Annotated in this window: 39 protein-coding genes and 1 pseudogene (1 of these 40 running past the window's edge); 25 read left to right on the plus strand and 15 right to left on the minus strand. The window is 49.5% G+C overall.

Going from position 1 to position 57671, the window contains the following annotated elements; genetic code table 11:
* Positions 1-594: 594 nt before the first annotated feature.
* A complete protein-coding gene (locus C482_RS20910) occupies positions 595-2424 on the plus strand; it encodes a DUF1156 domain-containing protein (RefSeq protein WP_152421934.1) in 1830 nt (609 codons plus the stop codon).
* On the plus strand, positions 2421-6059 hold the full coding sequence (locus C482_RS00055) for a DEAD/DEAH box helicase (RefSeq protein ID WP_006165188.1): 3639 nt from the start codon (positions 2421-2423) through the stop codon (positions 6057-6059). The genes C482_RS20910 and C482_RS00055 overlap by 4 nt, the downstream gene beginning before the upstream one ends.
* A gap of 95 nt (positions 6060-6154) precedes the next feature.
* Here C482_RS00055 and C482_RS00060 read toward each other — a convergent pair whose 3' ends face one another.
* Entirely contained in the window at positions 6155-8086 is a 1932-nt protein-coding gene (locus C482_RS00060) for a DUF262 domain-containing protein (RefSeq protein ID WP_006165189.1), read from the minus strand.
* 503 nt (positions 8087-8589) lie between these two features.
* Between C482_RS00060 and C482_RS00065 the strand changes: the two genes are divergently transcribed.
* From C482_RS00065 to C482_RS00075, 3 genes are all read left to right on the plus strand, one after another.
* Positions 8590-8955 carry a DUF7344 domain-containing protein gene (locus tag C482_RS00065; RefSeq protein WP_083858555.1) on the plus strand — a complete coding sequence of 122 codons (366 nt, stop codon included), beginning with the start codon at positions 8590-8592 and terminating at the stop codon, positions 8953-8955.
* 150 nt (positions 8956-9105) lie between these two features.
* Positions 9106-9624: a DUF7342 family protein gene (locus C482_RS00070; protein WP_006165194.1), complete on the plus strand. Its 519-nt coding sequence runs from the start codon at positions 9106-9108 to the stop codon at positions 9622-9624.
* 88 nt (positions 9625-9712) lie between these two features.
* Positions 9713-10057, plus strand: a complete 345-nt coding sequence (locus tag C482_RS00075) for a hypothetical protein (RefSeq protein ID WP_006165195.1) — start codon at positions 9713-9715, stop codon at positions 10055-10057.
* A 219-nt stretch (positions 10058-10276) separates the two neighbouring features.
* On the opposite strand, the gene C482_RS00080 is transcribed toward C482_RS00075, so the two are convergent.
* Positions 10277-13981, minus strand: coding sequence for an NACHT domain-containing protein (locus C482_RS00080; protein ID WP_006165197.1), 3705 nt, complete (start codon positions 13979-13981; stop codon positions 10277-10279).
* 111 nt (positions 13982-14092) lie between these two features.
* On the minus strand, positions 14093-16663 hold the full coding sequence (locus C482_RS00085) for an HsdM family class I SAM-dependent methyltransferase (protein ID WP_006165199.1): 2571 nt from the start codon (positions 16661-16663) through the stop codon (positions 14093-14095).
* Positions 16664-17267: 604 nt separating this feature from the next.
* Between C482_RS00085 and C482_RS20095 the strand changes: the two genes are divergently transcribed.
* The 7 genes from C482_RS20095 to C482_RS20100 all read left to right on the plus strand — a co-directional run bounded on the left by C482_RS20095 (position 17268) and on the right by C482_RS20100 (position 24941).
* A complete protein-coding gene (locus C482_RS20095; RefSeq protein ID WP_006165202.1) occupies positions 17268-18383 on the plus strand; it encodes a CRISPR-associated protein Cas4 in 1116 nt (371 codons plus the stop codon).
* Between the two features lie 611 nt (positions 18384-18994).
* Positions 18995-19528, plus strand: coding sequence for a helix-turn-helix domain-containing protein (locus C482_RS00100; protein WP_006165205.1), 534 nt, complete (start codon positions 18995-18997; stop codon positions 19526-19528).
* Entirely contained in the window at positions 19525-20529 is a 1005-nt protein-coding gene (locus C482_RS00105; protein ID WP_006165206.1) for a tyrosine-type recombinase/integrase, read from the plus strand. Before C482_RS00100 ends, C482_RS00105 begins: the two co-directional genes overlap by 4 nt.
* A 628-nt stretch (positions 20530-21157) precedes the next feature.
* Entirely contained in the window at positions 21158-21634 is a 477-nt protein-coding gene (locus C482_RS20915; protein WP_152421935.1) for a hypothetical protein, read from the plus strand.
* Positions 21627-22658, plus strand: a complete 1032-nt coding sequence (locus C482_RS00115; RefSeq protein WP_049896354.1) for a tyrosine-type recombinase/integrase — start codon at positions 21627-21629, stop codon at positions 22656-22658. The genes C482_RS20915 and C482_RS00115 overlap by 8 nt, the downstream gene beginning before the upstream one ends.
* Positions 22659-22905: 247 nt before the next feature.
* Complete coding sequence (locus C482_RS20920; RefSeq protein WP_152421936.1) at positions 22906-23814, plus strand: site-specific integrase; 909 nt, start codon at positions 22906-22908, stop codon at positions 23812-23814.
* Entirely contained in the window at positions 23811-24941 is a 1131-nt protein-coding gene (locus C482_RS20100) for a tyrosine-type recombinase/integrase (protein ID WP_083858557.1), read from the plus strand. Before C482_RS20920 ends, C482_RS20100 begins: the two co-directional genes overlap by 4 nt.
* A 141-nt stretch (positions 24942-25082) precedes the next feature.
* Here the strand turns inward: C482_RS20100 and C482_RS00125 are convergent, their stop codons facing one another.
* A complete protein-coding gene (locus C482_RS00125; protein ID WP_006165213.1) occupies positions 25083-26057 on the minus strand; it encodes a hypothetical protein in 975 nt (324 codons plus the stop codon).
* A 329-nt stretch (positions 26058-26386) separates the two neighbouring features.
* Here C482_RS00125 and C482_RS20105 point away from each other — a divergent pair.
* The 3 genes and pseudogenes from C482_RS20105 to C482_RS00135 all read left to right on the plus strand — a co-directional run.
* A pseudogene (locus C482_RS20105) lies at positions 26387-26536 on the plus strand (IS5/IS1182 family transposase); the annotation flags it as partial.
* Between the two features lie 167 nt (positions 26537-26703).
* Complete coding sequence (locus tag C482_RS00130) at positions 26704-26916, plus strand: KTSC domain-containing protein (protein WP_006165215.1); 213 nt, start codon at positions 26704-26706, stop codon at positions 26914-26916.
* On the plus strand, positions 26900-27313 hold the full coding sequence (locus tag C482_RS00135; RefSeq protein ID WP_006165216.1) for a hypothetical protein: 414 nt from the start codon (positions 26900-26902) through the stop codon (positions 27311-27313). Before C482_RS00130 ends, C482_RS00135 begins: the two co-directional genes overlap by 17 nt.
* 6 nt (positions 27314-27319) lie before the next feature.
* Here C482_RS00135 and C482_RS00140 read toward each other — a convergent pair whose 3' ends face one another.
* Positions 27320-27817 (minus strand): hypothetical protein, encoded by a 498-nt coding sequence (locus C482_RS00140; protein WP_006165217.1) that lies wholly within the window; start codon positions 27815-27817, stop codon positions 27320-27322.
* A 575-nt stretch (positions 27818-28392) separates the two neighbouring features.
* On the opposite strand from C482_RS00140, the gene C482_RS00145 reads away from it, so the two are divergent.
* Positions 28393-32829, plus strand: a complete 4437-nt coding sequence (locus C482_RS00145) for an NACHT domain-containing protein (protein WP_241431849.1) — start codon at positions 28393-28395, stop codon at positions 32827-32829.
* 113 nt (positions 32830-32942) lie between these two features.
* On the opposite strand, the gene C482_RS00150 is transcribed toward C482_RS00145, so the two are convergent.
* Entirely contained in the window at positions 32943-34115 is a 1173-nt protein-coding gene (locus C482_RS00150; RefSeq protein WP_006165220.1) for a DUF4238 domain-containing protein, read from the minus strand.
* Positions 34116-34629: 514 nt separating this feature from the next.
* Between C482_RS00150 and C482_RS00155 the strand changes: the two genes are divergently transcribed.
* Positions 34630-35463, plus strand: a complete 834-nt coding sequence (locus C482_RS00155; RefSeq protein ID WP_006165221.1) for a type IV toxin-antitoxin system AbiEi family antitoxin domain-containing protein — start codon at positions 34630-34632, stop codon at positions 35461-35463.
* Positions 35460-36251 (plus strand): nucleotidyl transferase AbiEii/AbiGii toxin family protein, encoded by a 792-nt coding sequence (locus C482_RS00160; RefSeq protein ID WP_006165223.1) that lies wholly within the window; start codon positions 35460-35462, stop codon positions 36249-36251. The genes C482_RS00155 and C482_RS00160 overlap by 4 nt, the downstream gene beginning before the upstream one ends.
* Before the next feature lie 118 nt (positions 36252-36369).
* On the opposite strand, the gene C482_RS00165 is transcribed toward C482_RS00160, so the two are convergent.
* Complete coding sequence (locus tag C482_RS00165) at positions 36370-36843, minus strand: MarR family transcriptional regulator (protein ID WP_006165224.1); 474 nt, start codon at positions 36841-36843, stop codon at positions 36370-36372.
* A gap of 409 nt (positions 36844-37252) precedes the next feature.
* On the minus strand, positions 37253-40213 hold the full coding sequence (locus C482_RS00170) for a DEAD/DEAH box helicase (protein WP_006165225.1): 2961 nt from the start codon (positions 40211-40213) through the stop codon (positions 37253-37255).
* Positions 40214-40574: 361 nt separating this feature from the next.
* On the opposite strand from C482_RS00170, the gene C482_RS00175 reads away from it, so the two are divergent.
* From C482_RS00175 to C482_RS00185, 3 genes are all read left to right on the plus strand, one after another.
* Complete coding sequence (locus C482_RS00175) at positions 40575-41987, plus strand: ATP-binding protein (protein WP_006165227.1); 1413 nt, start codon at positions 40575-40577, stop codon at positions 41985-41987.
* 806 nt (positions 41988-42793) lie between these two features.
* Complete coding sequence (locus tag C482_RS00180; protein ID WP_006165229.1) at positions 42794-43024, plus strand: hypothetical protein; 231 nt, start codon at positions 42794-42796, stop codon at positions 43022-43024.
* A 9-nt stretch (positions 43025-43033) separates the two neighbouring features.
* Positions 43034-43450, plus strand: coding sequence for a PIN domain-containing protein (locus tag C482_RS00185; protein WP_006165231.1), 417 nt, complete (start codon positions 43034-43036; stop codon positions 43448-43450).
* A gap of 352 nt (positions 43451-43802) precedes the next feature.
* Here C482_RS00185 and C482_RS00190 read toward each other — a convergent pair whose 3' ends face one another.
* The 5 genes from C482_RS00190 to C482_RS00205 form a co-directional block, all read right to left on the minus strand.
* Entirely contained in the window at positions 43803-44120 is a 318-nt protein-coding gene (locus C482_RS00190; RefSeq protein ID WP_006165233.1) for a recombinase family protein, read from the minus strand.
* A gap of 194 nt (positions 44121-44314) precedes the next feature.
* On the minus strand, positions 44315-45790 hold the full coding sequence (locus C482_RS00195; RefSeq protein WP_049896355.1) for a hypothetical protein: 1476 nt from the start codon (positions 45788-45790) through the stop codon (positions 44315-44317).
* A gap of 82 nt (positions 45791-45872) precedes the next feature.
* Positions 45873-47222 carry a competence protein CoiA family protein gene (locus C482_RS00200; RefSeq protein ID WP_241431851.1) on the minus strand — a complete coding sequence of 450 codons (1350 nt, stop codon included), beginning with the start codon at positions 47220-47222 and terminating at the stop codon, positions 45873-45875.
* A 395-nt stretch (positions 47223-47617) separates the two neighbouring features.
* Positions 47618-47773: a hypothetical protein gene (locus tag C482_RS21430; RefSeq protein ID WP_161605580.1), complete on the minus strand. Its 156-nt coding sequence runs from the start codon at positions 47771-47773 to the stop codon at positions 47618-47620.
* A 524-nt stretch (positions 47774-48297) separates the two neighbouring features.
* The gene (locus C482_RS00205) at positions 48298-49311 is read right to left on the minus strand and encodes a tyrosine-type recombinase/integrase (RefSeq protein ID WP_049896356.1); all 1014 of its coding nucleotides are present in this window, start codon (positions 49309-49311) and stop codon (positions 48298-48300) included.
* A 507-nt stretch (positions 49312-49818) separates the two neighbouring features.
* Between C482_RS00205 and C482_RS00210 the strand changes: the two genes are divergently transcribed.
* The 3 genes from C482_RS00210 (at position 49819) to C482_RS00220 (ending at position 54052) form a co-directional block, all read left to right on the plus strand.
* Entirely contained in the window at positions 49819-51699 is a 1881-nt protein-coding gene (locus C482_RS00210; protein WP_161605581.1) for an NERD domain-containing protein, read from the plus strand.
* Positions 51700-52043: 344 nt separating this feature from the next.
* Entirely contained in the window at positions 52044-53036 is a 993-nt protein-coding gene (locus C482_RS00215; RefSeq protein WP_152421938.1) for a hypothetical protein, read from the plus strand.
* Between the two features lie 74 nt (positions 53037-53110).
* Positions 53111-54052, plus strand: a complete 942-nt coding sequence (locus tag C482_RS00220; protein ID WP_006165241.1) for a hypothetical protein — start codon at positions 53111-53113, stop codon at positions 54050-54052.
* 270 nt (positions 54053-54322) lie between these two features.
* Here the strand turns inward: C482_RS00220 and C482_RS20925 are convergent, their stop codons facing one another.
* Both C482_RS20925 and C482_RS00225 read right to left on the minus strand, forming a co-directional pair.
* Entirely contained in the window at positions 54323-55957 is a 1635-nt protein-coding gene (locus C482_RS20925) for a hypothetical protein (protein WP_152421939.1), read from the minus strand.
* Positions 55958-55998: 41 nt separating this feature from the next.
* Positions 55999-57009, minus strand: coding sequence for a tyrosine-type recombinase/integrase (locus C482_RS00225; protein ID WP_006165242.1), 1011 nt, complete (start codon positions 57007-57009; stop codon positions 55999-56001).
* A 486-nt stretch (positions 57010-57495) separates the two neighbouring features.
* Between C482_RS00225 and C482_RS00230 the strand changes: the two genes are divergently transcribed.
* A protein-coding gene (locus tag C482_RS00230) for an NAD(P)/FAD-dependent oxidoreductase (protein WP_006165244.1) crosses the window boundary here: on the plus strand, positions 57496-57671 show its start. It continues 856 nt past the right edge of the window; only the first 176 of its 1032 coding nucleotides appear in the window; it begins with the start codon at positions 57496-57498; its stop codon lies beyond the right edge, outside the window.

Raw genomic sequence — 57671 nt, forward strand, 5'->3', positions numbered from 1 at the left:
CCTAACGGACACCGCTGACGCGGTGTCCTTGCTCTCTTCGATTCCACAGCGACAACTGACCAGTATCAACAATCTCCTACAGAAGAGCGCATTACAAAAGTCGGTCTTGAATACGCTGCCAACATCGGTTCACTTCAACCAGAACTGGAAGAGTATCGTGACAAGATACATAAAGAGGCAAAAAAGAATATTGAACCCTACTATCCTACAGAAAAACCTGGTCATGAAATCCATAACTCCGCACTCACTCATATAATTCAGTGCACGTCTTGCGGTGGTAGCATTCCCCTTGTCCGGAACTGGTGGATAAACAGCCAATCAGGTGATGCTGTAAAGCCAACATATAATGACGGTGATATTGATTTTTCCCATATAGTTCCAGGTGATAATCCTTCAAACGACTTTGAACCCAAAGATGGAACTGTTACCCGGGGAGGTGCTGAATGTCCACACTGTGGTGTCGTCAAACAAACAGACGAGATTCGGAAAATCATTAAGAACGGTAATTTTGAGTATAAGATTTATGGTGTTAGTTATGCAGATTCACAAGGAGACTGGCACTATCGTGCAGGATCTAACGTTGACAGCGAAGGTATGAAGAAGGCATTTGATCGAGTAGAATCGGATTTTGATATGTTAGATTTCTTGGCTGAACCAATTCCAAGCGGTTTCAACACAACACAAATTAAACGTTATGGGATGGACGAGTGGAAAGATATATTCACTCCACGGCAACTCATTACTCACTACGAGTATCTGCAAGCCTTCAAAAAATATGTCTCAGAAATTAGAGATAGATATGATGATAAAAAAGGCGACGCGATACTGACAATTCTAGCCCTTTCTTCAAGTAGAGTTATAGAGTTCAATTGTCGTCTAGCAAGGTGGCGTATGCGGCGGGGAACAGGAAGCCGAGTATTCACTGACAATAATCTTGCTCTCAAATTTACTGCTGTAGATAATAACATCTCCGCACCAAGGAGAGGGTACATCGATAGATCAGATCAGGTTATAGAAGCATACGAAGACCTTGTTACCCATTTGCCAAGCAATCCCACGGTTGAGACCTCTTCACTAGATGCTGCAGATCTCAACCAACGGTGGGAACAGGGAAGTGTTGACGTTGCAGTTGTTGATCCCCCATACTATAGCAGTATACAATATTCAGAATTGTCGGACGTGTTCTATGTGGTTTTAAAAAGATATCTGGGAGAGGTACACTCATCTCTCTTTTCTTCACAACTTTCTAACAAAGAAGACGAAGCAGTTGCTAATCCGACCCGGTTTGAGGGGGTTGCTTCGGATGACAAATCCATGAAAAGGTTAGCCGATGAAAAATATGAAGAGAAAATGGAAGAGATATTCTCTGAGATACATACCTTATTAGCTAAAAATGGTGTGATTACAGTCATGTTCACTCATCGAGATATGGACGCTTGGGACACCCTCTCTACTGCGTTTATAAACGCAGGGTTCACCATAACAGCAACCCATCCTGTCAAAACCGAACGGAAAGATCGGGTCGGACTACAGGGAAAGGCTAGTGCAGATAGTTCAATCCTTTTGATTGGGAGAAAGCGAAAAAAGACCTCTAACAAAGATAGCCGCACTTTGTGGGAAGATGTCAGGCAGAGCATTCATCAAGCTGCTCGGGATGAAGCAGAAGAAATTCTTGATTCAGGATACAATATATCGAAAACAGATACTGCTATTGCCGCCTATGGACCAACACTCCAAAGATATGCTGAGGAGTATCCAGTTGTGAACAAGAAAGGCAAAACGGTACGGCCTCGAGAAGCACTTAGCGAAGCCCGAAAAGCAGTGACTAGTGTTCTTGCTGATCAGTTCCTTGACACTGAAGGAATTGAGGAACTTGACGCACTCACACGTTGGTATATTCTAGCGTGGCTCATTTATGAACTCGATACATTCCCCTATGATGAAGGCCGGCAACTTGGTGTTGCAGCAGGAATTGATATTGACGAAATAAAATCGTCAACTAAGATTTGGGGGAAGAGTAAAGGAGATATCCAACTCAAAACGCACTCAGATCGGGTCCAAGATATTGTCATGCTTAAAAGCCCGAGTGCAGATAATCCTTCCTCACGAAAGTACCCCGTAAACCCCACTGAAACCAGGTTCACATATACGATTGATACTGTCCATGCAGCACTTCATGTCTACGAACGAGACGGTGCCAGAGCAGCATGGGATTGGCTCTCTGAACGAGGACTCAAATCAGATGGTTCGTTTAAAATAGCAGTCACTGCACTTCTTGAAGTCTTGCCATCTGATTCTGACATGTATGACACACTTGTTAACCTTATTTCAGGCGAGACTGGAGAATACCTTGACGTAAACCTTGATCATATAGATATGTCTGGGATAGAGCATCAAAGTGAACTAAGTGACCATACACAATGACTCTTCAGGACGTCTCATGGGAGCCGGTGTACGAGAGCGAGTTCCGGACTAACCGGACGCTCATGGAGACGTTCTACCGGCCGTTCCTCGACGAAGTGATTCGGTATGACCGTCTCGCTGGGTACCTCAGTCTACGCAGCCTTGCGTACGCCCTTGAGGGTGTTGACTCGCTTCTCGAGACCGATGGAACTGTCCGCGTCATTGCTGGTGCAGACCTCCAAAAACGTGAGAAAGGAGCAATGTTCCCTGATGCGGATGAGCCCCTCGAACCGTGGGTCGAATCCCAACTCACGATTATTGCTACCCTCCTCGATCGCGGTGACCTCCAGATTAAAGTCGGTAATCCAAAAGGGGGTGATGGACTCTTTCATCCGAAGCTCGGCATCGGCGTTGATCGCGAAGGCAACAAGATCAGCTTCGAAGGGAGCATCAACGAGACGCTCAGCGCGTGGCAATACAACTACGAACGCTTCAAAGTCCACCGATCGTGGAGCCGTGGTGAAGCGAAGTACGTCGACGAGGACATCTCCACGTTCAACGCTCTCTGGAACGGGTTCCATCCCTCTGTTAATGTCTATCCACTCGACGAGGCCGCCCGCCAGGACCTCATCGAATGGAAAGACACCGATGGATCGCTCGACGAGCACGTCGAACGCGTCAAGAACCACGATCCCCAGACGACGGTTCCAGAAGACGATACTGCTGGTGTCGTCTCACTTGCTGGACGGACGCCTGGTGGAATACATCTCGCGGAGGAGATCAGTACTGTCACGCCCTGGCCACATCAACGGACGATCTCCGATACGGCAGTCAGTATCTACCCAAACAACCTCCTGTTCTGTGATGAAGTCGGTCTCGGGAAAACCATCGAGGCGGGCCTGACGCTCTCACGGTTGATGCAGATCGGCGAGGTGGAGAACGCCCTCTTTCTGGTTCCTGCCGGACTAGTTCAGCAGTGGCAAAACGAACTCCTTGATCGGTTCAATATCCACGCCTACTACCACGAACGATCCTACGACGGCGACTATATGATCGGCCCCCTTGGAAGCGCAGAAGCCGACCGGATACCAACGACCGGGACCGTTGACGCGGACGACTGGGAAAACACGCCGATCGGATCGTTCGTTACTGGGAGAGACGAGCGGACCGTCGTGATCGAATCGTGGCACACTGCCCGCCGTGAGAACAATCAGGAACACGTTGGTCCCGAGATCGACGAGGACGTGTGGGATCTTACGGTAGTAGACGAGGCACACAGTGCCCGCGAAGAGACGAAACTCTATGACCTCCTTGGACAGGTTGAAGACGTCTCACAGTGTCTCTATGCCCTCACAGCGACCCCTATGCAGTTGAACATTGGCGAGCTCTATGATCTCCTCAGACTGTGTGACCTCCCCCCAGGTTGGGACGACAAGGAACGGTTCGTCGAATTTTTCGAGACACGGCAAGCACTTGAGGATAGTCTCGACACCGTCGGCTCTCGCTATCAGACCCTTATGGATGGACAGCAACAAGTCCTCCAGCAGTTTCGGAAGGAACTAGATCTCGAAGAGGGAGAAGGACGGCCCAGAATCAAACGCTTCGGACAGCTGCTCCACGAACACCTTACGTCGAACCCTGGCTACGACGACCAGGCGAACGATCTAGTCGATTCGACGGAGACAGCGTCGATCCAACAACGCAAAGCCCTCGAGAAACTCGTCGGCGTGCGAGAGACTTCGGCTCGGTTCGACGATCCGCGCTCACTCATATTCGACTGTGGCCCAACGGAATGGGCTGCCCTAGTTGAGGCGTCCCAGTGGGCGACACCGGTTCAGTCCCGAATTTTCCGGAATACTCGTGCGGTTTTGGAACAGTGTCAAGACCTTGGGTTACTCGATGACACTGTCCCAACACGCAATGTCGAGACGAAACGGATCGAACTGGGGAATGCAGAGCCGCTGTATGACCAAGTTGAGCAGTACATCGATGAGACGTACAAGCAGTCACAGAAGGTACTGACCGGGAAGGAGAAGCTCGCGTTGGGGTTCGTGATGACAACGTACCGCCAACGCCTGACGAGCAGTCTACACGCAATCAAGCAGAGTCTCCAGCGCCGGATGGAGAAGCTTGATGAGAAGGTCGAAGACATGACTGAAGAAGTCTCCGAGCTGAGCAAGGACGCTGGTGTGACGGAGGCGACGATCGACGAATCGATCGGCCAGGCATCTCTAGACGCGTATCAGCCAAGTAGCCGTGGGGCAACGGATGTGGTTCAGGCTGAACGGGCTGCCCTTCAGGAATTCGTCGACGATCTTAAGCAGGCTCATACTGATCCGAAAGTAGCTCAACTGCGGCGGGACATCCGCTCGCTCCGACAGAGCGCTCGGGACAACATTATCATCTTCACACAGTACCACGACACCCTCGAACATACTCGTGAAACCTTGACGGATACGCATCCGAATGTCGGTACATACAGTGGCGGAGGCGGGATGCAGTACGATGAGACGACAGGCGAATGGGTTAACGTCGGCAAAGAAGCGATCAAGCGTGATTTCACTGATGGGGACACCAATATCCTGATCTGTACAGACAGCGCGAGTGAAGGGTTGAATCTCCAGACTGCAGATGCATTGATCAACTTTGACTTGCCGTGGAATCCGATGCGTGTCGAACAACGTATCGGTCGAATCGACCGCATTGGACAGAAAAACAAGGTAGTGAAGATCATCAATTACGCGTACAAAGACAGCATTGACGGCGACATCTATGAGGAACTGGAGGGCCGTTTGCAGTTATTCGAGAACGTAGTCGGCCCGATGCGTCCCGTTCTGAACAGCATTGAACAGGATATCAAAGAGGCCGTGATGGGTAGTTCAGACACGAGTGACTCTCAAGAGCCTAGTAAACAGGTCGTCGAAGAGGCGGACTCTCGAGCGCAACGTGCTCAACAAAAAGCCGAAGAAACCGGTTTGGCGGGTGAAGAAGATAGCGTAGCGACGAAAGAAGCGATTATCGAGAGTGCTGGACTTGACGGTTGGGAGCCGTACTGCTATCCAGCATTCGACGAGATCGGGACCGGCGATCGATCGTATGAGCCCTTGGTGAGCTTGGAAACAATCGAGACACTCCTTACGCAGAGCAATGAGCTCGAAGAAGCTGGGTGGACATTCACTGCTCTCCGAAATCATGCTCGCGCTGAGGACTTCGACGGCATTGTCGATGACGCGTATGTGCTGGAGTTACCAGATGATAGCGTGATACGGATGCCGGAGTCGCTGGACGAGACAGCACAGGCAGAACTTGGAGATGGTAACGGTATTGTGATAACGTTCAATCCAAAGATCGCAGAGCAGCTTCCATCGATCCGATTACTACTACCGGGTGATCCGCTCTTTGAGGCACTCATCCGAGAGGTCACTCCTGAGGTCGTCGATAGCCTGGAGTTTATTTGTGGGAAGCCTGGACCGGGTGGATCCTCAACTACTCGAAGTAGCCGCATAGCTGAGATAACACAGGCAGCTGTGGTAGAGCCAGCAGTAACGAGCGAAGCAGAGAAACATCTGTTAGGTGGAACACGCCCGATTTCGGATCCCGATGATGCTGAGCAGACTGTCCTCAATTGGTTATCGGAGTTACCTGCAGCAGATTAACCCTTCATCGATTTCACTTCGTTTTCCTCTATCAGCGGAGCGGATCAGAAGCCGAGAACAGCTGAAAAAGAGCGTGGATGTGATTAAATATACAACTAATTCATGACGGGAACGGTATCTGTCGCTAAGTCATCATACAGCGTCAATTCTGATTTCAACCGATCCAGAAGTAAGTCCTCTCGCTCATTCCAGAATTCCCCAAACCGATCATACGTATACCTCTTAGATACTAACCAGGGGAGACAGTGAATCTCAGCGAGTGTCTCCAACCCTTTCCTATCCGTACTCACTTCCTGAAGCCAGTCCGCCGGATCAGTATCACCCTTCGATTGGTTCTCTGGAATGAGTTGGAGATTACCCAACTGGTGACGATTATCTTGGTCAGTGCTTTCGAGATCTCGCTTCTCCAGCTCAGAGTCCTCGTCAGGGTTTAGCTTATTCTGTGGGTATATGTGATCGACTTGTATCTGACTGGTAGCATTATCACCCACTTCAACGAGTTCGCCGCTGATCCGTGAGTCCTGGGTAGCTCTCGTAAGCAAAAAGTGTTTGACGGATCCACTGTGGTAGTCTGTCTCCTCTACGAGCGTTTCTAAGCGATCTTCTGTGAGTTTTAATTGGATTCCACGGCCCTCAAACTCGCCAACTATGTCTAAGACAGGAAACGAATCTTCGGTGATGTAGTCTTGGGCTCGCCGAAGCACAGTATCAGAACCAAGTGTGAATAGGTTGTTACAGACAGTAACTGACAGCCAGTACTCCATTCGGTCCAGAATCTCTTTTGATGGATTTACGCACGAACGATCCGTGTCTGTGAGCGTTAGATAGCAATAGTAGAGGATGGGAAGCATTGCATTGTTTGACGTCAGGCATTTTCGACCTAACCCGAGTTCGTCAGTAACCAGACGGAACGCCTCGGACATCGCCTGTTTGTACGCCTCATCAACCCAGATGTCCTCTAACTTCTCAATGTTATTCGGAATAAGGTACTCCCGTCGGAAACTTGGAGAAGTGTCTCCAGTCAGCATCAACAGTGATCGAATAATGAACCCCTTGCTGAATCCGAAGCCATAGGTTCCCCAGTCCGCTTCAAGATCATCCACGTAAGATTCGATGGCTTCCTTTGGATCATCGTCTTCAAGCGTCCAATAAACGCTCATCTGAGAGAAGGCGATGTCCGAGTTACTGAGTGACTCACCGCCATCATTCCGCCGTACAAAAAGATGCAATGCGATTTCACTCTCCATCTCTGTAACATGCTCAATTACGAGATGGTCGTCTTCATATATCGCTTCGTAGAGTCGAGAAAGGTTTGACTCAATTGCATGCTCTTCTTGAGGGGACTCAGCAACCTCCGCTTGAAGATTATTGATCTCAGTGTTGATATTGTCGAGTTCCCAGAGCTTGGTTACTGGCCACCAGAAGTTGCCGGCACTGGTTCTTTGGCCGCCTGAGGTTCTGAATTTGAACTCGTATCGCAGGTCGGATTCGGTTGTGTCGTACTCTGAAGGATATGAGAGGAGGTTGAGATACAGTTTACGCTCAGTGTAGGAGTGTAGTTTCGTTCTGTATTTCTGGCCTTTGTATCGATAATGGGTACCTCGGAGACCAATAAGGAAAGAGGTCAATCGTTGCTGGCCATCCAGCGCAAATGTGTACTGATCAGGGATCTTGTCACTATTAGTGAGCTGTTTGCTCTTATTCCGGACGTATCGGTCGTCCTTCTCGTACTTTTTCTGGGTTGGATAGGCGGATTCTTCAGCGTAATGTTTAATGAACTTATAGGAGGCTTCATCTGCGGCAGTGCTTCCACTTACTTTCCAAAGGAGAAGCGAACCAAGAGGAAGGCCGCGAAGGAGGGAATCGAACAGTTTTTCAATTTGAGTATGACTCCAACAGAACTCACGCTGGAGCGACGGAATGTATATCGGATTGTCTAGTTCGGTCTTGGTGGAGTCGTTCTCATCGGCGGCAAGGCGTTCAACAAGGTCAGCTACAGATTTTGACTGTGGGGTGAAATATATCATTAGTATACATTTCTGCCAGCCAATGTTAAAACACTGATTGTACACAGTCGCTGATTACGGGCGCTCCAGACCTTACTGCGGTTCGGATGTGGATGTGAATTTTGGGGACCACCACACCATTCCTCGAGCACCAACTTTCTTGCTATCAAGTACTCCTTCTCGCTCAAGTTTCTCCAATCGATCTCGAACACCGCGATGCGTGATATCAAAATTCGAAGCCACTTCTGACGTAGTCAGAACGGGATCAGAACTCGAACGAAAGACATCGAGGATATCGTCATCAGTGACTGTAGGTTTCCGACCAGGGCCATCGCTCATTATGAAAATCCCTGGTTAGATCGTAGTTAGCCATTTATTCTCTTGAGAGAACTAACTATCATTAGTTCTTTCAAAAGAACTAATTTGGTGAATGGGTTTGCAAACGTCCATGCAAGAGACCACTTTGAAAATCCCCTTCGGAGCACAGCCGACCCGCTCTCCCAAGTCCAATCAACGAATTCACTATGGGACGTAACAACTGCGGTGACGACTATCTCTCGAGGGTGTATCACTCCCTCAGAGCGCCACGACGCCGTTATGTGATTGAGTTGGTTGCAGAGAGCGATAACGACCTCTCGGTTCGCACGCTCGCTCGAGAAATCGCTGCTCGAGAACAAGATGTCCCAATGGACTGTGCAACCGGTGAACCGTACCGCAACGTGTACAACGCGCTCTCCCAAACGCATCTATCGACGCTTTCGGACGCCGATGTTATCATCTATGACCCCGAGCGCCAGACCGTTGCTCCAGGCCCAGATCTCACAATAGCTCTCCTTCTAAGCAATCTTAATCAGGCTGCGTTTCAGACGCTTCGGAATCTCGAGGAGTGAGGTGACCAATCTAAAGTGGCTTCGTAAAATCCTCTCCTGGTCTATGAGTTCCTTGGAACGGCAGACACAGATTTGCGTAATAAGCATGGAATTAGAGGATATATTTTGGGTAGGTGAAGAAATATATGGGCTAGTCTCGTTGATCAAAGTATGACAGACAACACACGCCGCGAAGGGCCGCCCCCATTCGACAGACCGTTCGAAGATGAGGACACGAAGCAGCGCGTATACGGGACGGTGTTGCACGCTCGAGAGCCGATGACGGCCGCTGAGATTGCCGAGCAAGCAGACTGTTCGGCGGAGTCGGCACGGACCCATTTGTCGTTCTACGCTGACCTCGGTATCGTTATTCGGCATGAAGGGCGACCAGTCAGGTACGAGCGCAACGATGACTACTTCGAGTGGCGTCGAGTGAACGAGTTAGCGCGGGAGAATACCGTCGACGAGTTGCAGGCCCGTGTCTCAGCGCTGACCGATCGAATTGAGGAGTATCGCGACGAATACGACGTCGATTCACCCGCCGAGGTCGACGTCCTCGAGTTCGACGCGGCGCGGATCGACGATGTGTATGTCGAACTCGGTGATTGGGCCACCGCTATTGAGGAGCGCCGTCATCACGAACGTGCCCGGAGAAAGGCCGCCAGTTCAACGACTCCGTCCCACAGCTGACATGGTACCAGTGAATGACGGTCGGAGCCCTGCGCCAATCGACCGATCGGTGTTAGAGCGACTTCGATCCCAATTTCTCGGCAGCCGTATGTTTCAATCGGCAGAAATCGTTACAGCTGGAAAGCTACACCTTCGTGTCGATCTGTCCGACGAGTACTACCCGAACGAAGTGTCCGCTCGCCTCGAGATCCGCTGGTACCGAAACGACGATTTTAATTTCCACTATCAGGAGGAACGCCAAGTTAGTGCGTGGAAGTGCCGATGGGATCGGCATCCAAACGCGCACAACTCGAGAGATCACTTCCATCCGCCGCCGGCTGCGAGTCGCAGTGACGCACAAAACGAGCAGTGGCCAGCTGACCATCGCGACGTGAGCCGTCTCGTCCTCGACCGCATCGAGGAGCGAATCGAAGTACTGTGGGAGCAACAATAAGAAGAGAGAGAGGGACTCTGTTGAAATCCCTCTTTGGCGTCGCCAACGAATGCGCCGTCGCGCGTCTGCTGATGCCCAGCACTTCCGATATTTGGTTGCGGAAACACCCGTTGAGGGGTCTGTTGAAACCCTTAGCCGGTGATAGGTTTTAGGAGTCGTGCTGAATACATAGCGCATAGTCAGTAGATAGCCAGCCGAGGGTTCTACCTACACCGCTTACTAATCACAGATATCTTCTTGATATGCGATGATTCCCTTATTGATGTGCTCATAATTGTTATGTAGCTCAGATAATTCATCAGACTTTGCCTGAAGCTCTTGATGATCTAAGGTACGTTCACCCCAAGGAAGCCAAGCAATCGTCTGCTCGGTCTCCTCAAGATACTTTTCTAGCAAGTCCTTCCGAATATACAATAGCCAAGAATCGTACCGTGCGTTATCGCATTGGAATTCCCTATAGATCGTAGCCCTGTTTCCATTTGAGTCAAATAGATCGAATGTCTCATTGTGATTAATCAGATCTATATGTTCACTCAGCGCAGGGGCGGGGAACCTCATTCCACTTACTTGATTCAGTTGGCTGTGATGTGACTCCCAGGCAAAGACATGTACTGGGATTTCTACCTCCACGCCGTTGCTACTACCTCTGTGAGAGCCAAATGCTTTTTCCACGTTCTTCTTTGCTGAACCATTGTCTTCACGCAAATAAGACCCGTACCGATCAGACCACGGGATTTCGCCGGCGTATGTGTAGTAATCCTCCAGTGGATCCGGGATGTTCCTATTCCCTGGATATTCCGTTTCTCGCAGCTCCTGTTTCAACACAGAAACATCCTCTTCCGCTACTAGAACTCCTCTCAAGAAGGTAAATATCCTGAGTGCATCCAGGGAAGCTTGCTCAATCTTCCCATCAAGCAATACCCAGGGCCCATCCACACCATCAACCGTATCTTTCACAAACAGGTCTTCATAACTTGGGTTTGGGCCGCCTGAAATCCAATCACAATACTCCGAATATTCTGTTTCAAATAGCTCGGGTAACTTGGGCTTCCACTCTTTAATTTCAGTTGGGAAGCTCGGATCGATGTCACAGTCCGGCGGGCGCACTTCGTTTTCATAAGTTGGTAAAACGCCTTCATCAACACGTTTTCCATACATCTCAAAATAGGCAATCCAAGAGTACTTTTTCCCGTACCGATCTACCTTCGTCTTATCTCTTCCTCGTGTATTTCGCCGATCAATTTCATTATCAATTGACTCGAAGTCCTCATACGTATATCCGAGATCTTGGACCCGGTTTTTAATCTGTTTTAGAACAGCTTGGTACTCGGGATGATCGTCGACATAGTTTCCTCTATCTGGAACTAATCCGCCGACGGTATAGTTACTGAAGTCCATATGAAAAGCTGACTCAACATCTTCGAGCGCATCCTCATCAATCGAATCAGAGTCTCGGAACGGAGAGTCAATTTGATTTAATGGAGGATCGGTCAGATCAATCTCACCCTGTGAGATGCAGTCACCGCCGATTCTCCTAGCAAGCTCAATAACACCTCCCGCATATTGCCGTGACAAGACATGTTTGGTGCCGTAATCCGAGTCCTCCTGGAACATTTTCTTAACCAGTTCTCCTGCAAACTCTGGAATTTCACTCCTTAGAGTGTCTCCGTCCGGGTCTGCCCACATCGACATTGCAACTCCATAGCAACTCGCTAGCATCCGTTCTCGGACATAAGGGTCATTGAAAGAGAGTGCTCGAAGAGTTTCTTCAAAGAGGAGTCCAGGATGGGCCAGTCCCACTAAGTACAGTTTATGCGTAACCCGGTCCCGTAGATGTCTGTCCGTAGTTGTGAGGAATGTAGACAGTAGAGTAATCGCATTCCGTGCTGTGTTCTCGGAAAACTCGTCAACCGGAGCTGTTTCTACCCATTTTATAATCCTATGAATAGTTGAGTAATCAGTTGTTCGCCGCAGATATTCAGACCAATGCTCATCGCGTTCAGCCATCTCCATATCATCCAAATATCCATACAGCCGATCCGCATCATATGGATGACCGGGACGAGACGCAAGACCAACCAGAACATCAAACGTTTCTCTCTGAACCCTTTCGTCTAACTCTTCCAAGTAGAAACCAACCAGATCGTCAGTCTGGTCGGTGAAAGAATCCGCACTCCGCCAATACAGACCATCTAGGAATATATCTTTAATTGGTTCTCCATATTGGCGTTTCTTTGGAATGTAGAAAGCGAGTTCCCTTTCCTCCTTTGGGAGAACTCGCTTTACCCGTCGAGGGAACTCAACCATGATCGCCTCCGCTAGACCCGGTTCGGCAAATCGCAGATTATTACCCACTAACTCGAATATTTGTCCTAATGGCCTGTTCACGTAGAAGCTTCGCCGCACAGCTGTTTCCGAGTCAGTCTTCAGATACTCTGCCAAGAGGTGGCGTGCAATGATGTGATCTCCAAATCGCTGATACGGAAAACGAACAACCTCCGTTGTCCCCTGGTTGCGGTGGAGTGTTTCAGCCAGTAAACCATCGGAGATCATACGATCGAGTAAGTCCCAAGCTTCTGGATCTGAGAGAGAAGTTTCGTCTTTGATTGCATCGATAGCATCTTCCTTCGTAACGAACTCCTGCATCTCATCAGCCATGATACCAGCAATCCCTGACCTGTGGGTAGGACCTGTAGATGTCCCCTTCATTATTCTCCAACAGGCCTTTCGTATAAGGCCGAAGTCAGCCTCGATATCTTCACCTATTTCCCGAGCAAAGTGTTCCAAAATATCGGTCATACTTCGCTGGCCGGAGGCAACACTCCTCAGGTAACCCTGCTGATCAGATTGATCTCTTCGAGTTATCGCCTCACAAAGTATTTTTAGAAAGAGTGGACGCGAGAATTCCGGTGTCAGTAGGGGTACGTGGGGTGCCGGAACATTGTAGTAATCAAAGAACTCAATCTGTGCATCAAACTCGTTCTCCTCGAACCCACGGTGTTCAACCTGAACAAGATGGTTTTCGGCCTCGCTCGTTAAAATCTGTTCATCGAACGGAGTGCGACAACTGAGTGTCAGACCAACATGAGAATAATCCTCAACCTGCTCAGCAACGGAGGCTAACTCATCTCTCCACAGTTCCCGATCAGCTTCGTTTATTCCATCAATTAGCAAAAGAGATCTTTTCCCAACCTCTTCGCCAAATGATTGTAGTTCGGTAAGTAGTTGCTCTGGACTCGACACTGAATCAATTAACTGGCAGATTCCTTCAAGGGGAGGAACATCATCTGGGAGAGTTTCTGCTAAAACAAGAAGCGTTGGAAGCTCCAAATCCATCCTTATTTCAGCAAGGTCACACAAAAAGTGTGTTTTACCAGTTCCCCATTCTCCCTTGAGGAACAGGGTCTTGTCCCGTAAAAGAGGGAGTTCCGGCCCCTCAACAACGGTAGAAACTCTTTCCAAAGATTGGGACAAATTTTGATTAAGCGAAATTTTGTTGTTTATGTCTCGCTGTTTCTCCTCATCTGCCTCACGATGCTGAGATCGCAGTTTCTGGCTGACTTCACTGGTTTTGCCCTTAGCAAACCTTGTTGCACGTGTAAGTTGGCGGAGTTCCGTCTTGTCATCATTAGGTGATCTGTTTGATATTGACCTCAGAAGTTCGACCACCCGCTCCGGAGACTGTTTTCGACGCTTGAACGCTTCTTTTGCTTCCACCGGTGCTCTATTCCATTCCTCCCCCAATTCATCAGCTAAATTGGCTAGCCGCTCTTCCAGTCTCTTAGAATAAGCTAACGCATCAAATGGCTGTAGAACTTCTGAGACCTGTATGTTCGGAGCTTCAGGATCAATTTGAGGAGTATATCGAGCGCCAGCGTGATTGATCTGTTCCTTATTGACTTCGTTGAGATTTGAGAGTTCCATTTAGTCTACCAGACTAACTTTGCTTTAATAGTCTTTTTCAACATTCTGGCGTAGAGTCGGGTGATCAGGAAAATGGCCTTGATGATGTCCTAAGCAACTGGTGAATCAGAGCTAGGTCGCTGCTGCTCCTGAATCCTGCTGTTGTGCTATTCGTACGTATTCATTCAGACAGGCGTTGCAGAGAGCGTAGAAGGAGACGAAAAAGTGGATTGACAGTGTTCGGCTATCTTCGATCACATCTCCGTGTGCTATCCTGTTTCGACGTTGTCTAACTGTCTCGTGGAGATATTCGCTGAATACGCCGTCGAAGAACTGGGAGATCAGGTTATCCAGGTTCTTTCGCTTCTGCGAGCGATGTTTCCCTGGCATCTTGAACTCAGTCTTACCGTCCTCTTCGACGATGTCGCCCCCTGCCTCCTCTACTAGGTCAGCAAGGACTCCTTCGAACTGTAGTACGATTCCAGCGAGGAAACCTCTGTAGTGACCCTCTTCGAACTCCATAAGCAGATCATCCAGAAGCTCTCGTCTTTCCTCGAAGAACTCTACGTTCCGGAAGGTCTGACGTGCCTGGTCCAGGAGTTCCTGATCAAACCGGTCAATGACGAACTCTTGAGCCTGTTTACGATCAGATTCAAGCAGTTCCTGGAACTCATCGAACTCGGGCAGGGTCAAGAACCAAGACCAGGCAAAGTTGTCTCTGGAAGCTAAATACCGCCGTAAGGCCTGCTTCTCCCTCTCTGTCTCATAACTTTCAATCAGAATGTGGTTCAACTTGACGAGGTCGTTATCATCTTCCGGCGGGAAGAAAGGCTCCAGTCTGTCGAAGGTGTCCTCATTCAACGCCTGCTCAATGATCGGGATTTCCCTTAGCTGGGTGATGTGGATACGGTACCAGTTCAGATCCATTGACTTCGCGTACGTTTGGAAAAACTCTCTGTATAGAGGGGTGTTCAACAGCCGGGCTAAAGCATCCCTGCGTTGTTCCCCATCAACTTGGACACCGATTACCGTCGAATCAAACACTGCATCATCAACCTCAACAGTATAGCAGACCGGCTCGTCGAAAAATTTAGGGATTATCAAATTCGGATTCTGGAACTTACCAAGATAGTTTGGTATGAACGAAAACCCATTTCCTTGGTGGTGAAGCGGACTACTCTCTACATACTCTACCAGTTCTGTGTAGCCGTCATTCTCCAACTCTTCAAGCACCCTTTGCTCCGTCAAATCCATTCCTTTTGCCTCCAGAGTTTCTATGTATCGAGTGAGATCCAGCAGATAGAGATTGATAACATCCTCAGAAATAGAACGTATATCGTCAGGAGGATTCTTGATGACGGGACGGAAGAAACGTTCATCGATACCTGACTCCTCCTTCTCACTCGAATCAAAGTAGAAGATATCGTTATTGCCTGTAGACACGCCGCTCCCAATCTCGACGCCGGAAAGCTCACCAAGCTTGGTGAAACCTTCAGATGTGAGGATGTCGTAGATTGACGGGTTAGAAAGCATTCTCAAGATATTTCTTCCTTCCAAGTCCGCGTGAGAGGTCTTCACCAATTCCGCGTCATAGTGATTATACCTGTTTTCGAGTATGGCGTCTAACGGTTGTTGGAAAAGGCCTCGTGCGTTGTCGGGCAGTTCCATCTGGTTGAATCGTGCGATTCCGGTCTTCTTGGCCTGAGGATCACGCTCCTCCTTGACCAAGGTTAGGATGACTAACTCGACTGAGTGGGAATCTGCGAAGAGTCCCAACGGCAGTTCAACTATTCTATGGATACTGCATGATTCAGTAAGTTGGTTGAGGAGGCCGTCTTTCAGGGCCATCTTCGGGAGTACGAATGCTCCGCGCCCACCGTCTTTGAGATGGGATACTGCTTTAGCGACAAAAGCGGCAGCAAGTGAGGGCCTTGTTCCTTGGACCCATTTACTGATTGTTTGTCGCTGTTTTGGTGGCAAGAAGCTTGCTATCGGTGGGTTTCCAACGACTACATCGTATTTCCTCCGGGAATGTTCATCCGGGCGTTCCTTGACCAATTCTGATTGTTCAGGGGTTCTCCAGTCGAAGAAGTCCTTATTAATGATCTCCGCGTTGTCTATGTCCCTGACTCTGATTTTTGCTAGTTTAGCGATGAACGGGTATATTTCGACTCCAGTCAAGCGGTTTGAACCTTTTTCGGTATCGAGTCTGGTCACAGCTTGTTTGAGAAGACTACCTGATCCTGTAGCGATATCGAGAACAGAGTCGTTCTCTGATGATATTGCCCAGCCCGTGAGAAGTTCAGCAATAGACTCCGGCGTATAGCCGTGTACATAACCAGCTTCGGATAGGATTCTTGAGGTCTCTTCGATCTTTAATTCCCTGTACACTGTCTCACCAATCAATACCCGTCTGAGAAGTTCTCCGTATTCGTGGACATCTCCCAATTCATAGAGCAGGATATCTTCGTCCCGGAACTCAAGAAAGCCATTTTGAACAGTTATCAGTACTCGGTCCGCAGACTCCGGTATCTCCGTTATCTGTTTATGAGGCCCGCCAGACTCAAAGATGTAGAAAGCCTGGTTCGCTGTATCGACGACTAATCCGCCACCGCGCATCTCCGCAGCATTAACCGCGGGAGAGTCCTCTACCTCTTGAGAAAGCAAATACAGATCCAGGTTAGGAGAGTGACGACTGGACATCCTTACAGGGGTTATAACATCCAAATCACATTAACATTAGGTCGTCCGGTTGCTCTTGATCGAATCTGCGGAGCCCTGTGCATGCAGGTATTTATCCTTCTTGTTCGAATAGTTTCTCTTGGGGTTGCTATGAGGTGTATTTGTTCGCTGGCGGTCATTTCTTCCAATGCATCTTCGTAGTGGCTTACTGTTTGGCGCAAGACGCCGATTTCTTCGACTGTGTCCAACTGCTTAGTTGTATGATTGCGTCGGATAGAGAGCGGGATTGAATCGTTCTTAGGGTTAGATAGCAGGGCTAGCGGAATAAAATGCCAACTACGCCGCTGAATGTACCTCTGCATTCAGCACCCGGATTCTATCAGCCATCGAGGATTTCAACAAAGTCGGGAGAGAAAGAGTATCGACAACACCGCTTTAGTACGTTTTCTATCGATTGAATCGACAGAATTGATTTGAACACCTTTGCGTAAGTAAGTCCCTTTCAGCTATCTAAATTATCGACATTACTGCCGCTCCGTAACCACAACTGGCGATTGATCAAGTGGCTTCTCGTTGGCACTCACCTGTATGATTCGTAACCAAATCAGCAGCCGAGAGGGTCAACATGGGAGAAGTAGATAGGGAGACGACTAGAACCGGGACGTCTGAGATCAATCTGGTCGACGGAATCTCTGGGAAGCAGTTTCGAGACTGGTATCAGGAGCGGAAATTCCGGAAAAACATCGAAAACGGAAAGCCGTATTTCAACAGGCCACCGTCGGTTCCGTCACCCCGAAAACATAGTCCAAGCCAGATACTGCAGTGCCACCGAAAAATCGCATACCGTCAACACAATGCGCCGGCAGAAAAACCAAATCCAACAGGGATCTTTTGGTTTGGGTCACGGTTCGAGGAAGATCTCGTGGTGAAATTTCTCAAAGAGACTGTTGTTAACGACCAGGAATATGTCACGAACTCGCTGTGGGTTGATTTTACTGCCCAGACGGATATCGGCGACATTCAGATCAAAGGAGAAACGGATCCAGTAATCGTGGATACAGATGGAGAACCGTTGCTTCTCACGGAAATCAAGACCAAGCAATCGGTAGAAAACGTCCGGTCGCCCAACAAGCACCATCGAGCTCAAGCGCATGCGTACATGAAAGGATTGTCCGAGAAATACGATCGGACAGTGTCGGAGGCCGTCATCCTGTACGGAAGCCGAAAAACGTTCAACGCCAAAGCGTTCCATATCGAATTCGACCCATGGTTTTGGCGCAACACGGTTCTAAATTGGGTGGAGACACACACGACGTACCGTCTCAACGAAGACCTGCCACCAGCAGCCCCGGAGTACAGTTGGGAATGTAGCTCTTGCTCTTATAGAGAGCGATGCGGACGAGGTAGTGCAAGTTACGAGGACGTAGACGCTACTGGATTGCTCCCTCTCCATGAGTACCCGGAGAGGGTGGTTAGAAGGTATTTAGAGGGTCATAAGGATGTAAAGCTCACACCAACCCTTTCAGAACGGTATCCAGAATTAGCGGACAAATTTGGGGTACACGATTGGCGATGTGAGCGTTGCGATGGAACCTATCCACACGATTCACCTGACTGGACTGGGAACGTTTCGGAACCGCCTCTCTGCCCGTCTTGCTGCGACGATGGTGTACCAGCTACGTTAAGAGGAGACTCCATCGACACTCAGAAAATAGAAGAAGGTCACCATGTCGCGGAATAGTTGGCTACATCTCGATGACCTTCGAGAGAGCTGGCTGTTCCTCATCGCTGGCGGGACTGAACAATCAGGCCAGCCAGAAGGTTCGCAGAATTCTGCTGGAGAGATTGAGTACTGGGAGATTGGCGTTGGGAACCCAGAGAAGTTAGTCGAAACAGCGGCGTCGAGTTTGGCTGGCGAACACGTCCACTCCCAAGATAATCTTCTCACCGAACTCCATAACGAACTGAGAGCATATCGCTATCAAGACACGCTACTCGTCACACTGGACCAAGAGATGATGCAGCAACTTCGAGCGGAGCTCATAGTATCAGAGATCGAGATGCCATCCCTTCGAGGATTCACACACGTTGATATCGAGTCGCAACTGCAGACACAGTTTGGGCAGTCACTCGCTGACTATGGACTTACTGAAGAAGAGCGACGTCGACCGCGTGTAACGGATGACACGAAACAACAGGTCGTGAGCAACGGAACAGCAGAACGTGTCTGGGAGATCTGGACGCGCCTATATCGGTTAGTTCCAAGCACTGAACTCGAGGGAACACCGCTATGATCAGAGTTAACATCCTCTCGACTCCGGTCTTCCTGAGTATCATACTCAGTGAGTTGCTATGAACGAAGCAGACCCGACGTTTGTCCGTCGGAAATTCACAATCACGGAGAGACTTGACCAAACATTACAGGAAATGGCTGCGCGTCACTATCAGGGGAATGTGAGCCTGTGTCTGCGCGCAGCGATCGAAAGTCATCGAGAAACTCTCGAGGGAGATGGCCAATTTGCAGTTCGTCAAGTCGTGCGGCAGTTAGATACACTCCAACAGGCAATGCAGGAACTCCAAGCTGATGTCGATAATGCCCTCGTGGAGAGGGACGAAGTTCAGAAGGAAACACAGCTACGTTCAGCTGTATGGGGCGTCGAGTTGACGGAGGGGATGCAGACCATAATTGATGCTTTGAACAGTTCTGGGTCACCGTTACGGATAGAGGATCTCCTCGAGCAGACCGAACTGAATCCACCGCAGCTTCAGAAAAACCTAGGGCGGCTGGTTGACCTAGGATTCGTGGTCGAGACAACTGATGGAAAACAACGATACGGACGTGCTGGCCAGATCAATGCCTCGAAGAATCGGGGAGGGTTACAGTGACACAAGATATCGATATCAGCTGCCGTCGAGTACCGGACAAATACGCGAAAGAGTATCTGCAGCACGCAGCGGGTCTAAAGCTGGCGTCCAGTACCACAAAGACGTACGAATCCCATCTCAGAGGATACGTTACATTTCTTCACGACGATAATACCTCTGTCCTCGAGGCGACGTTCACAGATGTCCTAGAGTTCGTCGAGAAGTGCGTCCGGCTCGGGAATCGTCGATCGACAATTGAGGGAAAAGTAACGACGATTAGTGAGCTGTACAAGTACATTCGACTCCGAACGGAGGAAGGTGATGACCTACAATTAGAACCCTTACGGGTAGAAAATATCGATATAAGCCGCTACCAGACGCCAGAGCCGATCAAGCGAGAAGCGCTCTCTCGGGAAGAGTTACGCCGGTTGTTCGATGCCTTTGATTCCTATCGAAATCGGCTCATGGCAGTGGTTGCAGTTGAGACTGGCCTTCGAAACTCAGATTTGCGAGAACTCAAAATCACAGATATAGATTTTGATTGTTTACGAATTCACGTATCTGATCCGAAGGGATCGAAACCTTACGATGTCCCGATAAGCGACGAGTTGGTGTACGAATTGGAGTTCTGGCTTCGACATCATCGAACTGGCTATGCGAGGTCAGATGAGAGTCCATATGTGTTTCCAAGCCAGTGTGGTTTGAAATTAGAAACGAACGGTAGTTTTAATCAGATAGTTCGTGACGCAGCTGAGCAGGCTGGATTGCAAGAGGTAGTCGGTGAATCACAGATTCAGCGGAATGACGGATCAATGCTGGAAAAGGATACACGACAATGGCATCGAGTGACACCCCATACGCTCCGCCATTCGTTTATCACTCTTCTCGCGGATTCAGGCGTGGAAGTATCATATAGACAACTAGTGGCTAATCACGCGAGCGCAGAAACGACGCGCAAGTACACCCATCTGACTGAAGATCGTTTTTCTACGATCCGGGATAGATTCGTGCCACCAAGGTAGGACTGGGCACCCTATAGAGGTCATACTGAACACCTATTTATCCGGTTCAGGTTTGGATTTTAAAGTTCTCTGAAACATAGTAAGGGTGTCCCAATCGACTACCTTTCCCTTATTATGATAATGGTATTTATAATAGATTTTTGAATAATTCTATTTGGCCACTTATTCCCTCCATATATTGGATTGCTCTGCCTATAGGATTTCTTTTGGAAGTTTTAATTCGCAAAACCCAACAAAAATAAGGTCCTGGGCAGAGAACAATTGTCTGTCGCATAGCGGAAACTCTGTGTGGCCATGCTCCGACCGCGCATCTCCCTTACCAATAGCCACGGGTGTGGTCTACTTGCTGGGAGAGACCGGGGTGCTACAACACCCCGGAAGCGGAGTCTACGATCATGACAACCGAGAACTCCGATAAGGACATTCAGTTGTACAGAAATAAGCCCTACGGGCTGTATAGAAATAGCTGTTCAGAACGCCAAACTCCTACACAAAAAGTCACCAAATATCTCTATAAAGCACCGCTAAAGAAGGGTGACTTGAGTTGACCCGGGATTTTTCACCATCGGTTGGTGTTTCTTCTGGGGACCAGACAGGGAATTCCTCCTCCGATGTTGTCCGACCAAGTGTGACGATTCTGGAACGACATATGCAATTGCTTGATCAAATGGCAACCGAGAGATATGCTGGGAATCGAAGTGCGTGTCTACGAGCGGCCATAGAGGATCATGCAAGATCACTTGAAGGAGAGAATGAATTTGAGGTTGAACAGCTAGTAGTGGCCGTACAAGATTTGGAGGAAAGAGTAAGTGATGTTCAAAGATCATTGCAAGAGAATTTAGAGGAAAAGCCAACTGGTGAGGACCTCAAGCAAACTCCCCAGCACCAGAACAAGGATTCAGAGAGGCAACATCAAATTTATGAACTCATTTCCAGTCAGGGATCAATCTCACTCAATCAGATCGCATCGCATGTTGATGCACCTCTGGTGGAGCTCGAGAGTACACTACAAACCTTGTGTGATCGAGGTTTAGTCAATAAAACTAGCTCCTCGGGGCGCTTGGAATACGAAATTGATGTATCTGGGGTGTCAAATAATGAGTGAGAAAAACAGCGAGATCAAAGATGGGCTAGAGCTAAAGACGGGGTCTAAACTAGCAACTGAATATCTGCATTCTGAGTGCGGGGCAACAATATCTAGAAACACTGCGAAAACCTATCAGTCGTATTTGAGAGGGTATATCGAGCATTTAGATGAGATTTCGGTGGAAGTTCTCTCAGCAAAATCTCAGAATGTACGGTCTTACTTGAAAAAGAGAGCTCGACACGGTAGGCGAGAAGGCACACTTAGATTAGATTTAACAGTAATCAAGGGATTGTACAAATGGATTCGGTTGGAAACAGAAAAAGAGGCTCTAATTGATTATCTTTCTCTCGAGAACATTGATATTGGGAGGTTCCGCACACCTCCAACGATCGAACGAGAGCCCCTAAATAAAGACGAGTTAGAGGCTTTGTATGATGAACTGGATACTTTTCGAGATCGGCTGATGGTCACAGTTGGAGCAGAACTGGGTCCACGTAATATCGACCTCCGAAAAATTAGAGTTGGAGACGTTGACTTTGAGGGCAGAACAATCAGCCTATCAGACTCAAAGGCACGTGATAGGTACTCTCTCCCAATCAGTGATACCCTAGCAGTGGAACTAAAACACTGGCTGACTGTGTATCGACCAACGTATCCGTTTTCAGAGGATCACGATTACGTGTTCCCCTCCAACCAAGGCGGACACCTCTCCGATAGTCGTCTATTGGCAATTGTTAAAGAAGCTGCTCGGAATGCAGGAATACAGGAAAGTCTCGGAGAGTCGTGGATGTCTGAGCGACAAAAAGATGCACTCGGTACTGACGCAGATATTCGAGAATGGAAAAAAGTGACAGTCCATGCACTTCGTCATACCTTCGGTCATCTAATGGAAGAAGCAGGGCTCTCGCCTGAAGCCCGACGTGACGCTCTAAACCATAAGTCTACAGAAACCACTGAAAAATATTATTCAAGCAATGCAACGGAGTACAAAGAATTAATAAGAGAGTTGCTGCACAAGGAACGGGACAACGACGACAACTAACCCTATCATTCGCTTCTATACTCTTTTCATAGAGATCGCTGTCAGATAACGAACCTTAACCGCCATCTGGAGATCACCTCCCAAGATACACTTAGACAGTACCCACTGAGTGACCACTGCACTTCTACGAACATGCATTCTTGGAACCGGAGTGGTCACTCAGTGACCACTCATCAGAGAGCACCCTGAAATGGCATAATTTCAGCTCAAGGCTCTATCTTAGTCGAACAATTCTGGAGGTGATACAATGACCTGCTTTGAGCAGGTTGAGGGAGCGAGTGACTCTTTTGAGTCTCTTGACAGTGCAACTGAATCATATCTGAGTGAATTGTCAAGCAGTGTTCCCGACTCTACGTTTTGGTCCCATCAAACTGCAATCATTAAACTCGGAGAGTGGTTCCCAGAATCCAATTTTTCTGAAGTTTGGTTAGAAGACCATCATCTATGCCGATTCATTGAATACTTGATAGAGAGCTCTACTCAAGATATTACTACGATCTGTGGATACATAAACTCCTTAATAAATTTCCGATCATACGTTCACCAAGAAGATCCTACCATCCTCAAAGCAAGATTGCTATCGAGGATGAAATCATCCGATGTGATAGAGTACAGCGAGATCAATGAACACGTTCTCGGCATCTCTACACGTGCTGACAGCCAGAATCTATCCGATCAGATTTCATCGTTGGTAACCTACCTCCGTGAGCGTCAGTTCGGTACTCGAGTTCACGCATATGTTGAACTCATACTTGATACATGTAGCCAACCTGGGTGTGTGCGATATCTCGACCTTGAGGACGTCAACTCGGATAACGTTACAGTCGTAATCTCGATCCCAGAAACGCATCTCGTAAGCAGGGCTGGTCTTGTAACACAGAGAGTTGCAAATATTTCACCAGAAACTTCGGAGGCTCTTGAAGAGTTCATAGCCTATGAACGGAAAGAGCCTACAGAATCCTCTGATAGCCCATTATTGACAACCTCCCATGGGAGGGCGAGTGAATCGACGCTTCGGCGGGAAATGAAACAAGCCAGTGAAAGTGCAGAAGAATATCCTGGTGTAACGTCACCTCTCACACGACACCAAACTAGTTGCGTCGTCCCCAGTGAAATCTGGCAGTATTCGATTTTGCAGCTCCTGGAGGAACAATGAACGAGAATATTGTCCGTCTGCTGTCGGAGATCGATGATCCTGAGACCATCGAAAAAGTGCTGAAGCAAATGGATGTGGACGATACGTCTCAAGAGAATTCTACTCGAAATAGCTTTGCTCGAGCCACCCTCTCTGATCTCTACAAGCGATTTCTCTCGCGCAGGCAGAATCGAAGCCCGTCAACGCGGGCCCAATACAAGCGAACGATTCCTCGATTCGTTGAATTCGCGGAAGACAACGACATTACGTACCCAGTAGAGATCTCTTCACCGTTGGTTGATGCGTACGTCGACTACTTACAGTCGGAATATGACTCTGACTCAACGATCCTTACGTATACGAAGAACGCACGCACATGGCTTCGGTGGCTCAGCCAACGGGAACTATGCGACGAATCAATTTACAGGATCCTCGATAAGGAGGAACTCGGTTTGACTCCAAGAGCTCGTGACGAGGCGATTCCGAAATCTGAAGCCACAGGTCTCCTTCATCGACTCCGGCGACGTCGACGAGGTTCTGGTATGCATGCTCTCACAGAACTTCTTTGGAATGGTGGACCACGTATTGGTGGCGTACACTCTCTTGATGTCCCGGATTTTGACCCCGAGAAGAAAGAACTCCGCTTCCGTCACAGACCGGAAACAGGAACGAGGCTAAAGAACGGGAGCGAAAACTCGAACACGGCTGGTGATGGTGAACGAAACATTGTGATAAAAGACGAGGTCGTAAGCGCAATTCAATTGTATATCGAGACAGAACGGCCTGACGTTACTGACGAGTACGGCCGAGAGCCGTTATTTGCGACAGAATACGGACGGGCATCTCGGTCGACACTTCGGCGATGGGTGTACGAAGCTACGAGCTGCCGCTGGAATCCAAAAGATGCGGATGATTGCTCGTGTGATGGTAGCTGTAATCCTGATTCGAACGTATGCCCGGAGTCATATTACCCACACGCGATCCGTCGAGGATCGATTGTCAGCCATCTCAGCGGTGGCCTCCGGAGAGAGCGAGCAAGTGAGCGATTTGACGTCTCTGTGAAGGTGATCAAGAAGCACTACGACCCTCGCACGGAACAAGATCGTCTCAACGATCGACGCGAAGCAGTCAAGCGTTCGTGGAATTGAGCTACGATACTATTAGATTGAAATGGCTCTGTTGAGGCCCATTCGTTCTCAACGACCGAAGGAAGCGAGTAAGGCGGGGTAGTTCACAGATCCAATCGCTGGATACAGATTGCCGGGAACTGGGGACGACGGTCCACGAATTCACACTTTTTTGTTTTCTATTTCGGTTTTCAGATCCTCTATCAGTACTGGTTTCCTGTTTTGATTGATGACGTCTATCTTCGTAAGACCAATCCGTTGAGCAACTGCCACTGTTAGTTCTCCTTCAACGATCTGGTATGGCCCTGTTGGATCTGGCTCGACAACAGGCGGTGGAAGCAGTGGAATTCCATCTTCTACCCAGAATGCTAACCGTCCAATGATCTCTTCCTCTGGTATATCTGGTGGCTGTATATATTTCGGAGATAGCTCCATGTTAGATAATTGCTCTTCTCGAACTGGCTGGGTCATGATGTATCTCTCTTCACCCTCTTCGTGGAATTCGTCCTCAGATTCCTGCCTGAACTCGTCTAATAGAGATCTATCCGCTACTGGTTCTGACCAGAATTCGAACGTTTCATACTGGTCCATAGGATATCCAATGAGATCTGCTACGTCACGACGTACTATCCACCAGTCGTCCTCAAGATCAACATTGTACTTGTTAACATGGTGGATTGCCTCTTTGCGAAGTTCGTCACTATCTGGGCTATAATGGCCCTCACAAATGTCCTCTATAGCATCCTCAAAGAGCTCGAAATTTTGTACGAAATCAAGCCAAAAGCGCCAATCATGATCCGGCGTTTCCAAGTGCGAGACTTCGTGTGCGAGAATAACTAGATTCTTCTCAAAAGTCGATGCTCGCCACTTTCCAATATCGATTAGCAAATGCAACTCATCGTAATCCGTGTCCAATCCGCCATGTACTGCTGCAACACGGTCTTTGTTGTCTTCCTCTCCGTCTTCTGTCTGGGTAGTTATCTCAGAGAAGAATTTTACTATAACTCGATCTTCGACCTCTCCTGGATCGGTAATGTATCTGCAATTTGGATAGCAGATTTCGATCAACCGCTTAAAGAGGATAAAAATCTCATCACGTTCGTCCTCAGTTGGATCAGCAATCTCATCGTAGGGCATTAATTCATGTTTTAGGATGTATTCCAATCAGATAAATGAACCTCTGGAGATGTAATCATTTGACGATGGGCTGTCTTGATGACAGCGCTTGTGGAGTCTGTTGGGTTGAACTGTCCGTCCCCATTGGAGTATCGCTCAGAGGATACTGGACCTATAAAGGGGTAGGAAATTGATGTTATGCATCCGCAGAACGGATTCGATTGTACGGGTGCACAATGGATGGCACTATTGATTTTGATTCTCGTGGAAATACTGCTCACTACATTTGACATTGGTCAGCCCTGTTTAAATACTTAGTAAGTTATATTTTCAGTCGGTAGTTTGCGTAGATGCAGACCCTCCCAAAGTCTCGGTTGCTCCAGTTTGTCGAGGAAGCATTTTAGTTAGCGAAACACGCTGTGTCTCGATACTCCTCGAAGTTCTCGAAGCAACGCTACACGCTCCATCAGCACATCGTTCTCCTGTGTCTCAAAATTCGAACGTGTCCACGATAACAGCGCTCTTCGTATTACCGCAATCCAACTCGGACACCCTGTTCAGTATGCACGTGTAGTGTTCAGTAGATTCGCGTGAACAATTCTCTAAAGAAGAGAATTTCAACAGAGCCGAGAAAGCTTATATGTTACGTGACCAATAGTAGATATAAATGGACCGAACTCCTGTCTCGTCAAGTAACTTGAGGAGCGTTGGGTATGATCCGGAAAGCCAGACACTCGAGATCGCGTTCAACAGCGGAGGCGTCTATCAGTACTACGATGTCCCGGAATCTGTCTATCGTGGGCTGATGAACGCAGCCTCCCACGGCAAGTATCACGCACGTCATATCAAGGACCGGTTTCGCTATGCAAAGGTCGGATGATGAGTTCCTCGAGTTCGACAAAATAGACGAACCTGAGATCACAGGTGAAGACTTTGCTGATCTGTCTAACGAGGAGATCGAACGGATCGAACGTGCGGCAACGGCGCTAACTCGGTATGAGTCAGCAGTAGCAGAACGTGAACGCGCAGCTACAGACCGAGAGAGCGCACAAGCAAAGCGAGTCATATTCGAGCGGATCGGGAAACGGTACATTCCGTTTGCGATCTTTCTTCTATCTGGGTTCCCGGCCTTCGTCTACGGTGTAACCCAGATTCTGCAATATACAGATATCCGACTCTGGATCGGGAGTTCACTACTTGCTCTTGGCCTCCTCACTGCAATCGGATTACTGGCTGCTGCCAACCAGGATCAGATTTCGAACCTTTTCGATCGATAAGACGGATTACTCGTTAGCATGAGCTTCGAGTTCGCCCTTTAGGCTCGCGAACCGGAACAGGAAGACAGCGAGTGAGACGATCGCTAAGACTGGTCCCGTTTCCGGCGTCACCTCGTAGATAAGCAAGAAAATTCCCCAGACCATCAACATCAGTCCGTACTCTAACGCCATCTCTTGAAGAGTCAAGACGATTCGATACGTCAACGTCAGCTCGTGAGCAAATGCAGCGATCAATAGGAACCCGAATGCAGCTACGAATATCTCTATCTGCAGAACGTACTGATCGGGACTATCTGATAAAATAATTGCTAACCCTGCGAAAACCAGGCTGGCTACTGCCAGTGCAGTCCCTCGTTGATCCTGCGAGATCTCATCATAAAGATCGTGATCTTCAACGATCCCAAATTGGTGGTCCCAGTTCAGATATAGCTTGCCGCTGATCTCGATCACGAAGAGGATCAATAGGAACCACTGAACAAACAGAACCCCAAGCTGGGAGAGCATCCCTACGGTTTGTGACCGCAATTACTACACCGTTTCTTCCCCCCAGATTGGGTGAGATTTGTTGATCCACACTCAGAACACTTCCACTGACGCGCTTCCTCAGGAATCCTATCATCAGACATGATTAGAACTTATATCTGCACTTGCATTTTTCTTTCTGTCTCAACACACTTCGACCACACTCAGGGCAAGTTTTTGTCTTTTCTTGATGCCACGGCCCATAAGGCCAGATTGACAACAATAGTTGATAAATGAGGTTGTTCCAACGAAAGTGTATCTTTCACAAGGACTAATCCCCCCGACCCCATTTTCCGACCGCCACGAGCATTGTGTGGGCGTTCCACTCCCGCTGTAGTGGTCGCCGAAGCCGTAGTTGCGCTTGATGCTCAGTGGTGTATCGCCCTCTTCGAACCGGTGATCGAGCTTGTACCGCTCCCTGGCTTCAGTATCGTTTTATAGTTCACGTTGTTAGTTGTTGGTCAATGAGAAGTTCTCCGCCGATTCGTGGTGTGCGGTTTTACACGACGTTTGGCGGGGAAACGGACTTTTTCTCCAGCGTGTTGATCCCGACGTGTGTGATCATTGCAGGTGTCGTGCTTGCTATTATTCAGTTTCTGCCGACGGATATCGCGTTCCACGAGGCAAATATACTGAGGATATCCACAGTCGGTGTCACTGCGGGGATCGTGATACTGGCGTATCTTATCGGGACTGCCGGGAAGTATACGGATCAGGCGGTGTTCCACAGTTACTGGGGCGTAGTACTGTCGCTCGTGCTGTATCTGCTGATCAGTGTGGTCGCGGTGGTTGTCAGTTTTGGGATTGCGGAGTTCGTGACCGCTCAGACGCTTCTGACGTCGCTTGACTGGCCCACCGTCCTGCACGGACTGGCTGAAGGACATATCGTCATGCTCGGGGCCGTTATCGCGACGCTGTCGTCGATCGTGTTAGCGGCCGAGAACCGGCGACGACTCGCTCAACAGTATCTTGGTATGACGGAGGTAAAACACCTCTTTAAGGAGGAAACGGAGCAGTCACTAGCTCATATCGAGAACGAGATCTCGGGGGTGGGTCATATTGAGCGGACGGAAACCAACCGCCTCCGAGAGGTGGTCAGGCAGACGGATCATGCGATGCTTCTCGGGGATGGCGGAGTGGGAAAAAGCGGGATCCTCAAGACGGTCGCGGACGACTGTGAGAAACCGATCCTGTTCTTGGATCTGACCCGGTATCCAGGGATCCAGACCAAATCCGATCTGGCGGAGAAGATCGGTGTCAACGGGAATATCGACCATGCGATCACGCAGGTTGGTCTCGATGCAGGACTGGTGGTGTTCATCGATCAACTGGACGATGTTGGTGGGACGGAGGTACAGGTCGTCACCAACTTCGTGTTTGACACCATCGGGATAGACGGGGTTTCGGTTATCTTTGCCTGTCGAGAACATGATTTGGAAACCCATCCGGAGTACGCGTCTCTGCGTAACCCATCGGAATTCACGGTCCGCTCCACCGTCCAGCGGTTGAACCCAGCGACAGCAAAGCGACAGATAGAGTCGTTGACGGGTACAGAGCCGTCGGAGGATTTGGTTGAAGTGGGACGGAATCTCCAGTACCTCGATGTGATTGCGGAGTTGGCGGACGACGGTGTTGATCTGACGAACATTTCGGGGAAGGCCGCGGTCTGGGAGAAGTATCGGGAGAGCCTCGAAGAGGAATATCAGCCGGGCGATGATGACCGGCGTGGTGGTCGGGTACTCCAGCGTGCCGTTGACTATGCCGTGGAGGCGACCGAGGACGATTCGAATATCTTCTCGGTGCCGCCCGACCAGGACTGGGCGGACAACCAGCTCTTGAATCGTGGTGTGATCATCGCGTCTAGTACGGAACGCGGGAACAGGCGGCACCGGTTCCGACATCCTGATTTTCAGACATACCTGTACGCGTGGGACGCGGTACAGGACGGGGAGGGCTTGAAGGCGGTGACTGACCGACTGGATGATCGTCTGGGCAAGGACGTGTTCCGGTGGATGCTGTTGCTGTATATCCAGAGTGATACGGCACTTGAGGATCAGTTCCCGAACCTGAGTCAGACGCCGATGACCGGGGATGCAACCCAGTCGTTCCTGGAAGAACTGCTCGATGCAGATAATGGGCTGGGATATTATGCGACGACTGCAATCCTTGACGAGATCAAGACCTGGGATGCCGAGACCAATCCGGAGCTCGCGGACACGGTACTCGCAAAGCTCGAGGGACGCGAGGAACTCTACCGGTATTTCTTCGGGCCTGATACAGATCCGTCGTGGGCGTATGCCCTGCTTGAACGCGGCTCATTCGATGATCCGGGTCCCGTGGCGATAGGGTTCCTTGGTGACATCGCCCCGGAACATCCGGAAACGGTCAGTGAGCTTGTGGCTGCCGTCGAAACCCAGGATCTGGCGTTACAGGGACTTCTCATCTCTGTGATCCGCGAGCTTCCGGTCGACGACGCAGCGTCTCATACAGATTTGGTGGTGGATCTGTTTGCCGAGTCGCAGCTGGAACGCGACAGGGTCAGTTTCAGGGCCGTCCAGTTGCTGGGAGATTTTATCAAGAAGGGGCGACCGGATGCCGGTCTGGATCTTCTCGCGGTCGTTACCGAGCCGCACCGACCGGACGATGGCAGGAAGCCCGTTGCCAAGGTCGAACTTCATACACTGAGTAACTTACTTGAGGATACGCTGGAAACGCTGATCGACGAGCATCCCGTTCGGTGTATCGATGTGCTGGAGGCGAATCTGCGTGATACCGTGCGTATGGAAGCTGACTTGAAGGAATGGGAGGTGAATACTGTTGTCGGATATTCTCAGTCCCCGATCGCCAGCTCTGATTTCGACCGTCCGGGACACCATCATCTACGTGGGTTGTTAACTGGGACGTTGCGGGAGGCGTCAGAGATCTGGCTTGATGGTGAATCGGCCGATATGCGCCGTGAAACGATCGAGGCATATCTCACGGGTATTGCTCTCTTCCGGCGGCTGGGGTTCCATCTCCTGAACCGGTATGCGGATAGCTGTCCGGATCTGGTGCGCCGAGAGTTACAGGATCAGGAGAACTACCGGGAGCACCTGACCCAGCAGGACTTTCTCAAGCTTCTTCGGGACCAGTTCGCTGATCTGTCCGACTCGGACCACGAACAGGTTGTCCAGGTTATCTGTTCGGTCCCTGTTGAAGACGATCTGGAAGAACTTGCCGAGCAGCGAAGCGAACAGTACGAGGACTATACCGCCGAGGAGCTCTTTGAACAGCGTCGGGATCACTGGCTCCGTGAACGATTGTGGTTAATCCGGTCGGATCTACCGCAGGCGGGTGAACAGGTCCTGTCCCGTCTTCTGGATAAGTATGACGATGAACCCGGTGATTTGCTCTCCTCGGGCCGTGCGCGGATGGGGGCCATCTCGCAAGAGGCTCCGAGGCCGACCGACGAACTGCGGACGATGGCACCCGGGGAGTTACTCCGGTTCTGCATCGAGTGGGAGCCTGATACCAATCAGGGCTGGGAAGAAGCCGATGATGGCGGATTCCGGGAGGTGAGTCGTCGGGGACTGGCCGAGGCGGCTGTGGAGGTGATGCTTGAAGATCCGTCCCGGTACGAGGGGCAGATCCCGAGGCTTCGACAGGCTGATTCGATCTACGCGACCGAACTGCTGAACCAGGTGCGCAAGACCCTCGATGACGATCCCGAGTCGTTGCGCGACGGCTTCCCGTGGGGACCGGTGTTCGAGCTCTGCGATGTGATCGCGGCGAACCCAAGCGACTGGGATGATTCGGCACGGATCGCGGCAGCCCGTCTGCTCAAAGCAGGGGTGACGACGGATGCCTACCGGTATCTACTGGAGTACGGGGAGCTGAAGGCGCTGCTCGTCGCATTTCTCGATGATCCGGACCCGTCACCGGAACGAGATCGGCCACCGGAGGGGCATGCTGGACACAACAACCCATTCCAGGTCGCGCTCAATGCAGTACGGTCGCTCGCACTTGATGGTCTGATCATTTACGCCGTTCGCACCGCCACCCAGCGGGAGTTCGACGGGTACGCGGAGGAGAGAGTGTCCGGGATCGATCAGGATGTCCGGGAGCAGTTGATATCGATGCTCGACGACACGTCATTGGCTGTGAGGGCGGTATACGGCCACAGGCTACAGAAAATCTGGTGGCTGGACCATGACTTCGTCCACGAACATCTTGAAACACTGTTCCCACGGCAACAGAACACCGAGAGCCGGAACCGGTTCTCCGCTGCCTGGGATGCCTATGTTTCGTTCAACACATTTCATGTTAACCTGTATCCTGTGCTGCGCCCGTACTATTTCCACAGTATTGATCTCGTCGCCGAAGACGCCACCACGGACATCAACCAAGCGCCCGAAGGTCTTGCGTACAACATCCTCTTGGCGTACATCCATGGCTACGAAGAGTTGGATGACACAAACAGCCTCGTCACCTATCTTTATGACCGGGATGCTCCTGACTTTGCCAGGCAGATGGCGTGGGGGGTATGGCGGTCAGGAAAAGACAACGACGAGGTCCGGCAGAAATGGCACAGGGTAGAAGCACTCTGGAAGATGCGACTCGAGCAGATCGACGATGTTGAGGCACACATCAGCGAGATACAGTGGTTCGTCGAATGGTTGACGCTCATCCAAGAGCAGGTCGCATTTGAGGACATCTCCAAGTTGATCGGCCGTTCACTGCCTTTCATCGCGAAACAGCGGCGCATGTGGGAAACGGTCGAAAACTATCTGGCGACGCAGGCATCTGATCATCCGGAGACCGTTGTCACTCTTTATCGGGAGCTGATGGATCAGGAAGCCAGCCCCTATCCTGTTCGTTTCAGTGAGGAGACTGCAACTGTCCTCAAGCCAGCCCTCGACGAACCCGATGTTCGCGGATACGCGCTCGATATCGCGGAACAGTTCGCCAAACACGGTGATGACGATGCGCGATCTTTTCTCGAAAACAACACCTGAACCGGTGAAACGCGTGTGTAGGGGCTGGGACAGACCGAGTATGTGACGGTACGGGAAGTACTAACTCGAATCCAAGCGATAATCAGCTACTTCGTTGGAATCAGGCGAGAGTTCTAACTGTCCTGATCTGACCGAAGAACCCTCTCACACCCGTCTAAATCCAGCAAGTCGCAGAAAAACCTGATTGCGTAAATCACGGACACATCGGAGAAAACAGCTTCTTGAAAAATGGAGTGCACCAGTCGGGTATGCTCCTCGACATGGCAAGAACGTCTCTGGGTTTCAAAACCGGTTTCTGAGTACACAGTGCAGTTTGGAAGGTCGGGTGAAATACCGGGCGCTTGCTGGTGCGGGGCGTACTCTGTTTCAAAACTAAGTCCCTTCTCTGTCTCCAACTCTTCCGTCCGCTTATCTCTCCGCCGAGCCTCTCCCATCCGATCCAACAGACCTGAGACGTACTCTTCGCTGCAACTGTTGAACATAATGATACTGTCAGCATTATGGAACTGTAACAGATTTACCTCATCCACCACCCTGGTTTCCTCAAGTACGACTTGTTGTTTCGAATTACAGTCAAAACCATAGACCGCCGGATCATACAGCAATAGAACACGGTGCGGTCCGATAGGACAGAAAATCTGTAATCCACGGTTCGCTAACCCTATCGTTCCTGGTCCCCGAACCTGTTTAAATCGGAGATTGTCGTGGATTACGGGAGCGTCAGATACTACGAATTCTTTGCTGGTTGTGTTCCGAAGCATCACAGCTGAAAGATCTGATAAGCCGATAAAACCGAAAATCCCTCTAACTACGTGCTGATGGTGGATTCCTAGGAGATTACCGTCTACCAGTTGCTCTTTCTTCTCCTCGTCAGTTAGATTATCTGTCCACGTGATCTTGTCCTCGTACCTGCCGTGTTCCAGGTCGTCTTCCACTCCTTCTTTGAGAAATTCCTCCCCGGCCTCGATATCAGACTTCACGGACTTGGTTCGGAGGCGCTGAGTGGTAACGAAGGAGTACAACAATTTGAGGTACGTATCCGATAAATCGGTGAGAGAACTGGTTTTTCGGAGTTCCTTGATAGGCCAAGAATGGTACCCTTCCAGATTTGCAAGTTCTCCTTCGACGACTGGGTTGCCGTAGAAGTAGTTCCGGGCGCACACCTCGGTCAAATGCTGATTGAACACATCACCCGATTCTAAAACAAGGGTGTCTACCATTTCGTCGGTAGCCCAGGCATCCAGATAGAATTGGGGTACGTAGTGTTGGTTCTTCCGCTCCGGCATCGAACTTCTTATCCAGGGATTATTCCTTACCGGTATAAACCTGCGCACAATGTGTTTCTGTAGCGGTTCAGGATTCCTCTGGTGCTTGGATTGCTAACTCGTTGATCATGGTGTGGATTTGCCGCCCTTTGAACTTGAACTGCTACTGGATACAGATTAAGCTGAAAATGGGCAGCAATACTATGACCGACTCAGCTACGAAGGGGTTCGGGAGCTGGTTCTGTAGGTACAATCTTGCCGCTACGGTTATTACGTAAAGCACTACCCCTACGAACAGGAGCGATAAAAGGCTCTGACTTGATATATTCTCTGGAACTTTAGTCGCTAAAAGATACACAGAGTATGAGGCGGGTTCTATGGTACGGTCTGCCAGATAGCAATAATAGATAAAATATTTCTGACTACTTTTAGAGTTTGTGAACTTGTAGCGGCTCTGAAGTCGATCTTATCATCATGAGTACCGACAATACCTTTATCTCTGAGCGGATTTAGACTCTATGTATACTGAGCGGCTATGGGACCAACAAACGAATCTGAGACTCAAAGAAAGAGTCTGTCGACGCGGGAATCCCAAGCTCTCTCGCGACTTGCAAGCGAGGGACGACAAATCATCACTATCGATGATATCGAGAATACATTGGACATTCCTCGAAAATCAGCGAAAGACATGGCATACTCTCTCAAAGAGAAAGGTTGGTTGGAGCGTCTCGCCCACGGGAAGTACATGATCCTGCCGCTCTCTGCTGGAGAGAATGCAGTATATACAGAACACGAGTTCGTCATTGCCTCAGCACTCGTGGACCCGATGTACATTGGCTACTGGAGCGCGATGAATCATCATGGTTTAACGGAGCAACTGTCGCGGACAGTGTATCTTGTGACGACAGAAAGAGTGCAACCACGCGAGATCCATGGTGTTGAGTATCGGCCGGTGTCGGTCACTGAGCAGAAATTCTTCGGCTATCAACCGTCAGCGGTCGGATCGACGCAGGTAAACATCGCCAGTATCGAAAAGACGCTCGTCGACTGCGCCGATCATCCCGAATTCTGCGGTGGAATCGATGAACTCGTCAAAGCGATGGAAAGAGCGACGGAGAAGCGTTGTTCATGGGAAACTGTCGTCGAATATCTCCACCGAGTCGGGAACGGTGCTGCAACGAAACGCATCGTCTACCTCGCTGACCAACTCGATATCGAGCTCCCAGAGTACCGGGATCTCGTCGAGAATTTCACGACCGGATATCCACTTCTCGATCCAACCCGAGAAGCGACGGGTACCCGAGACAGCAAGTATCAGCTGCGGCTGAATGTAGAACCTGAAGCGTTCCTTCCAGACGGCCTTACATGATTTCCGATACACGACTAAGACAGTTAGCCAGAGAACTAGACGTTCGCCTGGGTTACGCGGAGAAGAATTACGTCAACTCGTGGATCCTGTGGGCGATCTATACTAGTTCGTATGGCGACAATTTGCTGTTCAAGGGCGGCACCGCTCTCAGCAAGCTCTACTTCCCAGAGACGTGGCGATATTCAGAAGACCTCGATCTCGGTGTCCAAGGGGACTATCAGGGTAGTGAGGAGGAGCTGGCGATTGCATTGGACGATGCAGCAAGGCGATCCGGGATCGACTTCGAAGTCACCCAACATCGCGAGTTGCGGAATGAGGGCTATCCAACTCATTACGTCGACATCGACATCCAGTATAACGCCGTTCTTGGTCACAGGAATACGACGAGCTTGGACGTCATGATTGACGAGTACGTAGCGTTCGATTCCGTGGATCACACGCACCAGTATGAGGACACGCCTGAGTTCACTTTGACTGCGTACAGCCTCGAGGAGATCTTTGCAGAGAAACTGCGAGCGCTCTACCAGCGGTCACAAGCGCGTGACTACTACGACCTCTATCGGATGATTACAGAAGCCGACGTTGATGATTCTGTTATCGTGCCAGCTTTCACGAGGAAGTGTGAACACGACGGCTTGGAAATCAACCTCGAGGACGGACTTCCGAGCGAGAAGCGTGCTGAGATTCGTGATGGCTGGCAGAATACGCTCCCTGATCTCGTTGCCGATCTCCCCGAGTTCGATTCTGTCTACGAAATACTCGAGGACTATATTGAATCACTGACGTAACTCCGCTAGATTGAATCCGTCTGCTCGAGTGCGTTGATTGGCTCGCCAGTGAGATCAATTCGAACAGGGTAAAAGCCGCGTTTCGTGGAGGTCTGGGACTGAAACAACAGGCTCGTGCTTACAGATCGTCACCCGTTTTTCCCTGGTTGTCCTCAAGGTCCATGATTAGGCGCTCGGCCTCTGCGTCGACGGTTGTCGAGTCTCGGGTTTCAGCAGTAGCCGGTTCGTCGTCTGGATTGATACTCGATAGTTCCTCTTCCCATCCTTCTTTGGCGTAGGCGTCGTCGTCCGGCGTAGAATCGAAGAGTCTAACGGCTGCATCGAGCGATTCAAGTCGCTGCCGCAATACCTCTGAGCGCTCGGGTTCGACGTAGTATGCCCCGTTCGATCGTCTGACGAGATCCTTTTCAAAAAGACGTGCCATCGTTTTCGACGCGCTTGACTTGCTGATGTTGGTGTGGTCTGCAACCTCGAGAGGAGTGAATCCGTACTTCCGGTTGGCGACGAGGAAGCGAAGCGCTTCGTATTCGTTCGTATCTGGTTTGACTGGGAAGGGTTCGTCGTTCGTGAGTTCATCCACGGGGTCTGGCATTCTTGTCACTGCTTGTCATCGGATGTCATTGAGATTTTCGCCCGTTAGTCTTGACTGGAGATCATGGATGATTTGACTTATATTCCTCCGTAGTCCACAGAGTCTTCATCGTCGTTCCTGTTTTCGATCTCGCTATTGGTGTCAATCAGTTCGATGATACTCTCCTCAAGTCTCTTCGAGCGAGGATTATATTCTTATAGTCATCTAGTGATTGAGCTACGTTACGCTTCAGGAACCCATGACGTTGAGTTGTGAATGACACGAAATGTTCATGGGCTGTATCGCATGCGCCGACCCATAGAATAAATGATGAGTAACAGTCAGTTCAAATGAGGACCTTAGTCCTACCAGCAGATGCTACGAACACAGTCCGTGGAACTTCAATGTCGAATCTGAAAGGTTGGTGTCCTCAGGACACTTCCACGACCTGATCGTTGGGATCGCCAATAATGCGTAGTTCTGTATCAACCGCCTCTAACCACTCCTTGCAAGTCAGCAGTAGCGTATTGATGTTATTCCGCAATCTAGCTTTCTCGTGGTCCAGTCCAGGTTGAACGATGTATACTCTGAAACTCCACTCATTCGGCTGAAACCGTGTCTCGATTTCATCAAACCCCTCCTCGTTTAGTTTGAAACCCTCGACACCGGTATTCTCTTGACGGTAGCGAATCCGCTTTGGAAGCCCACTGTTCTTAATCCACGCTATACTCCGGAATACCTGATCAACGACATCACGAACGTCTTCGAGACGAGCACCACTCTTGTTGCCCTTTTTGCACGCCTTACAGTGGTAAAGGCTAATATGCTTTTGTGACGGCTCAAATTGGACATAGTCTGCGATCTCACCGCTCGAATGATCACGGAATAGGACCTGTTCACTCTCGCCGTTTGCTTCGATAAAGTCCTCTACCCAAGCGTGAACATGAATGAGTTCTTCAGGATCTGAGTCATCATCAATCGAGTATTCTCTCCACGTAGCACATTCTGACCAATCTATCTTTGATTCATCAACGAAGCAAGTTGACGGAACCTCTGAGAGTTCCTGTTTGACCTTGTGTCCACGCCCGTTATAGACTAGGGTCCCATCACCTGTACAGAAGTACAACGGATAACGGTTAAAAAACACATCTCCTGTCAGCTCACTTATCTTATCACCACCATCTACCCTGAATTGACAGTTAGCGAGTTGTCCAATTAGTTTATTATCCTTAATGTTGTATGTGCCAGATAGCGATTGCGCTGTTTCTTCAGGAAGATAGGAAAATTCGACAGCAGTGGGCTCATCGGCCCGGTAGTTGATGTCTTCCAGAACAGACTTCTTCATAGGTTGCCACCCACCCTCCTCATGTACTTCGCTTGTATCAATCTCAACGTTGAGTTGCTGAATCGCAGGATTGTGAGTTCCGTATACTGGCTTTGCGGGGAACTCGTCGATTCGGCTAATCTCGCCTAACCCCAATTTTGGTGCGGCAGACTCAAATTCATATCTTTCAAGTTTGCCAGCAAGTCCCCGGCACCACGAAATGAAATCACCAATTCCTTCTCTACCAGTGGACCACACTCGTCCCTGATCGTTACTGATACCAATAATCTCTCCATCAACCTCTGCAACTGCATGGCCTTGAGCAAAGGCCTGTGCATCTGTTTGTCGTACAGCTCCCTCTACTCGGTCACCGAGATACATTTTATAGGACGGCAGACTCCCAGATGGCCCCAGTGCATTGGCTAGTCCTGCGACTTGGTATTCGATATCAACTTCTGCCTGCAGCATTCGGACGAGGGACTCACCACCATAGAGTTCAATCTCATCAGATACTATCTGGCTACGAATATGGCTGGCAAGCGTATCTGATGAAGATGCCTCAAACAAGGTTTTGGTTTCGCCATGGTAGTAGTATAGATGAAGGTCATATTGCCGGTACACAAGAGGAGTCCTGGTTCCCCAGGTCGGTTTATCGACCTGCTCGGTAATTAGCCCAAGAAATACATCGTCGGATCGGGGGAGTTTGTAGACGATGGTGTCATTATCGAGTGAAACATCAGCACCCAAGTCGATATCAGACTCTGTGCTCTTGTAGAGTCTAGTACTGCGATATGGCTGGAGGTCTTGCTCATTGACCCCTCGGAGCATGTCTTGTCCGGCAGTAGTCGCTGCTACGTTTGTCTCAATGTATTTGTCGACGAGTTCTGGAATGAGCTGTCGCCAGCCTGCATCCTCATGGTATAATCGCTTGACAACGTCATCGACTCCAACCTCACGCAATTTATCTGGATCGGCGATTACTGTTGCTGCGATATCTGAATTCTCCGTAGGCCGAGTGACTCGACCGATGAGCTGGAGTGTGAAAGCAAACGATTTCGGGGGCTGATGAAGTACTGCAACTTTCAGATCAGTAATGTCTACTCCTTCTCCGAGCATGCCAACAGCAATGACTCCATCGAGATTCCCTTCTCGAAGTGCGCTGATCGTCTCCGCATTTTGCTTGGAGGTGCGGTCTGAGTGAATCGCTTCAACTTCCAAGTCGTGGTTACTATAGACCTTTTCCAGATCCCGAGCAGTATTGATCTGGTCACACCGTATTAGAAGCTTAGCGCTGGAATAGTCCGTTCTAATATCTGCCAACTTGGTAGCTGCCTCTGCTGCCAATTTGCTATCAGGATCGTCAGCGCGATGCGTTGAGACTTCAGTCAAAGACAGTGGCTGGTACAACCGTTCTTCCATCGCATTGCTCAGAGGATAGTGATACACCATCCGACCGGGTAGCGTCTGACGGTCACGGCGAAATGGAGTCGCGGTCAACAGCACTCGCTTAGCACTATTCACGCTCTCAAGTAGCTCCATCCAGCTGGGAGCACGGATGTGATGCGCCTCATCGAAAAAGACGAGGTCAAATTTCTCTTCGGGAGGGCTAACGATAGAATTTGGATACTGGTCTGAGTCATAGACCTTGCTGATATTGTGAGGGAGAGTAACTACTACATCCTCATCTAACTCATTCCACGTCTCCTCGTCGGTGATCCTTGAGGTAACTGTTGTAACAGAGGGGGCCTCCAGTTTGTCATCAACAACGTTGGCTTGCCTCAGTCCATCCAGTTGTTCGAATTTCGCTGCAGTTTGGGTACGAAGCACGTCAGATGCGGTCACGATGAGTACTTGCTTCTCGCTCAGTCCAAACGCCAGCAACATCATCAGTGCTGTCTTCCCAGAACCCGTTGGCATCGACACTAGCGCTGGCTCATCTTCGTATGCAGTGAAGTGACTCTTTACACCCCAGAACCCGCCTGCTTGGCAGGAACGAACCCCCTTGATACCTTCTGAGCCAAACTGCTGAAAATCGATCTGATCAGCGTGATCGGAGAAATAGCCCATTGATTACTGTCAATAAGGCCGATATGTAATGAAGCTACTGTTGGGCCATTTTGCCTCACTCGGGGAGAGTCGACAGGGATATTTCGCAATTGTTAGAATATTAGTCCTCTCTCACCAATTAGGGATGGGACCTTCTTTGCGATGCATGAAATTCAGCTGATATTAGACCGAAAACAAGGAACCGGGAGAGTTGGGCTATATGGGCTCACCACCCCAGGTGAAGTCGCACGTATCATTAAGAAACGTTATCAACAATGCAATTATATTTGTCGTTACTATCTTTAGCTACAGTAGTTGGGGCCACAATAGTTGAGGCTACACTATATGATGGCTATATAGCCACGGGGATAAATGCCAGAATATGTCCAAGTTCATCAACCGAGCGGCAGAACTCGCTCGTCTGAGAGAACTATACGCGAGCGACGGCGCGGAACTCGCTGTTGTCTGGGGTCGGCGTCGGATCGGGAAGACTCGGCTAGTCTCCGAATCGCTTCGAGATCGCAATGACGCCGTATATCACCAAGCGACGGAGACAACCGCGAAATGCCAACTCAAGGCATTTGTGGCGGATGCGAGCGAAGTGTACCCAGATATTACGCGCCTCCAACATGATTGGGAGATTCTACTAGAGTATCTCGTCAACCAAGATGCGATTATCGTCCTTGACGAGTTCCCATATCTTGCCGACGCTGATGAACAACTTCCATCACTCATCCAACGACTGTGGGATCACGACATCGTAGACTCGAGCACAACGCTCGTTCTTACTGGCTCAGCGATCGGGATGATGCACGATCTCATTCTCAATGGGACTGCACCAATGTACGGGCGTATCTCACAAAATCCGAGCGGGAAATTTCCGATTGACCAGCTCGCGTTCGGGGCAGCTATGGAGTTTTTCCCTGAATACGATCCTGAAGAACAGATCTTCGCCTATGGCGTCTACGGAGGCGTTCCACACTACTTTCAAACAGTTGATGACACACAGTCGCTTGAAGAGAACATCACGCGTACGTTGTTGGCCCAGCAGGGTAGTCTCCACGAGGAGCCCGAGCTAACACTTCGAATGGAAGTCAATGAAGTAAAGCGGTTCTTCGCCATTTTCCAGGCCATCGCGAAAGGAAACCGGACCCGGAACGAAATCGCCGGCGATGCGGGTATCGACGCGAATAGTTCGAGCTACTATCTCGACCGATTGGAGGATTTAGAGTTGATCGAACCAGACTACCCAGTGACAGCAGATCCAACCCGCAGCCGGAAACGTCGATATCGGATTAGTGATCATCTCTTTCGTTTCTGGTTCCGGTTCGTCCACGGTCGCGGGGGACGATATGAGATGTACGGAGACACAGCGTATAGCGAACTCGTTGAGCCCGAACTCCCTGATTTCGTGAGCGATACTTTCGAACAGCTCTGTCTGCAGGCAGTCCCAACGCTGTATCCCGACCTTCGATTTACTAATTTCCCCGGACGCTGGTGGCATCAGGAACACGAAATTGACATCGTTGGACTCACTGCTGAGGAAACGTTACTCGTGGGTGAAGTGAAGTTCACCAGCCAGCCGGTCGGGTATTCGGATCTCTCTCGCCTTCGGGCAGAAGCCCAGCACATTGACTGGACGCCACCAGCAGGCGGAGACCCCCAGTACGAATACGCATTGTTCAGTCGCAGTGGGTTCAACCAGTCTGTGCAAGAAGCAGCAACAGAGGATGAAATGTTGCGCCTCTTCACGCTGGAAGAAGTCGTAGAAGAGTTACATTCGGTTGACGTGTAGATCGGCTGCTGGCCTATTTATCGGTCTGAATTGCTGGGAAGATATTGTCGTCGCTGTCGCAACTTCTCACGCTCAGACCGTTGATCATAATGACGGTCAAGAACTGCCCTATTAGCATCCATACGATCGCTGACTGCGTTTTCAGGAACATCTGATTGGAGAAAGTGAGTGATCGCTCCTTGATGCACTGGGTGTGGGCTGAGTGACGAAGCACACGCGTGCGAACGCTCAGTGGGCAACGCATCACACTCCGCAAGATCTTGGTCGTGAGGACAACTATGGGTGTCTCGCCCGCTGAATTTGTTGAGATTGTCAATACCGTCCTGTTCACACCACTGCACGAATTGCTTGAGTCGATATCGGTGAGACTGGATTGTCGCGCCCGCAAGTTCGTGACTCCGTTCACCGAGATACATCTGCATAGCCTCTGCTGGGGAGAGTGGTTCAAGGTTGTCTGTCATGGTTCTCTCACTGAAGACCGAAGACAGCGAGTTCTAAACGCCACTCTTGACGCTTTTCCCACGTACTAACAGCTAGCTGAGGGCCCGAAGATTCTGGATAATCCCCGTCAGGGCCCATGGCACCCGTAAAATTGTCCCTGAGGCGTTGAGGAAGCTAAATTTGGCATTTTGGTCATTTCTGACCGAGGAGATCATTCAAAATTTGCGGAGTTCTGAGTCAGTGGAATTTGGCACTTTGCAGCCCTCTCGACTCGAACTCTCTCCCTATCTAGCGCGGTGAACTCGATGCGTTCAATATGGGATGCACCGAAAGACACAGTATTCTGTGCACACATAGACTCCTGTATGCCCAGTATCACGGTCAACGTGGATGACCACCTCAAAGAGCGAATGGAAAAGCACCCAGAGATCAACTGGAGCGAGGTCACGCGACAGGCTATTCAGGAGAAGATCGAGGCGCTCGAAATGATGGACGAACTCACCAGTGAGAGCGAACTCACCGAGCGCGACGTTCAGGAGATCGCCGATAGAATCAACGAACGTGGACGCAAGCGCGTCGAAGAAGAGTCGGCGTAAACGCGACGAATGAAGCTGGTCATCGACGCCAACGTCGTCATCTCTGCACTCATCGCTGATTCGAAGACGCGGGAGCTCATCGTGACACTCGAACCAGATCTCTTGACGCCTGCGTTTGTCCACGACGAAGTCGAGAACTACGAAGACCTGATCGTGGAAAAGTCGGGAATGGGACCAGATCGAGTGACACAATTCATTGAGCTCTTATTCCAGTACATTGAGGTCATTCCTGCCGACGACTTCTATCCGGCTATCGAGAGGGCAGACGAAGCAATCGGAGACACCGACCCCGACGACGTGCTGTATCTCGCGTGTGCGATTGCCAGCGATGGGGCCATCTGGAGCGACGATTCTGACTTCACTGAACAGGATTTGGTCGATACGTACTCGACAGGTGACGTGGTCTCCTCGTTTGATACGTTCTAACTCCGTGAATCCTTCTCTCAGTTTCACGTACGTACACGCAATGATGACTGAATTACCACTATACAGCGTCCAAAATAGGTCAGTATAGGGATACTATGCAATCCGCGAAGTTGAATATATAGGTCCACTGGCAAAAACAGCGTACAACATCCAGAGTATGGGTGCGTCAATCCAACTTCATTCATTCCAATCGAACTGCGCTGAATTACATGGTCAGTAGACCTGCTGATCGACCTCAACGACAACGGCAGTGGCCGGTCCATCACTCCCTCTATCTACCGCTCGCGCAAAATGGTCAACTGTTCAGCCGCTCGGTCGGACGTCAATGAGCGCGGCGTCAACGCGATCGTCGTCAGTCTCGAGGTCGAGGTACCAGCGTCGACGCTCGTCTGATTGGTGAATCGTCGAGAGGGTCTGCTTCGTCACATTCGGTGTGTCGCCCCCACCGATCGGTAGCTATCGCCGTTCTCGTGGTACTCGAGGAGTCGTCGAACGTGTCGCGGTCGGCGCTCGCCCCCGAGGCGGGGCCATCGCGATAGACCTCGACGTCTCCGAGGGAAAGGTCGCGGTGGTCGAGCCACTCGCGAATGTCTTCGACTTGGTGCTCCTCGCTATGATCGTCGGTCGAGCGTCTGAGATAGATGCCGACATGGTCTCTGAGGTCGGTCATATCTTGCTTTCAGCTTACCACGACAGTCACTTAAAAAGAATAGTGGGCCGCTTACAGTCTGTAAATGATCCCCCGATGGGTTACCGGCTAATCCGACTGTCTTTTTTACTAGCAGACGACGGAAGTTGTACTAGCGGAAGATGAGTACCTCAGTCGAACAAAAAGAGCGGTTTGTAGGGGAATCTGATGAGAGTTCATGACCTATCCCCTTTCCAGAAACCAATTCTAAGGAAGGTTTCGACGATTTCCTTTCGGGTCGAATGTACAGCGAGTAGAAGGTAAGCAAACCAGAATATAACCAAAATCTGCCAAATGTGGGTCCCGGTTTCGGACACGAAACCCGAAAACGGGAGCAAGATGATGAAGACCGCACCGACCAGAAGCGTGATCCTGACATTCTTCGTGAAGAATATCTCGGTAGCATAGAAGACGAGGAGGCCAGCCATCGCGAGAATTACTAAGTTGCTGTTTACGATAGAGTAGAACACGGTCAAAAATATTCCAGCGGCAAGGTACGTCAATGAATCACTTTCTAGCCGTGGGCGGTTGCTCACTAAATAACAGCTACCCGGAATCCATTTGCGAACCAATCCGAACTCAGGAACAGCTGCGATGGAGTAAACCAAGGTTGCACCGACGATAACGAGATAAACCACTACGGACTCCGACCCCATCATTACGAAAGCGAGCGGATTCGCTTGAGCGGTGGCCTGTACTGCCTCTGTGAGCATCAGACCGACCAATATCGGCATCAAGCTACGGACCAACGGCCTGTTCGCCGCCTGTTTCTCAAGATCATAATCGTATTTTGAACCCCCTCGCCAGTAGGTGACCGAGTCGGGAACCCGAGTCAGGAAGGACATCCAGTGAATGATAACCACTCCAAAGAAAATCATCTGAAAGAGTGCGGTAAAGTAGAGAAGGGCTCCCGATGGACTGGCAAGCACATCCTGTGTGAAAACAAGGGAAATAAAAAATGGGAAGAGTTCGGTTAGAGTTGTGAGGTTGAGGAATAGTCCTGCATAAATCAGTCCGGACGTTGCAATTCCTTCTGGATATTTCCCAGCGAGAAGAATGGTACGGAAAAGGATTTCGTCGGGCCCTTGTGGCAATTCGGTGCGCTCAATTCTTCCTGAAAACTTGGCGTAAAGCGCATATGCACCAACTCCAGCTAAAACGACATCTAGTACCAATCCAAGTTCGAGTAGTAAACCTGCCGTCAAGGCGAGTAGTGCCGTCAAACAAGCGTATCGGACGCTCATCGAAAGGCTTTGCTCCGGAGTGAAGCCTACCAGAAGGAGCATCACAATCGAAAGGACAGTCAAGCCAACAAGTGAGGAAAGATAATACAGGAATCCCACTTGATGGCCAATGACAAAAGATAACAGAAGTCCAACGGTACCGAAGAAAAATGCATAGCCTTGATTCAATGTGTTCGCTTCTGGTTCGAATCTACTGATAACGATCGCTAGAAGAATTACAAAGAGCGCAAAGTTAAGTCCCAACTCTGCACCGAACACGTCCACCGTCGGTAGATCGACAACCCACAAAGTAATTGGAAGAAGCAACTCGAGTGGCGTGAGCCAGTCGCTTAATTTCACCGTGAGACGGGCAATTAGGGCGAACAGATACGCGAAAAGGACGAAGAGAAATACGTAGTATCGGTTCATCTCAGGGATTGATCTCGCCATGCTTCGAACAATATTCGTATCAGAGGTCGGGCGTATGTGCCCGGTAGTCGCATCGACCTGGTCACCACCACCACGATTCTTCAACCTCTACTGAGTCAGGGAGGTGATCCTGATCGACGGTCTCGTAGCATTTAATGCATTGAACAACGTCCTTAGTCCGGCCGGTATCAGCCCAACTGTGATTACCACCTTCGTCGCATGGGTCAATTGGAGTTTGATTCCCCTGTTGCTTCCGTTGCGAACTTTTATCCTCGATCTCAGCTGAATCGGGAAGACGCTCCCTTGTGACGGTCGTGTAGCATCGGTTGCACTGAACCGTACCGTACTCGTTATATTTGACCCAGTTGTGCTCGATGGTATCGTGTAGGATTGAGTCGCACGGCGGGATCTCTGCGGTCGTGGTAGTGCTCTGGTTGTTGAGTTTCTGTGTAACCGATCCCGGGAGTCTATCCATGTCGACCGAGACACCACATTTCCGACAACTGGCTTCGTGCTGATCTGCCCAGTGTTCTCCCCAATCATGTTCCCCGTAGTCGCAGTCAGGGATCCCGTGAGGATCCCACCCTCCGTAGCCGTGTTGCGCTCCAGTCGTCTCCACGGTGGTCGACGACTGCGTGTTCGTATGTTCAGGGGGATCGGGATCAGGCACCTTCGGAACGTCCGGGCGCTCGAGAGGGCTCAAGAAGCCCATGTTGTCGTATAGATATCGCGTTCGTTCGTGACTGTACGTACGGTTTATCCGGCAGCGAGCGCAGTACTCGAGCTCGTCGAACTCCTTCCAGACGTGATCACAATCGGGGATCGGATCCTGCCAGAGGAGATCGGTCTCGGCGACGTCCTCGAGGTCGCCTTTGTTGAAACGGGAGACAGAGTGAGCGAATGCCGTATCTGATTTGAACGCTGTCTCGAGGCGATCGAATTTGAACTCCGTTTCCGCAAAATCACGGGGGAGTGCCCAGTAGACACTGTACTCGCACTCGAGGTAGTCACGTGTCACGATCGGGATGTCTTTCCCCTTGTTCCGAAACTGGACTTCGACAATAAGACCCGACTCATAGACAGGATGTACATGATTGAACTCGACGAACGCGTCTGCTCGACGGAACTCTGCACCTGAGGCCGTATGTGATACATCGAGGTGGACCTCCGGGGCACACCGGGCGAACTCGCCGTCGAACTCTTGACGAAGCTTTGAGACTGCCAGCGATTTCATTTTCCGATGCTCATCCGATTCACCCTTTCCATCACATGAGTCAGCATCACGTGAATGGACGAAGTGACGAGCTCGTCCGTTGACGGATGGCCCTCGAGGTGACATCTTGCTTCCACACGACAGGCATGTCACCGTCTCACCATCAGAGACTTGCTCTGGAATGACTCGCTCCCCGTCGCGTTCAGCTAGGAATGCCATCTCTCACCACCTGTTCGTACCAAGACATTATAAATCCAAATCAAAACTGAATCGGAATCTCCAGCCCCTTTCCGGGTGCGCTCGGTAGACAAGTGACGTGAGTCGCCATCAGTTGGAGTTTTGCGAAGATAACACCTCCCGGTAGAGACGCGATTTATTATGATCTAACGATAGATCGATCGTCGCTCTAGTCAGTCTCGTACGGAATAACGGTTCGCTTGATGTGGAACTTCAGTACAAGGGCGAATGTCGCAGGAGATTCGGCATGGTTTACAAAGATAGTTATTTCCCACCACGAAGAAAACATACAGGAGTAAAAGAAGCTAAGGAAGAGATATTTCAACTAATATTGAAAATGATCCCGTCAAGGCTTTTTGATCAGTGGCTCGCACTGTTCACTCCACGCTGATCAATGCTGTCGTCTTCTTGGCACCGGGTGCGTTCGCTATGGACCGGATCACTGGCCTCAACCGCACATCGAGAAATTCGAGGTCGGTGCCGAACTCCTCGTCAAACGGTATCCGAAGTTCCGGAACCTCTTCGGCTATCACGAGACGCCTTTCTTGTTTTCTATTCGAAATCTGCAAAAGCACGTTATACCGACAGGATGAATCTACTGATCCACTGAATGACTGGTTCGTTGACTCTGCCGTGAGACCACAGAAATGTTGGTGCTGAACTCATCCTCTATATTTAGCAGGCGACTTTTGGCAGAGTTCGGATAGATCGATAGCCACATCAGTAACTGCTTGCCGCTCGTCGGGTATTCGTGGAGAAGGGATCAACCAGTTCGATGACATCCTCTTCCCCATCGAGTGGGAAATAAGAGTTCCCATGGGTAGTCTCACTTCCCACCTTGAGACGATCATACGATTGCAATCCTATCTGGGGAGACCACAGAACGTCTACACGGCTACTGTATAGCGGTCTCTTGTAAGAGTAACAAATCGGGAAGGAAACATTTCCCACAGCCAACTAACCAACTACTCACCTCGAACTATTCAGTTCGTTCTGTACCTTCTCGACCGACCGGTTACTGTTCCAATCTGCGAGACACTACGTCATCTTGTAGGTATTATCCATCTGGAAGGTACTGTCGGCGTTGTTCGAGTTTTTCTCGAGCGGACCGTTGATCGTAATGTCGCTCCAGTACGTCCATCCCAACGTCCATCCGATCACTCACGATGCGTTCAGGGGTATCTGATTGGAGATGATGCGTGATGGACCCCCGACGAACAGGATGTGGACTCAGTGCTGACGGACACTTGTGAGCATACTCTGTCGGGTGTGCTTCACACTCGCCGATATTCCGGTCGTGTGGACACTTATTCTCGTATACACACGGGCGTGTATATTGGTACGTGATCGTTCGTCCGCGGTTACGGCTGAGGCGACTGCGCTTCGTCGCAAATAGCGGAGTTCGACCATGGTCATCGACTACCCCTGGATGGTTGACCTCGAGCCAGTCGTCCAGGACCAGACAGACGCGATCATTCAACGCAACCAGCCGCTCGCTTTTCGAGCCGTTCTTGAGAGAGGTCCCCTCGTCTGGTCTGTGTACTAGAGCCAGGTATTGATCATCGGATCTGTAGTCCTCGACATCGATTCCGGTCGCAGCACCGATGCGAAGCCCAGTGTGCCAGAGTACTTCGAGCAGCGCGTGCTCGAGTCTTGCATAGCGATATCGCTCGAGGTGATCCAGAATTTTCTGAGCGCGATCTCTGCTGAGTAACTCGTCGCGTGCGTCGTCAGCTGTGGTCGTCGGCAGGATGATTTTCTCATCGAGTCCTGCTTGCACTGCATCGATACTCGCACAGAACCGGAGGAAGACACGCAAGGTCGCCAGTTGTCCCTTCATCGACGCAGTGGCGAGTTCGTCTTCGTTCCGTCGTTTGACGCGGAACCGGTGGATATCGCGTGCGGAGAACTCGTTCAGGTTGTCAATCTCCTCGTTTTCACACCACTGTACGAACTGCTTGAACCGGTACTGATGAGACTGGGTCGTCGCGTCCGTGAGTTCGTGCTGTCGTTCGTCGAGGTACATTTGCATAGCCTCTGCTGGTGCGAGGGGTTCGGGGGTGTCTGTCATGGTCTCTCATTGAAGGCAGAAGACAACGAGTTCTAAACGCCCGATTGAGCGTTTCTCGCGTTTACTAACAGCTGGCTGAGAGCCCCAAAGATTCTGGATGGATCACTCTATCCTATCAGCGCTTGTAACTGTTCGATTGTCATTCATCTCAGTGGCGGACTCCGGTTGGATCTGGCCAGCGAACGATTTGATGTCTCGCCGCGAGCTTTGAAGAAGCACTACGATCCGCGTATAAAGGAGAAGCAGATGGTAGACCGATCAGATGTAGTTCGAAAAGCCTGGGCAGAAGGGTAAGTTTCCAACTGGACTGATTGATCCATTGTTCTTCTCTATCCTTTTGCGTACTTCGAACGGCATTTGAGTCTAATCTCCTCTAAGAAGGCAATATACTACTAACTAGAAATCAACGCTACAAAAATGGGATCATATCAATGCGATAACTGCGGTGAACCATTTTGCACACTAACTAGGCTTCGTCTCCACGAGGATAATTGTGAAGATATAAATATGGAAATTGATAGTTCCCGCGTTACTGCACTCTCTCAAGTTGGAACTGGGAGTCAATTCCAGTCACAAATGGATCGACGACGAAACCGGTTGGAAGAGCATGGCATCGACTCTATTACTGAGGCTGTTCAGCAGCTTAGAAGGAATATTCATGAACACGGTCCTCAAGAATTTGTTAAAGAACTTTGGTATCATGAACTTATTCGGTCCACTTCCTACGAGATGTTAGACGAAGATACAGGATTGCCACCCAAGATGGTCGAGTACCTCTTTGGACTTGCCACAACAATTCCACCAACCGAGCAACAATCTTCAGCGGTCAATTTCTACGATGTAATCGACTCGCTATCTTTAGTATATGATCAGCTTAGACTGAAGCAAGACGAGGTGCTAGCTAACGCAGATTCAGCGGAGGAGCGACGAAAAGCGCACGTTCAGCACAGTCAACTGGAACGAGAACTAACCACTGGACGATTTGCTCATGGAACACAACGTCGGGAGTTTACACGCCGAGTCTACTCACGTGTAGACGAAGAACTATCGGATATTTTGGGACTTAGTGCATCGGAGGCTGTCTCACTTGCCGATGATCTCCTTCGCTTCCATCAGGCAACACTGGGGGACAAACAACTCGCCCCAATTATACAGCACGTTGTTGACATCGGTGATGGACCGTTTCAGGTGCAATCTGAAGACGCCATAGCAAAAGCCCAAACCGATCCTCGGTCAGCTTTCCCCTCCATTTGGGTTAATGTAGCTAAATATGATAATCATCGACTCAATCCACTAGGATCAGATTTTGAAAACGGGGAATATGAGAGATATGAAGATACATTTGGGACAATTCGGGAGGTCGTCCCTGAACTAGGGTTTACTTCTACTGAGTTCCGCGAAACGCTAGAGGGGGAACTGAATAATCTAGACTCGTTCTTCGAATCAATGAGTATCGGTATCGGCGAGTATGAAAGTAATCCAGAGGACTTGTCTGGTTCATTTTCGAAGTTTGATTACCCATTTGACCATAACCCCATTCATGAATACCCTCTTTTGAGTGATCAGGACGGTCGTTTCTATCTTGGACCTCAGAACTCCCTCTGGTTTTCTCTTTCAACCAGGTTTCGCTATAATATCCTTGACAGCAAACATGAAGGGATCGGCACAAGGAAGATTGGAGAAGGTGCAGAGGACTGGGTAGGAGAATGTCTCGAAAACGTCAATGATGAAAATGTGTGTATATTAACTAGCGTTGACTATGATTATCGGGATGGCGAATCAGATTTTGTGCTGCTATACGACGATACAGTAGTTGTTATTGAAGTCAAAACTAGAGGATTACGACTTGGCTCTCGCCTCGGTCCGTTTGATTCGTTTGAGAAAATTCAGCAAGATGCTGAAGAAGTCATTGGTGAACCCTATGAGGAACAAGCCTTGAAATTGCTTAATGGGATTAAGGATGGTAATGTAACTAACCTTCAAGGCGATGAAGGGTCTGTTCGGGTCGATCCTGACCGTTTTTCGGATTATGTCCCCGTCCTTGTAGTTGCTCGTCCACTAGACTATGCAGGGACGATTCTCCATACAGATCTCCTTGATCTAGGAGAGAACCCACCATATATTACAGATATCTATAGCCTGCAAACCATTTGCCAACACCTCTCTGGGAGTGGTGCCCTACTCAACTACATTAAAAAACGAATCAAGGTTGGAGTTACTGGAAGAGCTCTCAGTATTGACGAGATCGACTACCTTGGTGAGTACCTTGATCATGGCTTAGAGTATCCCGAAGTCCCTGAAGAGGGGTTGGTCAATATAATACACGCTGGTTCTCATTTGGAAAGGATCTATGACACCGGCTTAGTGGATGACATGGAACACTTGTGATTAATTTCTAAATGGGACGTCTCTAATTTGGGGGCTAATATCCCCGTTAGTGGGAAACCTGGCTTCCATGAGGGGATTTCTCTTTCCCGTGGTTTGGAAGAGGCCGCCATGCTGAACGCATTCTCTGGGCCTCGTTTAGACGCAACGGAAAACGACTCTAACGCTTTGTTCTCAAAATGTGAATTTGTACCACGAGGTGCTCGCTACTGTATTTTGCTCGGCCGAAATGACTCCTGACCCGCCCATTCGGGAGCGTCTAAACAGGACCCCATTCTCTGTATCTTACAAATTGTTTTTATCGCCTTCCTTGAACCGACCGTTCGGCGAAAAAGTTTGATCAAAAGGTGAGTCCGAAAATTCATCAATTTAAATACACCAAGGGTGTAAGAGGCGACATGTCCCAATATCAAAGATCTCCGTATAATACTCTTTGGCAGTACCATTTCCCATTTGAGTACTGGTATAACCGTCTGGAGAAAATTAACCCACATAACGACGCCGACCGTTTAGAAGCCCTTTATTCTCTCGTCAAACTTACAGAGATTTACTCACGGGCTTTCTCAGCTGCAGTTCAAAACCCAAACCATCCTTGGTACTACCTTGATGAGCACGTTCATCTCGGCGATGTTGATGACACATTTGATATCCTGTGGACCAACGGAAACACTGCTATTGGGAGAGTACCCCAGAACTCAGATGACACGACTACTGTCGATGCTGAAGACGATCTGAGCCTTGATAAGGCAGACGCTATTACAGCAAGCTTGTTGGGTGTTCCTTACCAAATTGATGATACAGGAAAAGTTGAGCTACAGGAGTCACCAGCACTTCACCGCGATATCTGTCAGATAATCTTGAACGCTTTTAAGGAGCAATCTTTTCTGCATCAAAGCTTTAATCAGGGATTCTGTGTACTTCCAGTATCACCGGATACTGTTGAGGTCACTATCGAATCATTTGGACTGTTAAACGATGAGAATAGAGCGCAATTTCAGAGTCAGATTGACACTCTCAAAGAGCGATATAACGAAGATCAATGGCCTATGACATTCGCCCAGCTCGGAAAGCAAGCCACCGATCAAGGGGAGGTATCCCAACTGCGAATCTACCAGGTTGATGTGTGGATCTGCTACAAGTTTGCAGAGGTAGTACTAGATGCACTGTTTAACCTGATTTCCCCAGGTCCAGGGATTAGGTTACAAGGTAGCCTCTCAGATGTACCAGTAGAAAATCTCGAAAAAGAAGCAAATTTCACTGAATTGATTTTTGAGGTTGAAACTCCGATTCAGGGTCAACTAACGCGTATTGTGACCGAGGAAACGTTTCAGACACAGTAGTCGTACGTATGCTTGGTTCAATAGCTCTTAGCCTAATGCTGATGCATAAGTTGTACTAGAAGGAACGAAGCAATATGCACCCTCGTCAGGATTCCCCGTTCAAATCGCTCTGGCAGTCACGATATCCCTTCGAGTACTGGTCAAACCGCCTTGAGAAAATCAATCCGTACAATCAGGCGGATCGACTAGAGGCCCTCTACAGCTTGGTCCAAATATCAGACATATATGTTCATATTTTCGCGGCCTACGCGCAAAACCCGGACATGCCATGGTTCTTTCTTAAAGAGAACACACGTCGATGGCATATTGACGATGTCCTTGACCAGCTCCGAATGAATGGCATAATCACTGTGGGTGGCTTAGTAAACGACGGCGAGGGAACCATTACGGTCGATACCCGTGACGAGTTTGATCTTCACGAGATGGACGCTGTTGCCGCCGGTGTGCTGGGATGTCCGTACACCGTTGACGAGGAGTCGAAATCGGTCCTCTTCGAGGAGCCGCCAGAATTACATCGCGGAGTCGCAAACGCCATCCTCAATTTTGCTGATGAAAATAGAGCGCTCCTCAATGATTTCAAGCACGGATTCAGAGTACTTCCAGTAACTCCCGACGATATCGAATCGATGCTTCAGTCGTCTTTCCGACTGGATGAGGAAGATCAAGAAGAATTCAAGACTAAACTCGAAGCGCTTCGGAAGCGCCAAGAGCGGGATGATTGGGGGTTCAGCTTCGTTCGAATCCATGCCGATGAGCAAGACTACGGCTATGATCTTCAATTGGATCTCTATCACGTAGATGCCTGGACTTGCTATAAGTTCGCAGACCTAACGTTGGTTGCACTCCACAACCTGATCAGTCCTGGTCATGGCGAACATCTCGAAGAGAGTCTATTAGAAGTGCCAATTGACATGCTGGAAGGTAACAATTCATTCATCGAGCATATCTTCGGATTCGGTCTTCCAATCCGGAACAATCCAGAGATCGTCGTGCCCTATGATGAATTTCAATCATAGCACCAAAAATCAGTCCCACAGTGGGTCGGACGATCCACGACCACACGTCGTCACTTGGTGCCTCGACCTCGCCGGCGCACTACAACGGGGAATATTTCTGGTGGCCTACGCGTGGTATGCAGGGAAACGCTGCTGCTTACGGGTGGGGAAGCCGGTGAATAGGGGTCGATCAATACTGGAATGATTGCGCGGCCGCTCTACCGTTTTGATGTGCCTTCAACACTTAATCGGAAGAACGTCAATATGGTAGATGATTATGGATAGTCACCGCTATTGATTAAGTATCTCAAGAATAAAGTTACTCAGCCAAATTTCAAACTCATCAGATGGTTCTGCATCTCCATCTATAATGTCAAAACTATAGTATTGCAATTCATTATCCCTTTCAACATACCATTCAAATATTTCTTCTAGTAGAAATGGATTATCTTTACCATAAGAATTAATAGTGCGATTCATACTATTGAACCATAAATCCCAATTGGAATCGCCGTACTGTTCTACTTCTGAGAATAGGTATGCTGTTTCAAGATATAAAGCAATTAATCGTAGTCCAGATTCCTTATCACAGTTTAGATATACTGCTTCGCATAAATCTGAAAGGGCAGAACTCAGCGAGAGATGAAGGTCAATTGATGAATCGAACTCCAATGATTCATCATAAATCCATACTATAGCACTTAGTAGATTTTCCTGGACTTGTTTTAGACGGTCGCTCTCCGACTCAACCCCCGATGTGATTTTCATTCCATTGCTATTTTGATCTGGAAGTGGTATTGTTGGTAAATTATAATTCTCTGAGAGAATCCGATAAATACCTTCATACGTGGAAACCAGAGTGCTTGAAATGTATGTGAAATTCTCCGGATCTCTCTTCCCAAAAGAGGAGTCTTGCAGTGTTTTAATAGGGAAGTGGGATAAAGAAATAATAGTACTCTTTGACACGGACTCTAAATCATTTCTTTGGAGTTCATCAACCGCTTCATAATATATGTCCATGTACACTATCCAATTACCAAAGTTACCTGATTGTGAATGAAAAACAGTATCAATTCTGCTTATCGACTTTGAGGTTGACTGTAGGATTGACACAGAATCATGACATGTACCTTCAACTGCAGCGGTTAGAACAATGTCTCTAAGATACATATGTAACTCTTCAGCCTCATTATCAATGGTCAACTTCACTAATCCCGGTATTCTAGTTAGAATTAGCCTGTCAACGTTCGAGGATATCTCCCAAGGTTGATGACCGCTCTCAGATACGACTGATTTGGCCAATGGCCTATGTGCTAATAATAGCCGTCTTCCTGTGTCGATATCGTTTCGGTTTATTGCATTTTGGGTACCTTTCGTTGTTTCATCTATCGCTGTTTCATTATCTACCAGAGCATTAGTACTCTCAATATACCCCCTAATCGAAATCAGTCGGGGGAAAGTTGACAGACTAGCTAATAGTAAAAATAAAGTTAAAAAGCCTAGTGATAGAACGATTGTTAAAATAAGTTCCTGATATACTCTCTGAAAATTCTGGATGAAACTATAAGTTAGAAGTTCAAACACTGTTGCTGTCACAATCATAACGATAGTCAATCTTAATATGGGAACGCTGAAGATTCTTCTAGACAGTGACGATTCTAGATTATTACTTACATTCTGAACACCCAAAATAATGAGCGAAAATAGAATGGATAGTGTTATGAGCTGAATTGACGCTAATGTAAGTAACAAATTGAACGCTTGTTCCAGACCAATGGTCAAGCCAAGCAACTTCCCCAAAATATATGCTATAAAACTTACCACAACGACCGTAATTACAAATCCTGCGTAGCATTTTATGGGTTCCTCAAGTGCTATCTCCTCAAGTCTCGGAATGATCAAGAATTTATTATGTTTAGATAACATTACTATGTGTGGAATGATTGTTCAATAGTATTTGTTCTTTTTCAATGTGGGAGATAACGACGTCGCTGTCGAAGCTTTTCGCGTTCTGACCGCTGGTCATAGTGGCGGTCCAGAACAGTCTCGCTGGCGTCCATCCGATCACTCACGACGTTCTCAGGAACGTCAGATTTGAGAAAATGAGTGATCGCACCTCGTCGAACTGGATGAGGACTCAACGAGGAAGGACAGGCATGCGAGCGCTCGGTAGGTAGCGCGTCACAACTGTTGAGATTCCGATCATGAGGGCAGCTATCAGTGTAGACGCACGGGCGCGTGTACTGATAGACGATCGTCCGACCACGGGTCCGACTCAAGCGATCGATTTTCGTCGCAAACAGCGGCTTTCGGTCGTACTGATCAACGACGCCCGGATGATTGACCGAGAGCCAGTCATCTAATACCTCGCAGACTGGGTCACTCAGTGCGACGAGTCGTTCGCTCTTTCGCCCGTTCTTGAGAGAAGTCCCCTCCTCAGGCCGATGAACGAGTGTGAGATACTGCTCGTCAGCGTTGTAGTCTTCAATATCGAGCCCAATTGCTGCGCCGATACGAAGTCCCGTGTGCCAGAGAACTTCCATCAATGCGTGTTCTAAGCGCGCGTATCGGTATTGATCGAGAAATTCTAAGATCTGCTGGGCACGATCCGGATTCAGCAACTCGGATCGAGCATCGGCTTCGGTCGTGGTCGGAAGGATGATCTTCTCGTCGAGCCCTTGCTCTACTGCATCGATCGTCGCACAGAAGCGGAGGAACATTCGCAAGGTTGCGAGTTGCCCTTTCATGCTGGCTGTTGCGAGCTCATCTTCGTTTCGTCGTTTGACGCGGAAGCGATGGATATCTCGCCCGCCGAACTCGTTGAGATTGTCGATACCGTCCTGTTCACACCACTGGACGAACTGCTTGAGACGATACCGGTGAGACTGGATCGTCGCGTCCGCGAGTTCGTGGCTTCGTTCGTTGAGATACATCTGCATCGCCTCTGCTGGGGCGAGTGGTTCGAGGTTGTCTGTCATGGTCTCTCACTGAAGGCCGAAGACAGCGAGTTCTAAACGCTACTCTTAGCGCTTTTCGCGTCTACGAACAGCTGGCTGAGAGTCCCGAAGATTCTGGATAATCCCCGTCAGGGCCCATCCAGAAACTGCACGGTTCTGAGCCAACGTGTTTTTGGGATACTACGCTTATACTCCTTATTTTCTGATTTCGAGTAGTGATTGACCCTCAAGTTGTGTGCAGAGTTCATCTATAGTAACAACTACAACTATTTACACACTGATCGTACAGCTGTCGGTCGATCAGGTGTGCAGTGACTTGCAGTAGCTACTATAGCTGTTAGACGAGGGTTGATGTCGATGCGACAGAAACGGCATTCGTCGAACGCGTCGGCGAACCCGAGCAACAGTGGCTGAACACAACTCACCATCCAGTAATCCGGTCACGAACCAGTTAGCTGACTCTTATAGCTAACCAAGGGTAACTGGGTAACACATGGTGATCATATCGTGACGGCAGCCGCCACTCAGTCGGACGAACAACGCTACGACATCGTCGTCGTTGGCGGCGGCCCGGCAGGCCTAACGACTGCCCTCTACGGGGCCCGTCTCGGCCACGAAACCGCGGTGTTCGACCGCGGCGGCGGCCGTGCGGCGATGATGCAGGACACGCACAACGTCATCGG

Source organism: Natrialba chahannaoensis JCM 10990 (assembly GCF_000337135.1).
GTDB classification, from domain to species: domain Archaea; phylum Halobacteriota; class Halobacteria; order Halobacteriales; family Natrialbaceae; genus Natrialba; species Natrialba chahannaoensis.

What these genes read in the sequence shown, in the direction of transcription:
- C482_RS20910 (WP_152421934.1), top strand. Translation starts at nt 595, where the DNA reads ATGAAGAAGGCATTTGATCGAGTAGAATCGGATTTTGATATGTTAGAT.
- C482_RS00055 (WP_006165188.1), top strand. Translation starts at nt 2,421, where the DNA reads ATGACTCTTCAGGACGTCTCATGGGAGCCGGTGTACGAGAGCGAGTTC.
- C482_RS00060 (WP_006165189.1), bottom strand. Translation starts at nt 8,086, where the DNA reads ATGATATATTTCACCCCACAGTCAAAATCTGTAGCTGACCTTGTTGAA.
- C482_RS00065 (WP_083858555.1), top strand. Translation starts at nt 8,590, where the DNA reads ATGGGACGTAACAACTGCGGTGACGACTATCTCTCGAGGGTGTATCAC.
- C482_RS00070 (WP_006165194.1), top strand. Translation starts at nt 9,106, where the DNA reads ATGACAGACAACACACGCCGCGAAGGGCCGCCCCCATTCGACAGACCG.
- C482_RS00075 (WP_006165195.1), top strand. Translation starts at nt 9,713, where the DNA reads ATGTTTCAATCGGCAGAAATCGTTACAGCTGGAAAGCTACACCTTCGT.
- C482_RS00080 (WP_006165197.1), bottom strand. Translation starts at nt 13,981, where the DNA reads ATGGAACTCTCAAATCTCAACGAAGTCAATAAGGAACAGATCAATCAC.
- C482_RS00085 (WP_006165199.1), bottom strand. Translation starts at nt 16,663, where the DNA reads ATGTCCAGTCGTCACTCTCCTAACCTGGATCTGTATTTGCTTTCTCAA.
- C482_RS20095 (WP_006165202.1), top strand. Translation starts at nt 17,268, where the DNA reads ATGGGAGAAGTAGATAGGGAGACGACTAGAACCGGGACGTCTGAGATC.
- C482_RS00100 (WP_006165205.1), top strand. Translation starts at nt 18,995, where the DNA reads ATGAACGAAGCAGACCCGACGTTTGTCCGTCGGAAATTCACAATCACG.
- C482_RS00115 (WP_049896354.1), top strand. Translation starts at nt 21,627, where the DNA reads ATGAGTGAGAAAAACAGCGAGATCAAAGATGGGCTAGAGCTAAAGACG.
- C482_RS20920 (WP_152421936.1), top strand. Translation starts at nt 22,906, where the DNA reads ATGACCTGCTTTGAGCAGGTTGAGGGAGCGAGTGACTCTTTTGAGTCT.
- C482_RS20100 (WP_083858557.1), top strand. Translation starts at nt 23,811, where the DNA reads ATGAACGAGAATATTGTCCGTCTGCTGTCGGAGATCGATGATCCTGAG.
- C482_RS00125 (WP_006165213.1), bottom strand. Translation starts at nt 26,057, where the DNA reads ATGCCCTACGATGAGATTGCTGATCCAACTGAGGACGAACGTGATGAG.
- C482_RS00130 (WP_006165215.1), top strand. Translation starts at nt 26,704, where the DNA reads ATGGACCGAACTCCTGTCTCGTCAAGTAACTTGAGGAGCGTTGGGTAT.
- C482_RS00135 (WP_006165216.1), top strand. Translation starts at nt 26,900, where the DNA reads ATGCAAAGGTCGGATGATGAGTTCCTCGAGTTCGACAAAATAGACGAA.
- C482_RS00140 (WP_006165217.1), bottom strand. Translation starts at nt 27,817, where the DNA reads ATGCTCTCCCAGCTTGGGGTTCTGTTTGTTCAGTGGTTCCTATTGATC.
- C482_RS00150 (WP_006165220.1), bottom strand. Translation starts at nt 34,115, where the DNA reads ATGCCGGAGCGGAAGAACCAACACTACGTACCCCAATTCTATCTGGAT.
- C482_RS00155 (WP_006165221.1), top strand. Translation starts at nt 34,630, where the DNA reads ATGGGACCAACAAACGAATCTGAGACTCAAAGAAAGAGTCTGTCGACG.
- C482_RS00160 (WP_006165223.1), top strand. Translation starts at nt 35,460, where the DNA reads ATGATTTCCGATACACGACTAAGACAGTTAGCCAGAGAACTAGACGTT.
- C482_RS00165 (WP_006165224.1), bottom strand. Translation starts at nt 36,843, where the DNA reads ATGCCAGACCCCGTGGATGAACTCACGAACGACGAACCCTTCCCAGTC.
- C482_RS00170 (WP_006165225.1), bottom strand. Translation starts at nt 40,213, where the DNA reads ATGGGCTATTTCTCCGATCACGCTGATCAGATCGATTTTCAGCAGTTT.
- C482_RS00175 (WP_006165227.1), top strand. Translation starts at nt 40,575, where the DNA reads ATGTCCAAGTTCATCAACCGAGCGGCAGAACTCGCTCGTCTGAGAGAA.
- C482_RS00180 (WP_006165229.1), top strand. Translation starts at nt 42,794, where the DNA reads ATGCCCAGTATCACGGTCAACGTGGATGACCACCTCAAAGAGCGAATG.
- C482_RS00185 (WP_006165231.1), top strand. Translation starts at nt 43,034, where the DNA reads ATGAAGCTGGTCATCGACGCCAACGTCGTCATCTCTGCACTCATCGCT.
- C482_RS00190 (WP_006165233.1), bottom strand. Translation starts at nt 44,120, where the DNA reads ATGACCGACCTCAGAGACCATGTCGGCATCTATCTCAGACGCTCGACC.
- C482_RS00195 (WP_049896355.1), bottom strand. Translation starts at nt 45,790, where the DNA reads ATGAACCGATACTACGTATTTCTCTTCGTCCTTTTCGCGTATCTGTTC.
- C482_RS00200 (WP_241431851.1), bottom strand. Translation starts at nt 47,222, where the DNA reads ATGGCATTCCTAGCTGAACGCGACGGGGAGCGAGTCATTCCAGAGCAA.
- C482_RS00205 (WP_049896356.1), bottom strand. Translation starts at nt 49,311, where the DNA reads ATGACAGACACCCCCGAACCCCTCGCACCAGCAGAGGCTATGCAAATG.
- C482_RS00210 (WP_161605581.1), top strand. Translation starts at nt 49,819, where the DNA reads ATGGAAATTGATAGTTCCCGCGTTACTGCACTCTCTCAAGTTGGAACT.
- C482_RS00220 (WP_006165241.1), top strand. Translation starts at nt 53,111, where the DNA reads ATGCACCCTCGTCAGGATTCCCCGTTCAAATCGCTCTGGCAGTCACGA.
- C482_RS20925 (WP_152421939.1), bottom strand. Translation starts at nt 55,957, where the DNA reads ATGTTATCTAAACATAATAAATTCTTGATCATTCCGAGACTTGAGGAG.
- C482_RS00225 (WP_006165242.1), bottom strand. Translation starts at nt 57,009, where the DNA reads ATGACAGACAACCTCGAACCACTCGCCCCAGCAGAGGCGATGCAGATG.